This window comes from Bacillus sp. N447-1 (genome assembly GCF_022701035.1).
GTDB classification, from domain to species: domain Bacteria; phylum Bacillota; class Bacilli; order Bacillales; family Bacillaceae_G; genus Bacillus_A; species Bacillus_A cereus.
Map to the genome: position 1 here is coordinate 2,991,797 of NZ_CP065509.1, position 57,671 is coordinate 3,049,467.

Consider the following 57,671-nt stretch of genomic DNA (forward strand, 5'->3'; position numbering starts at 1 on the left):
ACAATATTTAACTGCCCTATCTTAATTATCATTCTTTTACAAAAGCTGTATTTATTTATATTTCAGTGTTCTTAACATTGCGCATAATATTCGAGCCCTAAGTTCATCTCGAGAAGGAATATCCATTGATAATACAGAACGATCTAGTACACTTAACATTAATTTTGCTTCACGGCCTGTTATGATTCCCTCTTCTAATAAACGTATAATCATACTCTCTGCATTCCCTTGTGCAACGCTATGATCAATCATATGAAGCATTTGATCAATAATGTCTATATCATCATGCAGTTTGACTTTTATAATGCGAATGTAACCTCCTCCACCACGTTTACTTTCTACTACAAATCCTCTTTCTAATGTAAAACGGGTATTGATTACATAATTGATTTGAGATGGTACGCACTCGAATCGATCCGCAATCTCATTTCTTTTGATTTCAATCACATTATTATTACTTAAGTCAATAACTTGCTTTAGATATTGCTCAATGATATCAGATATATTTCTCATTTATCCGCCACCTTTATTGACTTTGACTATCTTTGACTTTAATTATATACGTATTAATAAAATTTGCAACTCTTTTGCTTATTCACTATCCTAGCCACATTCCCCTGCATTTAATCAAAATAGTAATTATTTAAGCATATTTTTTTAATTACTATGGATTATAAAAGAAAACACGAAAAAACACGAGTCATTTGACTCGTGTTTAGTTGCTTGGCGACGTCCTACTCTCACAGGGACAAGGTCCCAACTACCATCGGCGCTAGAGAGCTTAACTTCCGTGTTCGGTATGGGAACGGGTGTGACCTCTCTGCCATCATCACCAAACTATGAAGGCATATTCCTTCAAAACTAGATAACATTTGCTACATATTATATGGTTAAGTCCTCGATCTATTAGTATTCGTCAGCTCCACATGTCACCATGCTTCCACCTCGAACCTATCAACCTGATCATCTTTCAGGGATCTTACTAGCTTACGCTATGGGAAATCTCATCTTGAGGGGGGCTTCATGCTTAGATGCTTTCAGCACTTATCCCTTCCGCACATAGCTACCCAGCTATGCCCTTGGCAGAACAACTGGTACACCAGCGGTGCGTCCATCCCGGTCCTCTCGTACTAAGGACAGCTCCTCTCAAATTTCCTACGCCCACGACGGATAGGGACCGAACTGTCTCACGACGTTCTGAACCCAGCTCGCGTACCGCTTTAATGGGCGAACAGCCCAACCCTTGGGACCGACTACAGCCCCAGGATGCGATGAGCCGACATCGAGGTGCCAAACCTCCCCGTCGATGTGGACTCTTGGGGGAGATAAGCCTGTTATCCCGGGGTAGCTTTTATCCGTTGAGCGATGGCCCTTCCATGCGGAACCACCGGATCACTAAGCCCGACTTTCGTCCCTGCTCGACTTGTAGGTCTCGCAGTCAAGCTCCCTTATGCCTTTGCACTCTACGAATGATTTCCAACCATTCTGAGGGAACCTTTGGGCGCCTCCGTTACACTTTAGGAGGCGACCGCCCCAGTCAAACTGCCCACCTGACACTGTCTCCCGGGTCGATAAGACCCGTAGGTTAGAATTTCAATACAGTCAGGGCGGTATCCCACCAGCGCCTCCACCGAAGCTAGCGCTCCGGTTTCAATGGCTCCCGCCTATCCTGTACAAACTGTACCAAAATTCAATATCAGGCTACAGTAAAGCTCCACGGGGTCTTTCCGTCCTGTCGCGGGTAACCTGCATCTTCACAGGTACTATAATTTCACCGAGTCTCTGGTTGAGACAGTGCCCAAATCGTTACACCTTTCGTGCGGGTCGGAACTTACCCGACAAGGAATTTCGCTACCTTAGGACCGTTATAGTTACGGCCGCCGTTTACTGGGGCTTCAGTTCAGAGCTTCGCTTACGCTAACCCCTCTCCTTAACCTTCCAGCACCGGGCAGGTGTCACCCCCTATACTTCGCCTTACGGCTTCGCAGAGAGCTGTGTTTTGCTAAACAGTCGCTTGGGCCTATTCACTGCGGCTTTCCGTTAAGCACCCTTCTCCCGAAGTTACGGGGTCATTTTGCCGAGTTCCTTAACCAGAGTTCTCTCGCACACCTTAGGATTCTCTCCTCGCCTACCTGTGTCGGTTTGCGGTACAGGCACCTTTTATCTCGCTAGAAGCTTTTCTTGGCAGCGGGAATCAAAGACTTCGCTCCATAAGGAGCTTCCCATCACAGCTCAGCCTTTACGATAAGCGGATTTGCCTACTTATCAGCCTAACTGCTTGGACGTGCACAACCAATCGCACGCTTCTTCTATCCTTCTGCGTCCCTCCATTGCTCAAACGATAAAGAGGTGGTACAGGAATATCAACCTGTTGTCCATCGCCTACGCCTGTCGGCCTCGGCTTAGGTCCTGACTAACCCTGAGCGGACGAGCCTTCCTCAGGAAACCTTAGGCATTCGGTGGACGGGATTCTCACCCGTCTTTCGCTACTCATACCGGCATTCTCACTTCTAAGCACTCCACCAGTCCTTCCGGTCTGACTTCACTGTCCTTAGAACGCTCCCTACCACTGATACCATTGGTATCAATCCGCAGCTTCGGTGGTGTATTTAGCCCCGGTACATTTTCGGCGCAGAGTCACTCGACTAGTGAGCTATTACGCACTCTTTAAATGGTGGCTGCTTCTAAGCCAACATCCTAGTTGTCTAAGCAACTCCACATCCTTTTCCACTTAATACACACTTTGGGACCTTAGCTGGCGGTCTGGGCTGTTTCCCTTTGACTACGGATCTTATCACTCGCAGTCTGACTCCTAAGGATAAGTCATTGGCATTCGGAGTTTGACTGAATTCGGTAATCCGATGAGGACCCTAGTCCAATCAGTGCTCTACCTCCAAGACTCTTACACTTAAGGCTAGCCCTAAAGCTATTTCGGGGAGAACCAGCTATCTCCAGGTTCGATTGGAATTTCTCCGCTACCCACACCTCATCCCCGCACTTTTCAACGTGCGTGGGTTCGGGCCTCCATTCAGTGTTACCTGAACTTCACCCTGGACATGGGTAGATCACCTGGTTTCGGGTCTACGACCACGTACTAAACGCCCTATTCAGACTCGCTTTCGCTGCGGCTCCGCCTCTTCAGCTTAACCTCGCACGGGATCGTAACTCGCCGGTTCATTCTACAAAGGCACGCCATCACCCATTAACGGGCTCTGACTATTTGTAGGCACACGGTTTCAGGATCTCTTTCACTCCCCTTCCGGGTGCTTTTCACCTTTCCCTCACGGTACTGGTTCACTATCGATCACTAGGAGTATTTAGCCTTGGGAGATGGTCCTCCCAGATTCCGACGGAATTTCACGTGTTCCGCCGTACTCAGGATACATTCAAGAGAGAACGAAGTTTCGACTACGGGGTTGTTACCCTCTACGACGGACCTTTCCAGGTCGCTTCGTCTACCTCGTTCCTTTGTAACTCCGTATAGAATGTCCTACAACCCCAAGAGGCAAGCCTCTTGGTTTGGGCTATGTTCCGTTTCGCTCGCCGCTACTCAGGAAATCGCATTTGCTTTCTCTTCCTCCAGGTACTTAGATGTTTCAGTTCCCTGGGTCTGTCTTCCTTACCCTATGTATTCAGATAAGGATACCATACCATTACGTATGGTGGGTTTCCCCATTCGGAAATCTTCGGATCAAAGCTTACTTACAGCTCCCCGAAGCATATCGGCGTTAGTCCCGTCCTTCATCGACTCCTAGTGTCAAGGCATCCACCGTGCGCCCTTTCTAACTTAACCAAACTAAAAATTAAAAAATATGAGCTACACTGTTATCTAGTTTTCAAAGAACATACATTTATATATGAGAGATAGTTCTCTCAAAACTGAACAAAACGAAACACGGAAACTTATATTGATGAACAGCGTTCATCAATTCTCCATAGAAAGGAGGTGATCCAGCCGCACCTTCCGATACGGCTACCTTGTTACGACTTCACCCCAATCATCTGTCCCACCTTAGGCGGCTGGCTCCAAAAAGGTTACCCCACCGACTTCGGGTGTTACAAACTCTCGTGGTGTGACGGGCGGTGTGTACAAGGCCCGGGAACGTATTCACCGCGGCATGCTGATCCGCGATTACTAGCGATTCCAGCTTCATGTAGGCGAGTTGCAGCCTACAATCCGAACTGAGAACGGTTTTATGAGATTAGCTCCACCTCGCGGTCTTGCAGCTCTTTGTACCGTCCATTGTAGCACGTGTGTAGCCCAGGTCATAAGGGGCATGATGATTTGACGTCATCCCCACCTTCCTCCGGTTTGTCACCGGCAGTCACCTTAGAGTGCCCAACTTAATGATGGCAACTAAGATCAAGGGTTGCGCTCGTTGCGGGACTTAACCCAACATCTCACGACACGAGCTGACGACAACCATGCACCACCTGTCACTCTGCTCCCGAAGGAGAAGCCCTATCTCTAGGGTTTTCAGAGGATGTCAAGACCTGGTAAGGTTCTTCGCGTTGCTTCGAATTAAACCACATGCTCCACCGCTTGTGCGGGCCCCCGTCAATTCCTTTGAGTTTCAGCCTTGCGGCCGTACTCCCCAGGCGGAGTGCTTAATGCGTTAACTTCAGCACTAAAGGGCGGAAACCCTCTAACACTTAGCACTCATCGTTTACGGCGTGGACTACCAGGGTATCTAATCCTGTTTGCTCCCCACGCTTTCGCGCCTCAGTGTCAGTTACAGACCAGAAAGTCGCCTTCGCCACTGGTGTTCCTCCATATCTCTACGCATTTCACCGCTACACATGGAATTCCACTTTCCTCTTCTGCACTCAAGTCTCCCAGTTTCCAATGACCCTCCACGGTTGAGCCGTGGGCTTTCACATCAGACTTAAGAAACCACCTGCGCGCGCTTTACGCCCAATAATTCCGGATAACGCTTGCCACCTACGTATTACCGCGGCTGCTGGCACGTAGTTAGCCGTGGCTTTCTGGTTAGGTACCGTCAAGGTGCCAGCTTATTCAACTAGCACTTGTTCTTCCCTAACAACAGAGTTTTACGACCCGAAAGCCTTCATCACTCACGCGGCGTTGCTCCGTCAGACTTTCGTCCATTGCGGAAGATTCCCTACTGCTGCCTCCGTAGGAGTCTGGGCCGTGTCTCAGTCCCAGTGTGGCCGATCACCCTCTCAGGTCGGCTACGCATCGTTGCCTTGGTGAGCCGTTACCTCACCAACTAGCTAATGCGACGCGGGTCCATCCATAAGTGACAGCCGAAGCCGCCTTTCAATTTCGAACCATGCGGTTCAAAATGTTATCCGGTATTAGCCCCGGTTTCCCGGAGTTATCCCAGTCTTATGGGCAGGTTACCCACGTGTTACTCACCCGTCCGCCGCTAACTTCATAAGAGCAAGCTCTTAATCCATTCGCTCGACTTGCATGTATTAGGCACGCCGCCAGCGTTCATCCTGAGCCAGGATCAAACTCTCCAATAAAGTTAGTTTGTCTAGCATCTAAAATAAAAATTGACGTTTCACGTTGTTTGTTTCGTTCAGTTTTCAAAGAACTAATGGTGGAGCCTAGCGGGATCGAACCGCTGACCTCCTGCGTGCAAGGCAGGCGCTCTCCCAGCTGAGCTAAGGCCCCAAACAAGTATCGGGAAGACAGGATTTGAACCTGCGACCCCCTGGTCCCAAACCAGGTGCTCTACCAAGCTGAGCCACTTCCCGAAAGAAAACGCGCCCGAGAGGAGTCGAACCCCTAACCTCTTGATCCGTAGTCAAACGCTCTATCCAATTGAGCTACGGGCGCATATGGTGCCGAGGGCGGGGGTCGAACCCGCACGGTGGTCACCCACCGCAGGATTTTAAGTCCTGTGCGTCTGCCTGTTCCGCCACCCCGGCATGTCATATTGAAAATTGGAGCGGAAGACGGGATTCGAACCCGCGACCCCAACCTTGGCAAGGTTGTATTCTACCACTGAACTACTTCCGCAAGACATGTTTGAGATATTTTATTAAAAGTGCGGGTGAAGGGAGTCGAACCCCCACGCCAAAGGCGCTAGATCCTAAGTCTAGTGCGTCTGCCAATTCCGCCACACCCGCATATTAATTAAAATGGTGAGCCATGAAGGACTCGAACCTTCGACCCTCTGATTAAAAGTCAGATGCTCTACCAACTGAGCTAATGGCTCTTACAATAAAAACTGGTGCCGACTAGAGGACTTGAACCCCCAACCTACTGATTACAAGTCAGTTGCTCTACCAATTGAGCTAAGTCGGCTAAATGGTGGAGGATGACGGGATCGAACCGCCGACCCCCTGCTTGTAAGGCAGGTGCTCTCCCAGCTGAGCTAATCCTCCGGATTGCCTGGCAACGTCCTACTCTCACAGGGACAAGGTCCCAACTACCATCGGCGCTAGAGAGCTTAACTTCCGTGTTCGGTATGGGAACGGGTGTGACCTCTCTGCCATCATTACCAGACTGTATTCATTTAAGACAAGAATCATTGTAACTCATTTAACTTTTAAAGTCAATAAGTTTTTTATATTCTTTCAAAACTAGATAACATTGCTTCATATTATATGGTTAAGTCCTCGATCTATTAGTATTCGTCAGCTCCACATGTCACCATGCTTCCACCTCGAACCTATCAACCTGATCATCTTTCAGGGATCTTACTAGCTTACGCTATGGGAAATCTCATCTTGAGGGGGGCTTCATGCTTAGATGCTTTCAGCACTTATCCCTTCCGCACATAGCTACCCAGCTATGCCCTTGGCAGAACAACTGGTACACCAGCGGTGCGTCCATCCCGGTCCTCTCGTACTAAGGACAGCTCCTCTCAAATTTCCTACGCCCACGACGGATAGGGACCGAACTGTCTCACGACGTTCTGAACCCAGCTCGCGTACCGCTTTAATGGGCGAACAGCCCAACCCTTGGGACCGACTACAGCCCCAGGATGCGATGAGCCGACATCGAGGTGCCAAACCTCCCCGTCGATGTGGACTCTTGGGGGAGATAAGCCTGTTATCCCCGGGGTAGCTTTTATCCGTTGAGCGATGGCCCTTCCATGCGGAACCACCGGATCACTAAGCCCGACTTTCGTCCCTGCTCGACTTGTAGGTCTCGCAGTCAAGCTCCCTTATGCCTTTGCACTCTACGAATGATTTCCAACCATTCTGAGGGAACCTTTGGGCGCCTCCGTTACACTTTAGGAGGCGACCGCCCCAGTCAAACTGCCCACCTGACACTGTCTCCCGGGTCGATAAGACCCGTAGGTTAGAATTTCAATACAGTCAGGGCGGTATCCCACCAGCGCCTCCACCGAAGCTAGCGCTCCAGTTTCAATGGCTCCCGCCTATCCTGTACAAACTGTACCAAAATTCAATATCAGGCTACAGTAAAGCTCCACGGGGTCTTTCCGTCCTGTCGCGGGTAACCTGCATCTTCACAGGTACTATAATTTCACCGAGTCTCTGGTTGAGACAGTGCCCAAATCGTTACACCTTTCGTGCGGGTCGGAACTTACCCGACAAGGAATTTCGCTACCTTAGGACCGTTATAGTTACGGCCGCCGTTTACTGGGGCTTCAGTTCAGAGCTTCGCTTACGCTAACCCCTCTCCTTAACCTTCCAGCACCGGGCAGGTGTCACCCTATACTTCGCCTTACGGCTTCGCAGAGAGCTGTGTTTTTGCTAAACAGTCGCTTGGGCCTATTCACTGCGGCTTTCCGTTAAGAAAGCACCCCTTCTCCCGAAGTTACGGGGTCATTTTGCCGAGTTCCTTAACCAGAGTTCTCTCGCACACCTTAGGATTCTCTCCTCGCCTACCTGTGTCGGTTTGCGGTACAGGCACCTTTATCTCGCTAGAAGCTTTTCTTGGCAGCGGGAATCAAAGACTTCGCTCCATAAGGAGCTTCCCCATCACAGCTCAGCCTTTACGATAAGCGGATTTGCCTACTTATCAGCCTAACTGCTTGGACGTGCACAACCAATCGCACGCTTCTTCTATCCTTCTGCGTCCCTCCATTGCTCAAACGATAAAGAGGTGGTACAGGAATATCAACCTGTTGTCCATCGCCTACGCCTGTCGGCCTCGGCTTAGGTCCTGACTAACCCTGAGCGGACGAGCCTTCCTCAGGAAACCTTAGGCATTCGGTGGACGGGATTCTCACCCGTCTTTCGCTACTCATACCGGCATTCTCACTTCTAAGCACTCCACCAGTCCTTCCGGTCTGACTTCACTGTCCTTAGAACGCTCCCTACCACTGATACCATTGGTATCAATCCGCAGCTTCGGTGGTGTATTTAGCCCCGGTACATTTTCGGCGCAGAGTCACTCGACTAGTGAGCTATTACGCACTCTTTAAATGGTGGCTGCTTCTAAGCCAACATCCTAGTTGTCTAAGCAACTCCACATCCTTTTCCACTTAATACACACTTTGGGACCTTAGCTGGCGGTCTGGGCTGTTTCCTTTGACTACGGATCTTATCACTCGCAGTCTGACTCCTAAGGATAAGTCATTGGCATTCGGAGTTTGACTGAATTCGGTAATCCGATGAGGACCCCTAGTCCAATCAGTGCTCTACCTCCAAGACTCTTACACTTAAGGCTAGCCCTAAAGCTATTTCGGGGAGAACCAGCTATCTCCAGGTTCGATTGAATTTCTCCGCTACCCACACCTCATCCCCGCACTTTTCAACGTGCGTGGGTTCGGGCCTCCATTCAGTGTTACCTGAACTTCACCCTGGACATGGGTAGATCACCTGGTTTCGGGTCTACGACCACGTACTAAACGCCCTATTCAGACTCGCTTTCGCTGCGGCTCCGCCTCTTCAGCTTAACCTCGCACGGGATCGTAACTCGCCGGTTCATTCTACAAAAGGCACGCCATCACCCATTAACGGGCTCTGACTATTTGTAGGCACACGGTTTCAGGATCTCTTTCACTCCCCTTCCGGGGTGCTTTTCACCTTTCCCTCACGGTACTGGTTCACTATCGATCACTAGGGAGTATTTAGCCTTGGGAGATGGTCCTCCCAGATTCCGACGGAATTTCACGTGTTCCGCCGTACTCAGGATACATTCAAGAGAGAACGAAGTTTCGACTACGGGGTTGTTACCCTCTACGACGGACCTTTCCAGGTCGCTTCGTCTACCTCGTTCCTTTGTAACTCCGTATAGAATGTCCTACAACCCCAAGAGGCAAGCCTCTTGGTTTGGGCTATGTTCCGTTTCGCTCGCCGCTACTCAGGAAATCGCATTTGCTTTCTCTTCCTCCAGGTACTTAGATGTTTCAGTTCCCTGGGTCTGTCTTCCTTACCCTATGTATTCAGATAAGGATACCATACCATTACGTATGGTGGGTTTCCCCATTCGGAAATCTTCGGATCAAAGCTTACTTACAGCTCCCCGAAGCATATCGGCGTTAGTCCCGTCCTTCATCGACTCCTAGTGTCAAGGCATCCACCGTGCGCCCTTTCTAACTTAACCAAACTAAAAATTAAAAAATATGAGCTACACTGTTATCTAGTTTTCAAAGAACATACATTTATATATGAGAGATAGTTCTCTCAAAACTGAACAAAACGAAACACGGAAACTTATATTGATGAACAGCGTTCATCAATTCTCCATAGAAAGGAGGTGATCCAGCCGCACCTTCCGATACGGCTACCTTGTTACGACTTCACCCCAATCATCTGTCCCACCTTAGGCGGCTGGCTCCAAAGGTTACCCCACCGACTTCGGGTGTTACAAACTCGTGGTGTGACGGGCGGTGTGTACAAGGCCCGGGAACGTATTCACCGCGGCATGCTGATCCGCGATTACTAGCGATTCCAGCTTCATGTAGGCGAGTTGCAGCCTACAATCCGAACTGAGAACGGTTTTATGAGATTAGCTCCACCTCGCGGTCTTGCAGCTCTTTGTACCGTCCATTGTAGCACGTGTGTAGCCCAGGTCATAAGGGGCATGATGATTTGACGTCATCCCCACCTTCCTCCGGTTTGTCACCGGCAGTCACCTTAGAGTGCCCAACTTAATGATGGCAACTAAGATCAAGGGTTGCGCTCGTTGCGGGACTTAACCCAACATCTCACGACACGAGCTGACGACAACCATGCACCACCTGTCACTCTGCTCCCGAAGGAGAAGCCCTATCTCTAGGGTTTTCAGAGGATGTCAAGACCTGGTAAGGTTCTTCGCGTTGCTTCGAATTAAACCACATGCTCCACCGCTTGTGCGGGCCCCCGTCAATTCCTTTGAGTTTCAGCCTTGCGGCCGTACTCCCCAGGCGGAGTGCTTAATGCGTTAACTTCAGCACTAAAGGGCGGAAACCCTCTAACACTTAGCACTCATCGTTTACGGCGTGGACTACCAGGGTATCTAATCCTGTTTGCTCCCACGCTTTCGCGCCTCAGTGTCAGTTACAGACCAGAAAGTCGCCTTCGCCACTGGTGTTCCTCCATATCTCTACGCATTTCACCGCTACACATGGAATTCCACTTTCCTCTTCTGCACTCAAGTCTCCCAGTTTCCAATGACCCTCCACGGTTGAGCCGTGGGCTTTCACATCAGACTTAAGAAACCACCTGCGCGCGCTTTACGCCCAATAATTCCGGATAACGCTTGCCACCTACGTATTACCGCGGCTGCTGGCACGTAGTTAGCCGTGGCTTTCTGGTTAGGTACCGTCAAGGTGCCAGCTTATTCAACTAGCACTTGTTCTTCCCTAACAACAGAGTTTTACGACCCGAAAGCCTTCATCACTCACGCGGCGTTGCTCCGTCAGACTTTCGTCCATTGCGGAAGATTCCCTACTGCTGCCTCCCGTAGGAGTCTGGGCCGTGTCTCAGTCCCAGTGTGGCCGATCACCCTCTCAGGTCGGCTACGCATCGTTGCCTTGGTGAGCCGTTACCTCACCAACTAGCTAATGCGACGCGGGTCCATCCATAAGTGACAGCTGAAGCCGCCTTTCAATTTCGAACCATGCAGTTCAAAATGTTATCCGGTATTAGCCCCGGTTTCCCGGAGTTATCCCAGTCTTATGGGCAGGTTACCCACGTGTTACTCACCCGTCCGCCGCTAACTTCATAAGAGCAAGCTCTTAATCCATTCGCTCGACTTGCATGTATTAGGCACGCCGCCAGCGTTCATCCTGAGCCAGGATCAAACTCTCCAATAAAGTTAGTTTGTCTAGCATCTAAAATAAAAATTGACGTTTCACGTTGTTTGTTTCGTTCAGTTTTCAAAGAACTACTTCGTCGCTCAGAAGCGACTTTATCAATATAACATTTCGTTATATTTTCGTCAACAACTTTTTTTCAATAAGTTGTTTTTCGTTTGTTTTGTTTGTTACCTTTCGTGGCAACGAATATAAATATACCAGTTTGATTATTAAAATGCAATAGTTTTTCTAATAAAATTTTTAACTTAGTAAAAAAGTATAAAAACAGCACATTTCTTCTATATAAATATAATTTCTCGCACTATCAAGACTTACTATACCCACGCAACTCATGCTCAAATAAAAAAAGCTTTGGAGAAATCTCCAAAGCTTAGTCTTGTTTATGGCGCATAGCAGGGAATAATAATACATCACGAATAGATGGTGCATTTGTTAATAACATAACTAGACGATCAATACCGATTCCTAATCCACCCGTAGGAGGCATACCGTACTCAAGAGCTTCAATATAATCGTCATCCATCATATGAGCTTCATCATTACCTTGTTCGCGCTCTTTTAATTGCGCTTCAAAACGTTCTTTTTGATCGATTGGATCATTTAACTCAGTGAATGCATTTGCATGTTCACGTGCAACGATAAATAATTCGAAACGATCTGTAAATCTTGGATCTTCATCATTCTTTTTCGCAAGCGGTGAGATTTCTACCGGATGACCGTAAATAAATGTTGGTTGGATTAATTTATCTTCTACTTTTTGTTCGAAGAATTCATTTATAATATGACCAACTTCCATTGTATCTTTAATTTCTACATTATGTTCTTTTGCAAGCTCACGCGCTTCTTCTACACTCATCGGATTCCAGAAATCAGCTCCAGAGTATTGCTTAATCGCATCTACCATATGAAGACGTGTCCATTCTGGTTCTAGATTAATTTCATAATCACCATACTGGATTGTTGTTGTACCCAGTACTTTTTTCGCGATATGAGCAACCATATCTTCTGTTAACTTCATAATATCTTTATAATCAGCGTATGCTTCATATAATTCAATCATCGTAAACTCAGGGTTATGACGAGTTGATACACCCTCATTACGGAATACACGGCCGATCTCATATACTTTTTCCAAACCACCCACAATAAGACGCTTTAAATGTAGCTCAATTGCGATACGCATATATAATTCCATATCTAACGCATTATGATGTGTAGTGAAAGGACGCGCAGAAGCTCCACCTGCAATTGCATGCATCATAGGTGTTTCCACTTCAAGATAACCGTTGTCATCTAGGTATCTTCTCATCTCACGAATGATTTTACTACGAGTAACGAACGTTTCACGACTTTCCATACTTGTAATTAAGTCTAAGTAACGTTGACGGTATCGTTGTTCAACATCTTTTAATCCATGGTATTTATCTGGTAATGGACGAAGAGATTTCGTTAATAGCGTAAAGCCTGTTGCTTTTACTGAAAGTTCTCCAACATTTGTTTTGAACACTTTACCTTCAATACCTACTAAATCACCTAAATCTGCTGTTTTAAATAATTCGTACTCGTCATCTCCAACAGCATCTTTACGAACATAAATTTGAACTTGTCCATGTAAATCTTGAACGTGTGCAAATCCAGCTTTCCCTTTTCCGCGTTTTGTCATAATACGACCAGCGATAGAAACAGCGATTTCCTTCTCCTCTAATTCTTCCTTAGAGAACTCTCCATATAGACTCACTAAATCAGTTGTTGAATTTGTGCGTTCAAATCTTTTACCGAACGGGTCAATTCCTTGTTCACGTAAATTATGTAGCTTTTCACGACGAACAATCAATTGGTCGTTTAATTCTTCGTGGTTCATGTTATCCATGATATTGATATCACTCCAGCTCTATTTAATTTTACAATATATACAGTATAGCATTTTCTACTCAACTAGAAAAACTGCCAGCAACTAACTGGCAGCTCTTCTTTCTTTCACGTAATTATAGGAAGTGTATAGAAGAATGTCAATCTCCTATGTCCATTATTAACTAACGTAAATTGTTTGTTGTTTCGCTTCCACTTCTTCTACAAATGTACCTAACACATTCGCAAGGTCTTCCCGTGTGTTACAAGCATTAATACCATTACGTACACTCGCATTACCACGAACACCTTTTAAATACCAAGCTGCATGTTTTCTCATCTCTCTTACAGCGACACTTTCGTTCTTTAAGTCAATAAGACGATCTAGATGTAACATACATACATCAATTTTCTCGCGCACTGTTGGTTCCGGCATTAATTCACCTGTCTCCAAATACTTTACCGTACGATAAATCATCCACGGATCTCCAAGAGCCGCACGACCAATCATAACACCATCTACACCAATTTCATCAAGCATACGCTTTGCATCTTGCGGCGTTGCGACATCACCATTTCCGATAACCGGGATATTTACAGATTGTTTTACTTGTTTAATAATATCCCAATCCGCTTTTCCTTCATACATTTGCACTCGTGTACGTCCGTGAACCGCCACAGCTTGGCCACCAGCACGCTCAACAGCCCTAGCATTTTCTATTGCGAAAATATGTTCTTCATCCCAACCGATACGCATTTTAACTGTAACCGGCTTTTCTACAGCATCTACAACCGCTGCTACCATTTCATATATTTTATTCGGATCTAAAAGCCACCTTGCCCCCGCATCACATTTAACGATTTTCGGCACTGGACAACCCATATTAATATCAATTATGTCTGCTGTCGTATATTTATCTACATATTTCGCAGCATCTACAAGAGTTTCTTTCTCTCCACCAAAAATTTGTAAACTTAATGGCTTTTCTCTCTCGTCGATATATAACATATCTAATGTTCTTTTATTATTAAGTAATATTGCCTTATCACTTACCATTTCAGCACAAACTAAGCCGGCACCAAATTCTTTTACTGTTAAACGGAATGCAGAGTTACACACTCCCGCCATCGGTGCTAGTACAACCGGATTTTTCATCTCGATATTTGCAATCTTTAACAATCAACCTACTCCTTCCTGTACAATCACTTTGGCATTAATTCCTCTATCGAAACATTTAATGCCTTAGCAACTTCTACTACAAAATCTTGAGAAGGCGATCTATTCCCTCTCTCAACCTCACCTAAAACAGATACAGATACCCCTAGTTCTTTAGCAAAACCTTCTTGTGTATAGCCTTTTAGCTTTCGAAAAGCACGAATGCGTCTTCCCCATTTTTCTGCTTCCATACCGTTACTCCCTCTCGCCTTTTCATTTCTTCTACTTGTGAACGTGAAATATTTTGTTTTATGTCTTGATTAATCTCTAACAACGGAACGATAACAAAAGCTCTTTCAAACATCCGCGGATGCGGAACAATAAGATTCTCTGCTTCAATATTCTCTTGATTATAAAGTAAAATGTCAAGGTCGATAGTCCTCGGCCCCCACCTAATTTCCCTTTTTCTTCCTAGGTCATTTTCTACTTTTTGTGTTACTTTCAATAACTCTTGTGGTGATAAATTGGTAGAAATTTTTATAACTAAATTTAAAAAGCAACTTTGGTCAGTATAGCCAACTGGCTCAGTTTCATATACAGATGAAATATCATCAACCTGAATATAAGGATTTTTATTTAAAAACTGAATCGCTTCAGTTAGATACGTATAACGCTCTCCAATATTTGACCCTAATGCAATGTAAGCTATATTGTTCATGGACGTTCTCTCGTAATTTCTACTGCTACAGCACGATAATGACCCGGTATCGGTGGATCCGGCTTAATTACCTTAATTGTACAGCGTGAAATACTTTCATATTGTTTTAATATATCTGCAGCAATATTTTCAGCGATACTCTCCACAAGCTTATACTTTCTATCCTCAACAACTTTTCTACATAATTCGAAAAGCTCTCCATAATTGACCGAATGCTCTAAGTCATCACTTTCCCCTGCACGCTTTAAATCCAACTCCACCGTTAAGTCAACTTTAAATCTCTGACCTAATTTATTCTCCTCTGGGAACACACCATGATAACCATAAAACTCCATATCATGGATATAAATTTTATCCAATTACCTTACCCCCTTACCAATCATCGCATCCATCATTTTAGCCATACGCGCCATTTCTTTCACATCATGGACACGAACAAACTCACAGCCCTTTTCAATACCAAGACAAACGGTAGCTCCTGTTCCCTCAAGGCGTTCCTCCACTGGCAAATCTAATACGTGCCCAATAAAGGACTTTCTCGAAGTACCTAAGAGAACTGGATAACCTAGCACATTTAACTGTTCTAAATTACGCATCGCCTCTAAGTTCTGCTCAGGTGTTTTAGCAAAACCGATACCTGGATCTAAAATAATATTCTCATCTGGCACACCAGCATTTTTAGCAATTTTAATACTGTCATACAAATCAGCAATCATATCCGCCATTAAATTACGATAATTCATATTATCGCGGTTATGCATTAAAATGATGGGTACATCATAATGAGCTGCGACTTCAGCAATTTTTGGCTCCGCCTTCGCTCCCCAAATATCATTAATAATATGAGCACCAGCCTCAATTGCTTGCTTTGCAACTTCAGCTTTATATGTATCGATAGATATAGGCAATTTTACTTCTTTTGAAACTGCTTGAATTATCGGGACAACTCGCTTTATTTCTTCTTCTACTGATACTTTAGCAAAACCTGGGCGAGTAGATTCGCCACCAATATCAATAATATGAGCACCTTGACCTTGCATTTCTTTTGCGTGACGTACCGCAGCATCTACCTCGTTGTAACTCCCACCATCAGAAAACGAATCTGGTGTTACATTTAAAATCCCCATAATTAATGTTTTTTCATTTAAATTCAATGTATATTCGCCGCAGCGCAAATCATAATCCCACTTCAAACTACACATCTCCTCTTCGTAATTCATTTCTGCTCCATAATTTCTCTCTTTGCATTCCATAAAGGTACATTAAACTTTTTGTAACCACTCCTACTTTACCCGGGAAATCCTGCGCTTCTATACGATAAAGCGGAACAATTTCTTGAATGGAGTTTGTTACGAAGACTTCATCCGCTGAAAGTAGCTCATCTTTTGTAAAGAAACCTTCCTTTACTTCTATATTTAATTCTTCAGCACTCTTTATAATAAACGCACGAGTGATACCATTTAAAATCCCTGTCTCTAACGAAGGTGTATATAAAACATCACCTTTCACAAAAAATAGATTCGAAACAATGCCCTCTGCAACATAACCTGCTTCAGTGAGGAAAATACCTTCCTTACTCACAACATTTCCAATTTCACGCTTCCCTAAAATATTATTTAAATAGTGATGAGACTTCAGGCGAAATGTCCCTTCCGGTGTATTTCGCACTTGTTTTAGAATAACACCTTCTTTTTCCACTACATCCCCTGGAGATGTTAAAGGTTTTATAAAAACAATAACAGAAGGCTCTTCATACATTTCCGTTTGTAATCCTATTTCATCTATACCCGCCGATACATTAAAACGTACATATGCATGCTTCAATTCATTCTTAGCGAGTAAATCTTTCAAAATAAGCATCACATCATTTTTTGTCATTGTCCATTTAATTTGCAATGTATCCAGCGCCTCTATTAAACGGTTATAATGATCATCCAATAAGAAAGGATGACCATTATAAATACGAAACGTTTCAAAAACTCCAAGACCATATAAATAACCATGATCATAAGGAGAAATTCTCGCTTCACTTGCTTCTACATACTGACCATTTACGTAAATTAACATAATGTCGCACTTGGACTGTATTTACGAATGAAATTCTGCAACAGCTCTTTCCCATGAGAAGTCATAATAGATTCTGGATGGAATTGCACACCCTCTATCGGTAATGTCTTATGACGAAGTGCCATAATTTCCCCTTCCTCTGTCCAAGATGTTACCTCTAAGCAATCGGGTAACGTCTCTTTCTTAACAATAAGGGAATGATAGCGCGTCGCAGTAAACGGATTAGGAATATCCGAAAAAATCGTCTTTCCATCATGATGCATAAGCGACGTTTTTCCATGCATTAATCGGTCTGCACGGACAACCTCTCCACCAAACACTTGTGCAATGGATTGATGCCCTAGACAAACACCCAAAATCGGAATCTTTCCAGCAAAGTATTTAATAACTTCCATACTAATCCCAGCTTCATTAGGACTACATGGGCCTGGAGAAATCATTAGAAAATCTGGTTTCATATTCTCAATATCTGAAATAGTCACTTCATCGTTACGTTTAACAACGAGCTCTTGTCCAAGTTCTCCAAGAAACTGCACTAAATTAAATGTAAAAGAATCATAATTATCAATCATTAATATCATTTCTCTCACCTAACCGTTTCTTCACTACGTTCTTTTGCACGCCATAAAGCAATCGCCTTTTTTAACGACTCTTTATATTCATTTTCCGGATTTGAATCAATTACAATTCCCGCCCCTGCTTGTACATGAGCTTTTCCATCTTTAGCAAGAAGTGTTCTAATTACAATATTCAATTCTGTATCTCCAGAATAACCAATCCAACCGATTGAACCTGTATAAATCCCTCTTCGAACAGGTTCTAATTCCTCAATAATTTCCATCGTACGTATTTTTGGGGCACCAGTAATTGTTCCCCCAGGGAATACAGCCTTCACTAAATCAAAAGCATCTTTATCTTCTTCCACCTCACCACGCACATTAGAAACAATATGCATAACATGTGAGTATTTCTCAATTACCATAAATTCATCTACTTCTACAGTGCCATATTTACAAACACGTCCTAAATCATTTCTTTCTAAATCCACAAGCATTACATGCTCTGCTCTTTCTTTTTCGTTCTCAATTAATTCTCTTGCTAATTCTTCATCCTCTTGCTCATCCGCGCCTCTAGATCTCGTTCCAGCAATTGGTCTTGTACTTACTTCAGTTCCTTGTTTCTTAATTAACAACTCTGGCGATCCACTAACGATTTGAAAATCCCCAAGCTCCAGGTAACCCATATATGGAGATGGATTAATTTCACGAAGACTTGTATAAATTTCTAGTGGGTGTGTCTGTAACGTTCTTTCTTGTCTCGTCGACAAGTTTACTTGGAACACATCACCCGCTCCAATATATTCTTGAATACATTCAACTGCCTTCATAAAGCCAGCTTCAGTAAAAGCAACTGCTTCACTTTTCTTTTCAGGACTTTCAAAGGGCACGGTCACTTCAGGCGCTTCTGTCATCCAAAGACTCTTCCACTCATTTAGCCGTTCTTTCGCCTCTTCATATTTATCTACATAATGCGTAATAACCCATAACACTTGTTCTTTTTGATCATAGACAAATACGTCATCAAATAATAAAAAGAAGATGTCAGGTATATCAATATCATCTTCCGCAAGAGAAGGCAGCTTTTCAATATAACGGATACAGTCATAACTGAAATAGCCAATTGCACCACCTTGAAAAGGCGGATACTCTGGGTTATAGTCCGTCTTCCATTGTTCCATATATTCTTGCATTAAATCTAACGGATTCCCTCGTTTTATTGTTTCCTTACCACTTTCACTTATATGTAACATTTCACCCTTCCCTCGGATTACCGCTACTGGGTTCAGCCCTACAATGTTATAACGACCGCCACGGCCGCTTTCTAACAAAATATGTTGCGATTTACCCTGAGAAAGAAATTTATATTGCTTAAAGAAATCTAACTGATATGGAATAGAAAGCGCTAAAGATTTTCTTCGTTGCATATCAACACCCCGTCTTCTTTTATCCCACCCTCTTAGATAAACCAGCTCAAACTACATAAGTTATTTATATAGAGATTGATTATACTCGAAGGCTAGTGAAAATAATTTAATTATACTACCTCTTATTTTACATGAAGTTTTCTAGTCATTCACTCTTTTCCTATTTCCAATCCCAAAAGAAAAAGCACCCTTTTTCAAGGATGCTTTTTCAATCGCGTTTAATTAGGATTCAAATTGATAAAGTGGTGTACTTAAATAACGTTCACCGTTACTCGGGATAATAACAAGTACCTTTTTCCCTTTACCTAACTTTTTCGCAACCTCTGTTGCTGCATAAATAACTGCGCCTGAAGAGATACCAACTAAAATACCTTCCTCTTTAGCCACTCTTCTCGCATATTCAAATGCTTGCTCTGTTTTCACTTGAATAATTTCATCATATACTTCTACATCCAACGTCTCCGGAACAAATCCCGCCCCAATTCCTTGGATTTTATGTGGACCTGGCTTCCCACCAGATAATACTGGTGAATCTGCAGGTTCTACTGCATAAATTTTAATATCTTTATACGCTTCCTTCAGTACTTCACCAGCACCAGTAATCGTTCCACCTGTACCAATACCTGCAATAAACGCATCTAATTGGTCGCCCATTTGTTCAATAATTTCTGGACCTGTTGTTAAACGGTGAATTTCTGGATTCGATTGGTTTTTGAACTGTTGTGGTATAAAGTAGCCATGTTCTTTTGCTAATTCAGTCGCTTTACGAATTGCTCCACCCATTCCTTCAGGCCCTGGAGTCAATACTAATTCCGCACCGTAAGCACGTAATAAATTACGACGCTCAATACTCATTGTTTCTGGCATTACTAAGATTGCATTATATCCTTTAGCAGCCGCTACCATCGCTAAACCAATTCCTGTGTTACCACTTGTCGGCTCAATGATTGTATCGCCCTCTTTTAATAATCCCTTTTTTTCAGCATCTTCAATCATAGCTAATGCGATACGATCTTTAACACTACTCCCCGGATTCATAAATTCTAATTTTAAGTATATATCTGCGCTGTCTGATTCTACGATGCGGTTCAACTTAACGATCGGCGTTTTCCCGATTAATTCTGAAACTGATTGTGCCACTCGCATTCCTGTCACTCCTAACACCGAGTATTTTTATTGGTTTTATCTATATTTAGATTTTGTCAGAAAATTCCCTGTTTGTCAATTCATTTGGAGGATTGCTCCTCTTAATTCCCTTATTACAAATTCTCGATTAAATTTGTAATATCTTCTTTAGAGAACTTGTATCGTTCATTACAGAAATGACAGTGAACTTCTGTCTCTTCCTCTTCTTCACGAACTTGCTCTAACTCTGTTTTACCTAAACTAATTAATACACTCTCAATACGCTCGCGTGAGCATGTGCAATTAAATTGAACATCCATTGTTTCTAATACTTTTACTTTATCTTCTCCAAGAACTGCATATAGTAGCTCTTCCGGAGAAAGACCTTGTTCAATCAACGTTGATACAGGTGGAATCTTTTGTAAACGGTCTTCAATAAATGAAATCGTTTCATCTTGCGCACCCGGCATAATTTGAAGGATGAATCCACCTGCCGCTAATATGCTATCATCTCCATTTACAAGAACACCAACACCTACGGAAGAAGGCGTTTGTTCAGAAACTGCAAAATAATACGTAAAGTCTTCTCCTAATTCTCCTGAAACGATTGGAGATTGACCAATAAACGGCTCACGCATTCCAATATCTTTAATTACAGTTACAAACCCCTCTGTACCTACTGCTTGATATACACGTAACTTCCCTTGTTCTGTTCCTTCAAAATCAACATGCGGATTCGTTACATAACCACGTACATCTCCATTTGCATGAGCATCTACTAAGATAGGGCCAATTGGACCATTACCTTCTACCTTAATCGTTAACTTTTGCTCACCCTTTAACATTGCGCCCATCATTGTACCCGCAGTCAAAGAACGCCCTAGTGCCGCTGAAGCTGTTCTCCATGTATCATGACGTCTTTGCGCCTCACTTACTGTATTTGTTGTACGCACACTATACGCACGCACTTCTCCATCAAATGCTAACGCTTTTACTAAATAATCTTTCATACGTATTTATTCACCTTTCTCATGCTGTAAATTTGCATTACGTTCATATAACATATACAAACCTTTTAACGTTAAAAACGGATCTACAATATCAATTACATTCGATTCTTCGGAAATTAATTTTGCCAATCCACCTGTTGCAATAACTTTAGGTTCTTGTCTAGCTTCTTCTTTCATACGCTTAACAATACCTTCCACTTGTCCAACATAACCATAAAGAATACCAGATTGCATCGCACTTACTGTATTTTTCCCAACAACACTGCTTGGTTTTGTAATTTCGATACGAGGAAGTTTTGCTGCTCTGCTATATAAAGCCTCTGCTGAAATCATAATTCCTGGCGTAATAACTCCACCCATATAATGTTTTTCTTCGTTAATATAACAATATGTAGTAGCCGTACCAAAATCAACAATAATGAGCGGACTTCCATATAAGTGGATTCCTGCTACTGCATTTACAATTCGGTCTGCGCCTACTTCACGCGGATTTTCATATTTAATATTTAGTCCTGTTTTTATCCCAGGCCCTACTACAAGCGGTTTAATTTTAAAATATTTTTCACACATGCGCTCTAAAGCAAACATAATTGGTGGTACGACTGAAGACACAATAATACCTTTCACATCTTCAAACGAAAGACCCTCATGCTCAAGCAATTGCTTTACAAGCATTCCATATTCATCTTCTGTCTTATGACGATCTGTTTCCATGCGCCAATGCTGACGAAGTTCCCCCTCTTCAAACACACCTAGTACAGCATTTGTGTTCCCTACATCCAATACAAAAATCATATTCTCACCACTTATCTTATTTAATCTATATTTGTGCAGTATGTATAAAACTTATAAAAACATCATATCACACATACTTATATAATCAGCTTTCCTATCCTCATCATTTTACAAAAAGATTGCTCTCTATTTCAATTTTTAATACTAGTTTTACTTAAATTACTTTATCCACTAAGTTCTCAATAGTAATTAACAAAGATTTTAACAAACAAAAAAGGAGTGACGATAGTCACTCCTTCACTTCTTACTTATCTTCTTTATCTTCATCGTCTTTCTTCATGTTGATGTTTACTTTCACATCATCTGAAGATGTTGGACGTTCTGGCAATCTGCCGTAATCACATAAATGATTGATTTGCTCTGCATCTAACGTTTCTACTTCAAGTAACGTTTGTGCGATAATATCTAGTTTATCACGGTTTTCAGTAAGAATTTGTTTTGCACGAGCATAACATTCTTTCATAATTGATTGCATTTCCATATCGATTTCATGTGCAATCGCATCACTATAGTTTTGTTCTGAGTGGAAGTCTCTTCCTAAGAACACTTGACCACCTTGCGAGCTACCAAATTGCATCGGTCCAAGTTTGTCACTCATACCAAATTCCGTAACCATACGTCTTGCAATACCAGTCGCACGTTGGAAGTCATTATGAGCACCTGTACTCACTTCACCAAATACAATCTCCTCAGCTACTCGGCCACCAAGTAAACCAGTGATTTTATCAAGTAACTCTGGTTTCGTCATGAAGTAACGATCTTCTTTCGGAAGCATTACCGCATATCCACCAGCCTGACCACGAGGGACAATTGTTACTTTATGAACGACATCTGCTTCATCAAGAACAACACCAATTACAGTATGACCTGCTTCATGGAAAGCAACGATATTACGTTCTTTTTCAGAGATAACACGACTTTTCTTAGCTGGACCTGCAATAACACGATCCGTCGCTTCATCGATATCACTCATATCAATTTTCTTCTTATCTTGACGTGCAGCTACTAAAGCAGCTTCGTTTAATAAGTTTTCAAGATCCGCACCAGAGAATCCTGGTGTACGAGTCGCAATTGCTCTTAAATTAATATGCTCATCAAGTGGTTTATTACGCGCATGTACTTTCAGTACAGCTTCACGGCCATTTACATCTGGACGATCTACTGTAATTTGACGGTCAAAACGACCTGGACGTAATAACGCTGGGTCAAGAATGTCTGGACGGTTTGTCGCAGCAACGATAATAATACCTTCGTTTGCACCGAATCCATCCATTTCAACAAGTAATTGGTTCAATGTTTGCTCACGCTCATCATGACCACCACCAAGACCTGCGCCACGTTGACGACCTACTGCATCAATTTCATCAATGAAAATGATACAAGGAGCATTTTTCTTTGCATTTTCAAATAAATCACGTACACGTGATGCACCGACACCGACAAACATCTCTACGAAGTCAGAACCACTGATAGAGAAGAATGGAACGCCAGCCTCACCTGCAACAGCACGTGCTAATAAAGTTTTACCTGTACCTGGAGGTCCAACTAATAGGACACCCTTTGGAATACGAGCACCAACTTCAGAGAACTTACGAGGGTCTTTCAAGAATTCAACTACCTCAACAAGTTCTTGTTTCTCTTCATCCGCACCAGCAACATCTCTGAAACGAACTTTTTTCTTTTCATCATTATATAACTTCGCCTTACTTTTCCCGAAGTTCATAACACGGCTACCGCCGCCTTGAGCTTGGTTTAATAAGAAGAAGAATAAAATGAAGATGATGACAAATGGAATGATTGAAGTAAAGAATGTTACCCAAGCACTTGTTTCTTCTGCTGGTTGATACTTAACTTCAGCACCTTTCGCTTTATCATTAATTTTCTTTTGTAATTCCTCAGTATTTGGTGCATAAGTAACAAATTGTTCTCCTTGGCTAGAGTTATTAAATTGTCCTTTTACCTCAAATACACCATTTTTCGGTTGAAGTTGCACATTACGCACTTCACCGCTTTCTAGTTTAGTAATGAATTTGTCGTAGCTAACTGATGTCGTTTTTTGTGTCGAACCATTAAAATAGCTCACGATTCCAATTACTACTAAGAATATCAGTAAATAAAAGATGGTATTACGGAAGATACGATTCATTCCTAACCTCCTCTCACGGCATAAACACTATAGTAAATCGTAACATAGAAAAACTTTCCTATACAATTGTGAAGCCTATATTTAATTAATTTGAGTAAACGCTTGGTTTTAATACGCCTACATAAGGAAGATTACGGTATTGCTCTTTATAATCTAATCCATATCCTACTACAAATTCATGTGGAACAGTAAATCCAACATAATCCGCTTTCAGATCAACCTTACGGCCTGTTGGCTTATCTAATAATGTAACAATTTTTACAGACTTCGCTTTACGATATTTGAATAAGTCTACTAAGTAGCTTAGTGTAAGACCACTATCAATAATATCTTCGACGATTAAAATATCGCGACCTTCTACAGAAGTATCAAGATCTTTTAAAATTTTCACTTCGCCTGTTGAAACTGTAGAGTGACCGTAACTAGATACAGCCATAAAATCCATTTCAAGATATGTATCTGTTCTCTTTAATAAATCTGCCATGAATGGCATTGCGCCTTTTAATACACCAATTGCAAGAGGTACTGTGTTTTTATAATCCTCTGCAATAATTGCACCTAGTTCGCGCACCTTTTCTTGTATTTGCTCTTCAGAAATTAATACTTTTTCGATATCTTGATTCATCATTTCATTATCCTCCCGGAAGACTCCTTGCTTTTGTAGTGAATAATCATATATTTATCCTTCTTTGCCATCTCTTTCGAAATTGCAAATGCAGATCGTTTCAACAAGGGTACCCAAATAATAGTCCCACTTGCATCACAAACGACCGGCCATTCTTCTCTTTTTTCTTTCGGTACTTTCGCTTCGATAAAAATAGCTTTTATCTTTTTCGTGCCATTCATACCTTGTATTGACATGCGATCTCCATTTTCTCTAGAACGAATACGAAGTGGATATGATATATCATTATACTTAGCAACAAATACTGTTTCATTCATGTTACTTGGTATATCTTCGCTCACCTCTGTTACAAATTCATCCCCGTTCAATAGCGTAATGGTCCCGGGTACTAATAAATCTTGTGAAAAAGGAGAGACAATTTCTTGTTTAAATCTAAAGCTACACTCCTCGTATGAACGAACAATTTTCAAATCACCCGGAAAATCAAGTGAACCTGAAGGTTGTGTCCGCTTAAAAAACTCAATCAACTTGTCAATATGTATAGAAGAAAGAGAAGATGGAATCTTATATTCATAAAGATAGTTTAATATTAGTTGAATCCCTCTTCTTTGTAAAGGCATAGACATGGATTCAAAGGCAGGAATTGATAAGCTAATTTGTTTATCACTTTTTTTTGTAATTACTTTATTCATTTTCTCAAAAGCTAATTCCTGCAAATAAGCCTCATCCTCTTGCATCTGCACGCTAAATTTTTGGAATTTCTCATGCATTTGTGGATTTTCTTCTTTCAAATGAGGAAGGACATATTTACGTAATCGATTCCTTGTATATACTTCCTTTTTATTACTCGGATCTATACGTGGCATTAAATTTAGCTTATTACAGTAATCAACAATTTCTTCCTTCGTTACGCCAAGTAACGGCCTAATTAAATATCCATTATGAAAAGGACGCTTCACTGCAATTCCTGCATATCCTTTCGGAGTACTCCCTCTTACAAGACGCATTAAAATTGTCTCGACTTGATCATCTCCATGATGTCCAAGAGCAACATATCTCGCATCATATTTCTTCATTATTCTTTCCAAAAATGCATATCTGCATTCTCTCGCAGCAACCTGTGCATTCATTCCGTATTGCTGTTGATATTGTGATACATTAATCCTTATCGTTTCACAAATAATTCCCAGTTCTTCACAAAGGCCCTGCACAAACTGTAAATCCTCATAAGATTCATCACCTCTAAACATATGATCCACATGAGCAACTACAATTTCCAACTGTTTTTCCGCTCTTTTTTCTAATAAATAATATAAAAGCGCTAACGAGTCAGGACCACCAGAAACTCCCACAACAATTGTTGAATCATTCTTTAATACATCATGCTGCTTTACAAAGTCATCTACTTTTTCAACAAATGTATCTTTCAACTTCGCAATCACCTTTCATTAAACAAGAACAGCAACCTTAGTCACCTTGTCTACAATGGTACAACTTTTACAAACATTGTGCAAAAAAAAGATATACAAAAATTACATTTTTATCTTACATCCTCCGTGTATATTCACAAAATTAATAACATTACCTTTTCCCACAAAAAAACCTAGGTATTCACCTAGGTTTTTAAAATCAAATTATAGATAAACATTCCACTTATATTTTACTGTGCCTGCATTCCTACAATCGGAATCGTAGCCCACTTCGGCATATTTTTCTTCACTTTTGCCACTACAATAGTCATATCATCATTTATATAACCATCACAAGAGCGAATCACTTCTTCCATAATGATATCAGCAATTTCTTGCGGGTCTTCGGTTTGCAATTCTTTAATTTTTCGTTTCATCCACAATTCATGATTCTCCACATGCTGTGCTCCTTCAAAAATCCCATCGCTCATCATAATAAGAATATCGCCCGTTTTTAATTGTTCACCCACCACATCAACTTCAACATCTTCGATGATTCCCATCGGCAAATTACTTGCTTCAATTTTCAAAATATTATTTGCGCGTTTAACAAAACTCGGCGTTGATCCAATCTTTAAAAACCTTGCACTCGCATCCCGCAAATCTACCATAGCTAAATCTAATGTCGTAAACATTTCTTCTGTCGTTCTCAAAGAAAGAATTGAATTGATAGACTTAATTGCTATTTCTTCATCAATGCCTGATTGGAGTATTTTTTGTAATAATTTCACCGTTTCCTTACTTTCCATATGAGCTCTTTGTCCATTACCCATACCATCACTAATCGCAAGTGCATATTTACCAACACTTAAATCCATCATCGCATAAGAGTCACCCGACACAAATCCACCGCCTTTTGCAGCTGTAGCCAATCCTGTATCAAGAGAATACGTCTTCGCCGAACCAAATGATATTAAACTATGGCCATTTGGATAAGAAGACTTTTCTTCATGTTTAACGACAATATTTTCTTTAAGGATATCTGAAAGCATCGGTGCAACTAACTTTTCACACTCACCATGTTCATTAGATGCAACTGGAATTAACATTTCAATATCAATACTTCCTCTATCTAAACAATAAATATCAACATGCTCTACTTCGACACCAAAATCTCGGAACGCTTGCATAATCTGTTCTTCCTGCACTTGATGATTTTCACGCTCTCGTTGTATCTCCTTAGCAAAATCCTCCATAACCTTTGATACACCTAATAGTTGCTCCGCTACTATTCTACGATTTTCCTTCATTTGTTTTCGTAATTTTTGTCCCTCATAGAAGTGATCTAATTCACCGGCTACTAAATCCGTCACTTTTTTCCCTCTCACACAATGCTTGTCCCACTCACGAACTAATTTACGATTATGTTGCAGGGTTCCTTCTTCCGTTTCATTCATTATTTGTTTCATATAATCGTACGTTTTATCAAAATTCACTACCCAGCATTGATCCTTTTTAAAGCATGTTTGACATGTTTTCGCAGTAATTGTACTCAAAAACAAATCTGCTTCTGTCTCTTTATCTTCTTCCTCTACATACCCATATACAGAAAAGCTATTAGATAAAGCAGCAAATACATTTGCAAATTGGTTGATTTTATTTGCTGTAACATCACGCATCCTTCTTAAATATTGTTGTTGATCTTGCGAATGCTCTTGTGTACCTGGCATAAATTTAGCAATACGATCCAAAACAAGCTTCGGTGTTAATAAGAAGATAACAATCGCTACACCTGACTCAATTAAAGTTGTTACAATATTTGTCTGTTTGTCTACATATAATGTAATTAAGCTTGTCCCAATTAATAAACCTAAACTAACACCTAAACGCTTTCCTTCTTTTAACAATCCACCAAGCAAACCAGAAAAAGCAAGAAGGCTAAGCTGAGACAAGCTAGACACATTTGCTAAACTTAATATTAGTCCTGTTACAACCCCCACTGTAGACCCTGTGGCAGCACCCGCAATAAATGCAAATACTAGCACTAAATACCTTGTAAAAATATGTTGAATAGAAGCATCATATACAAACCAATCTGTTGTACCCGTTAAAACAGATGCTAGTAATATAATCAAACAAACAATTTCTTCCGTCTCTAATGCCTGTTGTTTTCCTTTCCTTTCCACTAAAAGTGGGACACTTTGTAAAAATATCATAGTTAATACAAAACTAAGCCCAGCCTCAATGGTACTAACGAGTAAATCGTACATGGTGACAGTTTGTTGTGCAAAATATACAACAACTAAGTGTGCGGTTAATGCGGAGATAAATACTTGAAATGGAACAAGTCCAACAGTTTTACGTGTAAATCGACTAAAGAAGATATTATAAATGAAGAAGGTAAAGATAGATGCAAAGGTAAAAAACAAATTATCTATCGATACTGAAAGAGCTCCTCCCATTAGAGCTAAAAATGCTAGCGGCATCTTATCCCGCTTCATAACATAAACAGCAGCAAAAAATGGCAGTGCAAACGGTAAAATATTTGTTAATATATATGCTCGTCCCAAAAGAAAACCAATAACAACAATAATAAATCCCCATCTAAAGAAAACTTGCTCAAATTTCATTCGCAACTTACTCGTCCACTTTATTCCATCAAGCTGACTCTCATTCATTGCCAATGCACTTGTATTCATAGTATTCCTTCCTGCTTTAGGCATATTTTTAACACCACCTGCATAGTTTAATTACTGTCATTATAAAAGATGATTGTTGGTTTTTTTGTCAAAACAACAGTTTTCACTTTTATAATCGTTCGACTTTTTATTCGAAATAACTCTACAGATATACAGGGTATGTAAGTTATTTTCGAGATTTTAATTAAACATTCAGAAAATATAGGGTGATTTTGTAGAAGTGTTGTATATCTTAATTTATTTAACAAAAAAAGATCATGCAAATTTGCATGATCTTTTTAGATGACCCGTACGGGATTCGAACCCGTGTTACCGCCGTGAAAGGGCGGTGTCTTAACCACTTGACCAACGGGCCGTTAAATTAAATATAGCGGCGGAGGGGATCGAACCCCCGACCTCACGGGTATGAACCGTACGCTCTAGCCAGCTGAGCTACACCGCCATGTCGTCTTATTTAACGGACAATTAGTATCTTACATCAGATACTAATTAAAGTCAACACATCTCAAAAACTTTTTTGAAAATATTTTTTACATATAAAAAAGCACCCTGAGACATTACTCTGGGTACCTCTCTATATGTTAAAAACTAAACGTCCTTATTATCCGCGACGCGCGCCACGGCCACCACGTTTAGACTCTGTGTTACGCTTTAAAGAAGTTAAACGATCTTCGCTATCTTTTAAGAAGCGTGCCATCTTTTGCTCAAATGTTTCTTTCGGAGCTCGGTCGTTACCGCCACCGCGATTATCTCTGTTGAAAGAGCGATTATTACGTTGTGGACGTCCAGAACGTTGTTGATCACCACCGCGTTGGTATTCACCACGTGGACGATCTCCTTCTGTTTTTTCACGTTCTTTCGCTTTTTTGATAGATAAACCAATCTTTCCATCTTTTTCAACATTAATAACTTTTACTTCTACTTGGTCGCCCACTTTTAAGTGATCGTTAATATCTTTTACATAGTTATCAGCAACTTCACTAATATGAACAAGACCCGTTAAGCCCTCTGGCAGCTCCACAAAAGCCCCAAAATTTGTAATACCTGTTACTTTACCCTGTAACTTGCTGCCTACCTCGATTGACATAAAAAAAATGCTCCTCCTTAGTGGTTAAAAAGTCAAATTTTACTTTATTATATATAATCCTAAAATATAGTGTCAATAAGACATACTCTACTTAGAAACAGGAAAAATTATCTCCCCTTTACCAGAGAAGAAATAATCCCTTCTAGCAATCTTTAATACGTACTCTTCATCATTTAACTTTTGAACTTCGTCTTTTAGACTTTTTTCTTTATTCGTTAATGAATCCAGTTCTTTTTTCATGTCCTTAACTTTTGCTTCTTTTGCTTTAATGGAACTGTTTTGTTGATAAAACGTTACACTAATACTCGCAATAATTGTAAAAGTAAAGACAAGAAAAACCGCTAAACGGCGATAAAGTCGCTTCCTGTTCTCATCCGTTTGTATTATATGCTCTTTAACAGGATTTGGACTCTGTTTTTCGATTGTTCTTTGTCTCAGTTCCCTCATTTCCGAGGTCCCCCTAACTTCTTTTTTATATGCTCCCATAGTTGGAAGATATGTCCCTTCAATTTTGCTATATATTGCAGGAACCCTATATGTTTCACTATAAAAAGTTTAACACGATTAGGGAGAAGTTTCCATATGAGCGAAGCAATAAATCGAACAGGCCAGAAAAAAACTTTCCATATGAAAAGTAATATCCAAATCACCATTTTCCATAACACATGTCCAATTGAAAGCAGTATACGAAATAAGAATAATATAAATGCAATAAATAGCTGCGCTATAATAATAACAGGTTTTATCATGAGTAGCTGTATAATTCGAACAAAAAAATATGTTGTTTGCATAAAAATATAGATGAGAAAATTTAACAGCTTCATGTATAGTGCCTTCAATAAGCTTTGATATGCCGCAAAACCACATAATAATGCCAAAAACACATATATACGTAGCTCAGCTTCATTTACGAGAAGCAATACATAAAAGACGAATAATGCTTGGACAATCCAAAATAATATATCATGTATAAATACAAGCCAACGTTTACGTTCTTGGCGCTTTAAAAAACGTTGATATGTATCTAAAGACGCTCCAATCCAAGCACCCATTCCAATCATTGAAAGCATTGTATACAACTGAATTGTTAAGCTCATTTAAACAACTTACTAAAGAAACCTTTAGTTTTTTCCCCTTGATTTTCATCAATATACAGCATCTCATTAACTTTCCCTTTAATCGACACAATACCTTTTTCCACATCTAAATTTTTCATTTGTAAATTTTGACCACGAATCGTTAAAAAACCCATTACGGTCTCTAGTAAAAACTCTTCGCTATCAAAACTCTCTACCTGCTTCACACCGGTAATATCAATTATACGCCTGCCACGCATAATAATGTCATGCTCTACAGAAACATTTTGTTGATTAGAAGACGTAGGTGAGTAACCATTATTCACGTAAATCCCCCCATAGGTTTTTACTAGCTAATAGTAATGTATGAGGGGATACATGATTTTAGAACAAGCCTTCTTCCGCTTTTACTTTTTCTTCACGAACTAAGCTATACATATTTGCTGCATCTTCTTTTTTAGTTGTTTCTTTTAATTCATTTATTTTCACAGTCACTATTTTTTGACCAAAACGAATTGTTAATTCATCAGCTACTTTCACATCAGAACTCGCTTTTGCCACTTGGCCATTAATAGATATTCTTCCTTGATCAGCTACTTCTTTCGCTAATGTTCTTCTTTTAATTAAACGTGATACTTTTAAAAACTTATCTAGACGCATATCAAATCCCCCTATTAACGCTCTGTTTGTTTCGCTTCTTCCCATAAAACATCTAACTGTTCTAATGATAAATCTTTCATCTCTTTATTCATTTCAGCTACTTTTGCCTCCATGTATAAAAAACGACCAGTAAATTTCTCATTAGTTGAACGTAACGCCTCTTCTGGATCTATTTTGTAATGACGAGCTATATTAACAAATGCAAATAGTAAATCACCAAACTCACCCAGCATCTTTTCCTCATCCATATTTGTAACCTCTTGTTGGAACTCTTGCCATTCTTCCAAAGCTTTCTCTATCATCGGTTGCACATCAACCCAATCAAATCCAACCTTACCAGCTTTCTTCTGAATTTCATAGGCGCGTAGTAACTGCGGCAAACTTTTTGGAACGCCATTTAAAACAGATTCTTTCACGAATCCTTTTTCTTGTTTTTTAATTTCTTCCCAATTTGCAATCACTTCATCAGCGCTGTTTACATCCGTATTTCCAAACACATGCGGATGACGACGAACCATTTTCTCAGATAGAGTTCGAATGATATCATCTATAGAGAACCAACCTTCATCTTCTCCGATTTGAGCATGAAGCATAACTTGTAATAATATATCACCTAATTCTTCTACTAAGTGATCATCATCCTCTTCATCGATTGCTTCCAACACTTCATAAGCTTCCTCAATTAAATATTTCTTTAATGATTGATGTGTTTGCTTTTTATCCCACGGACAACCATTTGGACCACGAAGTTCCGCAATAATTTCTCTAAGAACATCAAACTGTTGATACAAGGACGCACGCTCCTGAACTGGCGGCACGTACACACTCGTTAAATTATTCAATTCCGTTTCATGATCTAACATGTACAACGGTACCTTCTTTACTTGTTCAAATGAAGTTCCTGCAGCTGTTACGATATACACTTCATAATCATCTGGTAACATCTCCATTAATGTTAATTTCACATCAGATGCAACGAATGCATCATATACTTGGCAAAAGATTAAATGTTGACGCAGTTCTAATTGCCCTCTTTCAAATGATGTAGCATCAAGTAATTGGAATCCTTCAATCGGATCAATCTTTAGACTTGCAAACATAGGATCAAGGAAACTTTGTCCACCCTCAATTCGCACTTCAACATTTGAAACTTCTCCTTTTTCTAACAGTAGCTGAACTGTTCTTTCTGCTACAAGTGGATGCCCGGGAACAGCATAGATAATTTCTGTACCTTCAGCTTGTTCTAGCAATTTATTCGCAATTGTTTCATATACAATTTCAAACGTATCATGCGCTTCATATACAGCATCAAAAGACGTATATTGTACGCCTTCTTTCTCCAATTCTTCTATAACTGGATGTTCCTTCGTTCTAACAAACAGATGGTCTGCTTCTTTTATTTTTCGATATACACCCATCGTTAGCTGATCTAATTCACCAGCTCCTAAACCTAAAATAGTAATGATTCCACTCACAACCAGTCACCTCTATCCACTCTTCTTCAATGAACCTTCTTTTTTCTCTTGTTTCATAACGGTTCCTAATTCTTTTTTTGTAAATACACGTAATTTCAAAATAAAAAACATATATGTCAATCCGCCGATGGCTACACCTAACAACGCTTCAAGCGTCGCGCTTCCTCTATGTTCCGTATTAATTACTAATCCAGACATCTGTAACACACGTGTGAACATCATTAATACAAACCCCATACAGATACCACTAATTACTATCCCTAACATATTTCGCTTATTGATAAGTGACCCTGATACAGCTCTCGTAAGCAACAAACTATTTAATCCAGAGATTATAATTAACGCACATAAAGTCGCAAAAGCTGCACCTTTCACACCAAAATAAGGCATGAATATATAATTTAACGCTAACTTTAAGCAACCTCCAAATACAACAAATAACGCTGGCTTAAACGTTTGCCCTAATCCTTGTAAAATAGAAGCTGTCGTAATTGACAATGAACTAAATAAAATAGATAACGATAAAATAGATAAAACATCTGATCCATCACTGTTTTCAAACAACATAATATTGGTAGGTTGAATAATACAAGTTAGTCCAATAGCTGCTGCAAGTCCAATAACAAATGTTATTTTCATTGCTAACTTTACCTTTTCTTGAATAAAGGAAAGATCTCCTCTTTCCTTCGCCGCTGTAATAATCGGAATAAGTGACAACGAGAAAGAAGTCGTCACAACAGTACCTAATTGCATTAGCGGAATACTTCTATCATAAACACCCTTTAATACCTTTGCATTTTCAGCCTGTTCTCCCGCACCAATAAGTAAGCTGTAAAAGGACACTGAATCAGCCATCTGTATAAAAATAAGCACTAAATTACTAACACAAATCGCTAACCCCTGCCAAAAAAGGATTTTAACTATCTTCCTTTTACCCTTAATTCTCGCTGCACTTTTGAAGAATATAGAACGAAAATCTTGACGCATATACAATATAAGTACAATAATCCCAATAAGTCCACCCGCAATTGAGCCTAACATAGCCCCTGCACCAACTGTATATAAATCAAATCCGTGAGCAATTAGGAATAGCGATAAAAATACAATAATAGAAACTCGAATTGTTTGTTCTATTACTTGCGAAACAGCCGTTGGCATCATATTATTGAATCCTTGAAAATACCCTCTTGCTACAGACAAAAATGGCATCAATAAGAATGAAAATGAAATAACACGTAGTAACTTATCTAAGTGTATATCGCCCATAGCTACCGCAATTGTTTCGGCCCCAAAAAACAATGTAAAGAAGCCTATAAAACCAATCCCTAATAAGAACCAAAAAGATACACAAATAATTTCTTCTGCTTCTTTTTGTTTTCCCCGCTCTAGTCGTTCTGCAACCATTTTCGAAATGATAACAGGAAATCCATAAGTAGCTAAAATTAAACAAAATCCATAAAACGGGTAAATTTGTTGGTAAATATAAAACCCAATATCCCCCGCTATATTTTGATATGGAATACGGTAAAAAGCGCTTAATACTTTTGTAACGAAACTTGCAATCGTTAATATAATAGCCCCACGCCAAAAGGCTTGATACTTCTTCGCTTCCATACAAGAAAACTCCTTTTTCTATTCTCACCTCTCGTATTATATCATAAAGAAAAGAACAAACTCCCTTACCAACACGGGTAATAATGAGTTCCTAAATGTTAAAAATATTCAACGAAAAAAGGTAGCAAAGTGCTACCTTCATTCAATATACATATATCTCCAAATAATTGATTTCTCAAAAAGAAAGATCATAATTAGGAAAGATTGCTACTTCTAAAATCAATATACCCTTACTGTTCCATTTGTTTCGCTAAGAAACTGGCAGCAGTATTAACCGCTTTATGCTCGATCTCGCTTATAATGGCTTCTTTTGAAAAAATAATGACGGCTCCAATCGGATCTCCGTTTGCAACAATCGGTCCAACTGTATAAGAATGAACCTTTTCTGTTACACCATCAATAATGGAAATATCACTTTCATCCGTCATAATAACAGACTTTCGTTCTTCCATCGTTTTTTCAATTAGATCGCCAACACTTTTATTTAAGTATTCTTTTTTCGATACGCCTGATACTGCGATGATAGAATCTCGATCACACACAAGCACATTATGTCCTAAGCTGTCATATAAAGCATCAGCATATTCTTTTGCAAAATCACCTAGCTCACTAATTGGAGAATATTTCTTTAAAATTACCTCTCCATCGCGATCAACAAATATTTCTAGTGGGTCTCCTTCTCGAATACGTAAAGTTCTACGAATTTCCTTCGGGATTACTACCCTGCCTAAATCATCAATTCGACGTACGATTCCAGTTGCTTTCATTCTAATGCTGCCTCACTTTCTACTGATGATCAAAGTGGTGAATTTACCTGTTCATGTAAAAATCACCAACTGTTAGACATAGTATTTTACACATTAGTTCTTCTATGCACGTCGAATTGTATTTTTTTATCTTATTTTAGGCATTTATTACTTCTTTTTTTACATCTGGTAAGCCTTTTAATAAATTTTCAGCAATTGTTAACCACTTCGATGTCTCTAAGCCATTTGTTTTCATAACAATTTTCAATTGTGATCCTTCCATTCCTAAACCGATCATACGTCCAAAACTATTTCCGAGCATGAATAATTTTCCACCATCAATATTTTGACTTGCTTGTTCAGAAAACAGGAATGTTACTTCAAATTTATTCTGCTTAATTAATTCAATTTGTTCTTTCATTGCCAACACTTTAATATTTGCAATTTGTAATAAATAACCAACTTCTTGTGGATAATCGCCAAATCTATCGATCATTTCTTCCTGCAATTCTTCAATATCCTCAATTGCAGAAACACCTCTAAATTGTTTATACATCATAATTTTTTGCTTACTATCTGAAATATAAGCATCTGGTAAATATGCATCTACCTCTAAGTCAATTTCAACATTAACTATATTTTCAGCCCCATCTGTTCCTCTACGCTGTTCAATTGCATCTTTTAACATTTGCGAATATAGATCAAATCCGACAGAATCAATAAATCCATGCTGTTCTGCCCCTAACAAATTACCTGCTCCACGAATAGATAAATCTCTCATCGCAATTTTGAAACCAGATCCAAGTTCCGTGAACTCTTTAATTGCTTGTAGACGCTTCTCTGCAACCTCTGACAGCACTTTGTCACGTTTATATGCAAAGTATGCATACGCAACACGATTAGAACGTCCAACACGCCCACGAAGCTGATACAACTGTGATAATCCCATACGATCTGCATCAAATACAATTAACGTATTTACATTCGGAATATCTACACCCGTCTCAATAATTGTTGTACTTACAAGAACATCATGCTGTCCTTCTAAAAATGATAGCATAACAGACTCTAATTCGCTTTCGTTCATTTTCCCATGTGCGTACGTTACGCGGGCATCTGGAACTAACATCGAAATTTCATCTGCTTTTCTTTCAATATCCTCTACACGGTTATATAGGAAGTAAACTTGACCACCTCTTGCAAGCTCTCGCTCTATTGCCTCTCGCATTAACGCTGGATTATACTCGACTACATACGTTTGGACTGGGAAACGATTTTCTGGTGGTGTCTCAATAACAGATAAGTCGCGCACACCAAGCATAGACATATGAAGCGTCCGCGGAATCGGAGTTGCCGTTAATGTTAATACGTCAACATTTGCCTTCAATTGTTTAATTTTTTCTTTATGTGTTACACCAAATCTTTGTTCTTCATCAATAATAAGAAGCCCTAAATCTTTATACGTAACATCTTTAGATAAAATACGATGTGTTCCGATTACGATATCTACTGTTCCATCCTTTAAGCCCTTAATTGTTTCATTTTGTTGTTTTCTCGTACGGAATCTACTTAATAAGCCTATATTAATCGGATAATCTTGAAAACGCTCTCGAATTGTTTCATAGTGTTGCTGCGCAAGAATCGTTGTCGGTACTAAAATTGCAACTTGTTTTTCATCCATAATTGCTTTAAATGCCGCACGAATAGCCACTTCAGTCTTTCCATACCCTACGTCACCACAAAGGAGCCTATCCATCGGGCGTCCGCGTTCCATATCTTTTTTAATCTCGTCAATAGAACGTAACTGATCCTCTGTCTCTTGATATGGGAAAGAGGATTCGAACTCTTGTTGTTCTGCCGTATCTGGCGTATATGCATAGCCTTTTGAAGCTTCGCGCTCAGCATATAGTTTAATTAGGTCATCCGCAATGTCTTGTACAGATTTTTCAACTTTCGTTTTAACCTTTTTCCAATCATTACCGCCTAATTTATAAACTTTCGGATCCTTACCTTCAGATCCTACATATTTTTGGACTTGATCAATTTGTTCAATTGGAACGTATAGCTTATCATTACCTTGATATTTAATATTTAAATAATCTTTGTGAACACCATTAATCTCTAATGTCTCAATACCTAAAAATTTACCTATACCATGATTTACGTGAACTACATAATCTCCAACTTTTAATTCCGAATAACTTTTAATACGTTCAGCATTCGATAACTTTTGTTTACGTTGTGATTTTTTAACTTTCTTATGAAAAAGCTCCTTTTCAGTAATGACAACAAGCTTTTGCATCGGCATTTCAAATCCTGCATGTAAATCACCTACAGCAATTTGTAACCTTCCAGGCAATAAGATATCTGTACCTTCTACAATATCTGCCTCAATATCATAATCACTTAAAATATGTTGTAATTTTTTCACACGTTCATCATCTGTTCCAAGTACAACAGTCGTAAAATGCCCTTCATTCCATCTATCAATTTCTGTTTTTAACAAATTCATCTGTCCATGGAAATCTTGCATTGTTTTACATGTTACATTAACAATATTTTGCGGATGTGTGTGTGCGATATGACGCAAGAATAACGTTAAATATACAAAACTTCTTTTTTTATGATGAAGAAACCCCTCGAATGGGTGAGAGAAAGATAAATCTTGAATAATTGTTCCTTCACCAAGAAGTGATATATACCATTCCGCCTCTTCTGTTTCAAGATGCGATGCTGTTTCTTGAATACGGGAAATCTCGTCTAAAATTACAACACCGTCTTCTGGTAAATAATCTATCAGACTAGCAGGTTCTTTATAGAAAATAGATAAGTATTTAAACATCTGTTCTATACTTTGCCCGTTTTTCAACATCTCAATTTCATGACTTACCGTCTCAAGCACTGTAGTCTTTAGTTTATCATCAGAAAGTTTTTGCATCGTCTTAGTTAAACCTTCTTCAAGATGCTGAATTCCTGATTTTAATTCTTCCTGTGAAAATAAAAACTCTGTTGCCGGACCAAACCTAACGCTTTCTTTTTTACCTTGAGAACGCTGTTCATCCACATCAAATAATCGAATAGAATCGACTTCTGTATCAAAGAATTCAATACGAAATGGTAGTTCTTCAGTTAAAGGATAAATATCTAATATTCCCCCACGCAAACTGAACTCCCCTGGAGCTTCTACCATCGACTTACGTTCATAGCCAATATGATGTAAAGTATGCAAGAGCGCATCTAAATCAATCTCTTGCCCTAGATTGATTTCAACTTGCTTTTGCTTCCACAATTCTTTTATTGGTAAAAATCTACGCAATCCTGCCACTGGCGCTACAATGATTCCATTCTCTCCCGCAGCCAAGCGATTTAACACTTCTATACGTTGCGCCTTCAATTCTGGACTTGCAACCCCAATTTCCGATGCTATCAGTTCATTCACTGGATATAGCCACACATCTTTTTCACCAAGTAATGCCACTAAATCTTCATGTACTTTTTGTGCTTGGTATAAGTTATGTGTCACGATTAATTGTGATTTTTTTGTTTTTTTATATAAAGCCGCCATTAATAACGAACGAGAAGACGTTGCCATCCCTGATATAAGTTGTTCTTTTAGCCCATCTTCTAATCCATTAATAACCGATTGTATCTCTTCATTTTTATAAAATTGCTCTAATAAACCTATCATTTTTAAAACTCCTCTCAACATAAAGAGCAAGTCATTCTATTTTATGCAAATATTTTGGAAAAGGAAAACAGAAAAATGCTTTGGACATGCCAAAGCGACAACATTTTATTGCAGAAATTTTTCATACTCATAATACTCAGGATAAGATGCGAGCGTTTCTTGACACGATTCACAAATCGTTTTTATATATATATTTCCATTCTCATGAAAATGAATCATTTCTACTACTTCTTGCTCTGTTAGTTGAAATAAAACGTCGCTATATACTTTTTCTGCGTTAATGGAGCCTACATTACCTCCGCAGTGTCTGCAATAATAATACCCTTCCATACTAGCCTCCTAAAAATTCAATTACTACTAGTATGGGTAAAACAAAAGAGAAATATTCCCAATCTCATTTTTAACTATTGAAAGTATTCATGATTTGGAGAAAAGGCTTATTTAGCCACTCTTCACATGCATCCGCTGCTTTTTCAATAGAATGGTTAACATCCGGAATCTCTTCAGATGTAAAGCGTCCTAATACATAATCGACTACCTTCATTCCATTTTTCGGGCGATCGATTCCCATACGGATACGTTGAAATTCTTGTGTTCCTAGGTGCGAAATCGTTGACTTTACACCATTATGTCCACCAGCACTACCTTTCATGCGAAGACGCAATTTACCTACAGGAATGTCCAAATCGTCGTACATAACAACGAAGTCCTCAACATCAATTTTATAATAATCCATGAGTGGACGAATACTTTCCCCAGATAAGTTCATGTATGTTAGCGGCTTTAATAAGATTACCTTTTCTCCATTAACAAACCCTGCACCAAATACACCTTTAAATTTTTGTTCATTCAAAGAAATGTTCCAACGCTTCGCAAGCTCATCAATGGCCATAAATCCAATATTATGCCTTGTTAATTCATATTCTCTACCTGGGTTCCCAAGTCCTACTATCAATTTCATTCTTGTACCACTACTTTCTTTTTTCGATACGAAAAGACGTAACCAATTTTGGTTACGTCTCATTCTATCCAATTAATTGAATAATACACTCACAGATTCTTCTTCGTATACACGAATGATTGCTTCTCCGATTAATGGAGCAACTGAAAGTTCATGTACTTTGTCGATTTTCTTCTCTTCTGGTAATACGATAGAGTTCGTTACAACTAACTCTTTAATATTTGAATTTTGAATACGCTCAATTGCTGGACCAGATAATACTGGGTGTGTACAGCAAGCATATACTTCAGAAGCACCGTTCTCAACAAGAGCGTTTGCTGCTAATGTAATTGTACCAGCTGTATCAATGATGTCATCAATTAAAATCGCTGTTTTACCTTCAATATTACCGATAATGTTCATTACCTCTGATACGTTCGGGCGAGGACGACGCTTATCAATAATAGCGATTGGCGCTTTTAGACGATCTGCCATTTTTCTTGCACGAGTTACACCACCATGGTCAGGAGACACGATTACGATATCTTTAAGACCTTTTGTTTCAAAGTAATCTGAAAGAATCGGTACACCCATTAAGTGGTCGATTGGGATATCAAAGAACCCTTGAATTTGTGGAGCATGTAAATCTAGAGTGATTACACGAGTTGCACCTGCTGTTTCAAGCAAGTTTGCTACAAGTTTCGATGTAATTGGTTCACGAGAACGCGCTTTACGGTCTTGACGCGCATAACCATAGTAAGGAATAACAATATTAATTGTTTTCGCAGATGCACGTTTTAATGCATCAATCATAATAAGTAATTCCATGATATGTTCGTTTACTGGGAAGCTTGTAGATTGAATAATGAATACATCGCAACCACGGATACTTTCTTCAATGTTAATTTGAACTTCTCCATCACTAAAACGATCAACAGAACATTTTCCTAGCCCTACTCCAATATGCTTTGCAATCTGCTCAGCAAGTTCCTTATTAGAGTTTAAAGAGAATACTTTCAAATTAGAATTTAGATATTGAGTCGACATCTAGATTAACCCTCCACATTATGATTTTTTCTTATTCAGCAATTGATCAACATAGTCTTCTTTGTTAACTTGACGTGCACGTGCTACCGATAATGCTTTTGATGGAACATTCTCTGTAATTGTAGAGCCTGCTGCCACATAAGCACCATCTTCAACTGTTACTGGAGCAACAAGGTTTGAATTACATCCAATAAATACCCCATTACCAATCACAGTTTTGAATTTATTCTTACCGTCATAGTTCACCGTAATTGAACCACAACCAAGATTCACGTCTTCTCCAACTTGTGCATCCCCGATATAACTCAAGTGTGAAGCTTTACTTCTATTACCAAAGACAGTTTTTTTGATTTCCACGAAGTTTCCAACGCGTACTTCGTCTCCAATAACTGAATCTGGGCGAATATGTGCAAATGGACCAACCGATACTTCTGTACCAAGCTTACTATCATGTACAGTAGATTGTCGAATTGTCGTACGATCTCCAATTTCACTATCGCGAATTACTGTATGCGGTCCAATTTCACAATCAGAGCCAATTACAGTGTTCCCCTCAATAATTGTTCCTGGATGAAGAACTGTATCACTACCGATAACTGCATCAGCAGAAATATAAGTGTTACTTGGATCAATAATTGTAACACCGTTTACCATGTTCTTTCGGTTGATACGGTTTTTCATAATAATTTCCGCTTGCGATAGAGCGACTCTGTCGTTAACACCTAACGTTTCGTCGAACTGCTCTGTTTGATAAGCTGATACGATATGACCTTCATTTTTTAAAATCTCAATAACATCTGGAAGGTAATATTCACCTTGCACGTTATCATTTGAAACTTTAGAAAGTGAAGCAAATAAAGCCTTATTATCAAAACAATACGTACCTGTATTGATTTCTTTAATAGCTAATTCTTTCTCATTTGCATCTTTATGCTCAACAATCTTTTCAACATGACCATTCTCATTACGAACAATACGGCCATATCCAGCAGGCTCTTCTATGTATGCTGTTAGCACCGTCGCCATTGCTCCTGCTTCTTTATGTTGCTGAAGTAATGCTTCCATTGTTTCAGCAGTTATTAGAGGCGTATCACCACAAATAACTAAAGTTGTTCCTTCTTCATTTGCAAGTACACTTGCAGCTTGATCTACAGCATGTGCTGTACCAAGTTGTTCTGCTTGTAATGCAAATTCACTTACGTTCCCTAGCTGTTCTTGTACCATTTCAGCACCATGTCCAACAACCGTTACAAGTTTCTGCAATCCTAATTGAGATACTTGATCGACTACGTGTTGTACCATAGGTTTTCCACATACAGGATGCAGCACTTTGTATAGCTTAGACTTCATACGTGTGCCTTTACCTGCAGCTAGAATCACTGCAAATCTGTTTGACATATAGACCCTCCATCGCAACCTATTTATCCATTAAAGATATTATCCTAAATCATCATATATTTCAAGAAACACATTTTAACTATTAAATTTTACCATAATTCTTATAAGATGTTTTACTCTTTAGTATCTTTTTTAAGAAATAAGCTATACTATTTAAAATGATTTTGAAAAAATTAGTAGTTTCTTCTTTTTATGTTAATAAATTATGCAGTTTCCAAATATAAAGCAAAAAAAAAACAAACCCCTGTAAATGCTTACAGGAGTTTGCTACAAAATTATAAGGCTTTTTGTCAAAAGCCCTTTTCATTCGAATTTTACGAAGCACCTGCTTCTTCAAACTCAACCTCTTCTAACTCGCCTAAACGATGATACTCTGTTAAAACCGCATCTTGAATTTTAGAGCGTGTACCAGAATTAATTGGATGTGCAATGTCACGGAACTCTCCATCTGGAGTACGTTTACTTGGCATTGCTACAAATAATCCATTATTACCATCAATTACACGAATATCATGAACAACAAATTCATGGTCTAGAGTAATAGAGGCAATTGCTCTCATGCGGCCTTCTGTGTTTACGCGGCGTAATCTTACGTCAGTCACTTCCATCTTGTGTTCACCACCCTTTTCTAAATAAGCGATATATTTGTATAAATTCCACAAATTTTCTATTTTCCCTTTAATTTTTTAAAAATTTTTAAGATAAAAATTTTTAAAGTAGTTGAATATAGAGATTAGTGGAGGTTATCGCTTACAAAAGGTTACTTAACTAGGGCGATTACTTCAATTTCAACGGAAACATCTTTCGGTAATTTTGCTACTTGCACACAAGATCGAGCTGGTTTATGAGTAGAGAAATAAGAGCTATACACTTCATTCACAGCATTAAAATCATCCATGTCCTTTAAAAATACTGTTGTTTTTACGACTGTATCAAATGAAGCACCTGCTTCCTCTAATACCGCTTGTAAATTTTGAAATACTTGTTCTGTTTGTACTGTTACATCTCCTGTTACAAGCTCCCCATTTGCCGTCAATGGAATTTGTCCTGAGCTATAGAACATGTTATTTACAATAATCCCCTGTGAATAAGGTCCAATTGCTTGTGGTGCCTTGCTTGTTTGAACAACTTTCATACTTTTCACCCTTTTATTATTTATTTTACTCTTTAAAAATAGTGTACGAAAGGCAGTTTGTCCATCTATTTTATAATCTATAAATAAAATAAAAAAAGATAGAGCTATCTGCTCTATCTTTTATTCCGCCTCTACAAGCCCTTCATCAAATGGCGCAAGAGAATAATTCCCTTTTTCCACTTGAATCGTTTTTTCTTTCACATCAACTTCCGATAGACGAATTAATGATACAAAATTATTAATTAGTCGTTCTTCAATATCTGTGGATTCTACTAATACACCAATACCAACAACATTAGCCTTGAACTCTTCTAACATACTCATCATACCTTGAATTGTTCCGCCAGCTTTCATGAAGTCATCAATAATTAAAACATTCGACCCTTCTGGAAGACTGCGTTTTGCTAACGTCATCGTTTGAATTCGTTTAGAAGAACCCGACACATAGTTAATACTAACAGTCGGACCTTCTGTTACCTTATTATCTTTCCTTGCAATTACAACTGGTACATCTAAGTAATTTGCCACTGCATAAGCAAGTGGAATCCCCTTCGTTGCCACCGTCATAACTGCATCAATTGGTTGCCTAGCAAAAACAGAAGCAAACAAACGACCTGCGCCATTAATATGGCGAGGATTACTCAATAAATCTGTCATGTATAAGTAACCGCCAGGCAAAATACGATCTGGGTTTTCAAATAAGCCACAAAGCTCATCAATAATTAGATCTGCCTCTTCTTCACTTATATACGGTATATATTTCACTCCTCCTGCTGCTCCTGGTATCGTTTGCAATGTGCCGACCCCTTGTTGTTCAAACGTTTGCTTAATAATAACTAAATCTTCACTAATGGAAGACTTAGCCGATTGATACCTTTCAGCAAAAAAAGTGAGAGATACTAGCTGACGAGGGTTTTGTAGCAAGTAATAAGTCATATCGACTAATCTTGTACTTCTTCTAATTTTCATACTCTCACCTCAAATCACGAATATTCTAAACAAATCATAACGTATTATACGTCTTTATTCAAGCGTTTCTCGCTCTCCTAATAAACGTACCGCATAGACTTGTTCACAAAATCCTTTTAATCCGTTATAAATGCGATGCATTCGTGAATCATGGTGTACAAGTCCAAATACAGTTGGACCACTTCCACTCATTAATACAGCATCCGCTCCAAATCGCTTCATCTGTGATTTAATACGGGCAACTTCAGGATGCATTCCAAATGTTACATCTTCTAAAACGTTACCAACAGTATCACAAATCCCTTTATAATCACCAGAATTTATGACATCAACCATTTTATCTACATTCGGATGTGTAACTCGATTTAACTTTAAATTTCCATACACATCAGCAGTAGATACACCTATATGTGGTTTCGCTAAAATAACCCAACAAGAAGGCGGAGTCTTTATATGCTCAATTTTCTCTCCTCTTCCAGTGGCAATTGCTGTGCCTCCGTATACACAGAACGATACATCTGATCCAATTTCTGCGCCAAGCTCTGCTAACTCATCAATTGTAAGCCCTAAATTCCATAATTTATTAAGACCACGTAATGTGGCTGCTGCATCACTACTTCCACCTGCTAATCCAGCTGCTACTGGAATCGTTTTTTCAATAGTAATAGATACACCTTTTTTTACATTAAACTTCTCTTTTAATAATTTCGCTGCCTGATAAGCTAAATTTCGTTGGTCGTCTGGGACATACCGATTATGGGATAAAATTTCAATACGGTCTTCTGCTAATTCCGTTAGTTCTAGACGATCTGCTAAATCAATGGTTGTCATAATCATTTTCACTTCATGATATCCGTCTTGTCTTTTTCCCAGTACATCTAACGACAGATTAATCTTTGCTGGTGCTTTCACTAGTAGCTTCAATCTATTCACCCACTCTATGTACTCAATCTTTTATCGTTTATTTTACCATAAATTTATAGTAAGACGATGACACTTCCCTAATTATAACGAAAAGCATTCAGAATGAAACTACTTATGTAAAATGATGGCACCTTTTAGAGTACAAAAAGCCGAGGAATGTCTCCTCGGCTACCGTAGCATAGAAAGTATCTTACAACTACTGGTTTCGTTTCATTAATTGCTGTTCTGCAATTTCTATAGCACGTTTCACCATGTTACCAGCATCTTTCGCACGAATTCCGCCCCATCCTTCTTTCTGAACAACATCATAAAAGCCAAGCTCTTTTGCTAGCTCTTCTTTAAATTGGTTTGACATGACACCTCTTCGTCTACTCAATGCAGAGTCCCTCCTTATTTTGCTACGGTATAGTTAGTATGCAAAATAATATAGCTTTTCATTTATGGGAATATATGTAATGATATACGGATTATAAAATGACCTCATTATGAGGGTCTCCATAAAATGTTAACTCTACTGTCTCTGTTAAAACATCTGCATAACTATAAGATACACGTTGCAACGCATCTTCTTGTTGATCTAATTGTACAACAAAAACGGAACGGTATGTTTCTGCTAGTACACCTGATTGCTCCACAGTTTTTCTTCTTCCACTATTTGCTTTTAACATAAGTCGCTGTCCAAGATGGTGATCTAATTCGCTTTTAATTTCATCTAAACGTTTTGACATATACTTCGCTACACCTCGCTGTAATTTAGATTGAACACTTAAAGCACGATATATCTATCCTAATTATTAACCGCGATTCACAGCTAATATCATCCTGCGTTTGAATAGATAGAAGAAATACTATATTGTAAAAGTATCATTACGTAGTCTGCACGTTCTTACCTCTTTTTATCCAAATTCATTTAAATCCTTCCATACAAAAAAGCAAGATACATATGTATCCTGCTTACTCTTCGTAATGTTGAAAAGGTAATCCCGTTCGTAAAATCCCTCTCGTTTCAATTCCACCTAGTCCCTTTTCACCAGTAATTGTATTACGTACGACATCCCATACATTGACTCTCTCCATAAATGAAGTAAAACTAATTTTACCAACTACATATACAGGATCTAGTGCATGAATATTAATTCTAGATGGTGAACTAGCGAAATTGGCCCCTGCACGAATTAGTGCCTCAAAATGTGATTGACATGCCCCAGCAAAAATAACAAGTTGATCCAATGATGGATATTTTTTTCGCACTTCACGAACAGCCTGTACAAAATGTCTTGAATGCCTATATGCCGCTAAATCTCCCTTCACTCCTTTTGATTTTGTATATGCATCATGCCCTGTAATAACGAGAATGTCTGGGCGAAAGTGATCTATTAAGTCTACTACTTTTTCATGCATCTCCGTTTCTTTACAATGAATACCTTGAACAGGAACGCCAATTTTATTATATAAATCTAAGCACTTGCGCAAATATAAAGGGTCTCCATCTATATGCAATACACGTCCCGGCATTTGAAAATAATTCACCTCACTTGTGTATCCACCAGTTGAAGTATGTTCATGCCTTTGTTTCATCAGTACATAATCTTGTTGAAACAAACGATACGTGCGCTCCATTGTTTCTTTCTCACGCTTCACCCTTTTTTTATGTTCTCTTTGATCTATACTAATTAAATCTTCAAGTGGCGCATCCGCCACCAGTCTAATTTCCTCTCCAAACAATATAGCTATCTCGCCTTTTATTTCTATAATACGAAAAAGAATATCCCTCTTATGAGAATATCGTTCCACTAATTCTCCAACATGTAAAACCATTCTCCTACCTCCAAACTCATTAGGCCATCTTACCTGTTTTTAAAGTATGAATTTAAAGAGAGAAAGGTGACAAAAGGGACAGTTCAACTTGAACTGTCCCTTTCATATTCTTATGATAATTTATGAAGAACTAATGCATTACTTAATGTTGCAAACTCTTCAATAGATAGCGTTTCGCCTCTTCGCTTTGGATCAATTCCTACTTCTGTTAAAATTCGATCCAATAATTCCTTATCTTTCGGGAAACCATTTAAATTATTTGATAAATTATTCATCAAAGTTTTACGGCGCTGTGCGAAACTTGCTCGTACTACTTCAAAGAAGAATGTTTCATCTGTCACCTCTACAACCGGTTTCGGACGCTTTAGAAGGCGAATAATTGCAGAATCAACATTTGGCTGTGGGACAAACACTGTACGCGGTACAGTCATAACTGTTTCAACTTCTGTATAATACTGAATAGCAATCGATAAAGAACCATACTCTTTCGTTCCAGGTTTAGCAGCTAAACGATCTCCAACTTCTTTTTGCATCATAACAACAAATCCACGAACTGGTAACTTTTCTTCAAGCAATTTAAATAAAATTGGCGTTGTAATATAGTATGGTAAGTTAGCTACTACCATTACATCTTGCCCTTCTTCAAATTGCTCATTAAATACCTCATGTACATCTGCTTTTAGTACGTCTTTATTAATAACTGTAACGTTACCATATGGCGCTAACGTCTCATCTAAAATTGGTAATAGTCTTTGATCAATTTCAAAAGCCACTACTTTTTTAGCACGCTTTGCTAATTGCTCTGTTAATGCACCAATACCTGGTCCAATTTCAATTGCACCACTTTCTGAACCAATTTCTGCATGATCGACAATACGATTTAATACATTTGTATCAATTAAAAAGTTTTGTCCTAAACTTTTTTTGAATGAAAATCCATACTTTTCAACAATGTCTTTTGTACGATTTGGCGTTGCGATATCCTTCATTTTTTTTCCTCCTGTATTACTTGCTTATAAGCTTCTGCAAATGATTCCTTTGAAACTTGAAACATCTGTAATCGTTTATGTAACTGTTTTGCATTTGTATAACCAATCTTTAATAGCTTACCCATTCTTTCTCTGCGGCTCTTTGCCATTTCTCCGCCCACTAAGCCTGCATCGACTAAATCACTCCAACTAATTTCACTTGTGTAAGCTTCCATTTCTTCATGTATATTCTCTAGAGCGCGGCGAATCGACTCATTAGAAGCGTGTTCGATCCCAACACCCTTTTTCCTTTTAGCAAGCGCTTCTTCCTTCGGTAAAAAGGCATGCTTACAGCCAGGAACCTTGTCAGAAATAATTTTTCGAATACGCTCTCCAGGATAATCCGGATCTGTGAAAATAATAACGCCCCTTTTTTGCTGCGCTAATTTAACTTGCTCAATAACATGATCACCGATTGCTGAACCGTTCGTTTCAATTGTATCCGCATCAACAGCACGCTTAATCGTAACTGTATCATCTTTACCTTCTACAACGATAATCTCTTTTATTTTCATGCTTGCCTCCACACTCATTTCGTCTCTACTTAGTAAAACAAAAAAATGACGACTTTTCCATTATTATTTTCCCCATTCTTATATTTTAAAAAATAGAATAGAAAAATCTTTGTTCTCTGTCCTTATTGTAACACTTCATCATTCACATTTATTTTCTTCATCACTTCTACTAGTTTTTCTCAAAATAAAAAAGAACAGGTTTCCCCATTCTTTTTTATTCAACACCAAATAAAACTTTTGCATTTTTAGTTGTCATTTCTGCTACTTCCTCATAAGAAATCCCTTTTAAATTCGCAATTTCTTCTGCTACGAGTTTTACATAACTCGGTTCATTTCGTTTCCCTCGAAATGGATGCGGTGTTAAATACGGACAATCCGTCTCTATTAACAATTTCTCTAATGGAATCTCCGTAGCAACCTCTTTCGGCTTCTTAGCGTTTTTAAATGTAACTGGTCCACCTAACGAAATTAAAAAGTTCATATCAACACATCGCTCTGCTACCTCTACACTGCCGCTAAAGCAATGCATAATGCCTCCTACTTCAGCTGCATTCTCTTCTTCTAGAATATCAACAATATCTTGAGTTGCATCGCGGTTATGTATAATAATCGGCAATTTTACTTTTTTCGCTAATGCAATTTGTTTACGGAATACTTCTTTCTGTATTTCTTTTGGAGACTTATCCCAGTGATAATCTAAGCCCATTTCTCCAAGTGCAACGACTTTAGGATGAGAAGCAAGTTCTTCTAACCAAGCTAAATGTTCTTCTGTCATGTCGATTGCATCAACTGGGTGCCACCCAACCGCAGCGTAAATAAAATCATAGGCTTCAGCTAATTCCATCGCCTTTTTTATCGTTACTTCATCAAAACCAACAACAACTGTATAAGTAACTCCCGCTTCTTTCATTCGGGCAATAACCTCTTGCAAATCTCCTTCGAATTGCTCTGCATTCAAATGTGAATGTGTATCAAACAACATAATACATAACTCCTTTTATATTGAAATCAAGTTTATTCTACAAAAATAAGTTCTTTAATAACTTAACGATAACAATACTACAATCTTAATGCAAAAATAGAGAGTGTAAAAAGAAAAAAGACGCTTCACACATGTTACACGTGAAACATCTCTTTTCTTGTCTTAATTACTTGATTTTTGTACCATTTGGTAGATTTTGGTCAATTGATGCTAATGACAATACGCCATTCTCTTCACCCGCTAAAATCATACCTTGCGATAATTCACCGCGTAATTTTACAGGTTTTAAGTTTGTTACACAAATAACCTTTTTACCTTTTAAGTCTTCCGGCGAATAGAATTTTGCAATTCCAGAAACAACTTGACGCTTTTCTGTACCTAAGTCTAGTTGAATTTTTAACAGCTTGTCTGCTTTTTTCACAGGTTCAGCAGATAGTACTTCAGCTACGCGTAATTCTACTTTAAAGAAATCATCAATTGTAATTTCTTCTACCTTCGGTTCTTCTTCTTTTTTCTCTTCTACTTTAGGAGCAGAGCTTTTCATTTGTTCTTTAATGTACTCTACTTCCACTTCCATTTCTAAACGAGGGAAAATTGGGTTTCCTTTTTCTACTTTTGTTCCAGCTGGAATGCAGCCAATTGTAGATAGACTTTCCCAAGATTTATGAGCTTCATCAGTAAGGCCAAGCTGAGCAAACATCTTGCTTGGTGCTACTGTTAAGAATGGCATAAGCATAATACCTGTTTGACGAAGTACTTCTGCTAAATGAGCCATTACAGAGGCTAACTTTTCACGATCATTCTCATCTTTTGCTAATACCCATGGTTGTGTTTCATCAATATATTTATTCGTACGACTAACTAGTTGCCAAATAGATCCTAACGCTACAGAGAACTCCATATTCTCCATTGCTTCTTCTACTTTTTTCAAAGTATCTTGTGCAAACGCTACTAACGTTTCATCAAATTCCGTCACATTTGCTTTAAATGCAGGGATTTCTCCGTTAAAGTACTTATCAATCATAGCTACTGTACGATTTAATAAATTACCTAAGTCATTTGCTAAGTCGAAATTAATACGCTCCACAAATCCTTCTGGTGTAAATACGCCATCAGATCCAAATGGAACTTCACGAAGTAGGTAATAACGTAATGCATCTAATCCGTAACGATCGATTAATGTAACTGGATCTACTACGTTTCCTTTTGACTTACTCATCTTTCCATCCTTCATTAAAATCCAGCCATGAGCAAAGACTTTCTTCGGAAGAGGTAAATCTAATGCCATTAAAATTATCGGCCAATAAATTGTATGGAAACGAACAATTTCTTTCCCAACTAAATGCACATCTGCAGGCCAGAATTTTTTATATTTCTCTTCATTTGCTGTTCCATAACCTAACGCCGTAATATAGTTAGATAATGCGTCAACCCATACGTAAATAACGTGTTTTGGGTTACCAGGAACACGAACTCCCCAGTCAAATGAAGTACGAGAAACTGCTAAATCTTCTAATCCCGGTTTAATAAAATTATTAATCATTTCATTTTTACGAGACTCCGGCTGAATGAAATGTGGATTATCTTCATAGAACTTTAATAGTCTGTCGACATATTTACCCATTCTAAAGAAATAAGATTCTTCACGAACAAGTTCTACATCATGACCACTATCTGGGCTTTTTCCTCCAACTACTTTGTCGCCTTCCATAATTGGATCTACTAATTGATGCTCTGTATAGAACGTCTCATCTTGTACAGAATACCAACCTTCATATTCATCAAGATAAATGTCACCTTGATCTACTAATTGTTTAAAGATTTTTTCGACAACATCTTTATGACGATCTTCAGTTGTACGAATAAAATCATCATAAGAAATATCCATCTTCTCCCAAAGCTCTTTAATTCCTGCAACAATGTTATCAACATATGCCTGTGGCGTAATATTTAACTCTTCTGCTTTCTTTTGGATCTTCTGTCCATGTTCATCAGTTCCTGTTAAATAATGCACATTATAACCTTGCATACGCTTATATCGTGCCATCGCATCTCCTGCTACTGTCGTATAAGCATGTCCAATGTGTAATTTTCCACTTGGATAATAAATTGGGGTAGTAATATAAAAGGACTTATTTTCCTCTGTCATTGTTTTGGACCTCCCGAATAACCTCATATGTATTTATAAACAGTATATCAAAAACTCATATATAAAGTGAAACTTTAATCAGTAGGGTTTTTGTTCCTCCCCACTAATTATTAGCCTACGTTAATTGGGCTTTTACGAGCAGCCCAAATCTAACTTATCTTCTTTACGCCAACCTAATTTTCAATTTAGGTCTTAATGCTCAATATCTTTATCATCTATTGCTCATATTTCAAAAAAATATACAATATCCACTTTTAATTTATTATTTTTTCAGAAAATAATGTAAATAATTGTGGAATTTCCTCTCAATCTATTATATATAAGAAATAAGAAATCTATAAATCTTTTTAAAAAATATAGAATTTAAGAATTGACGGAAATGTAAATGATTGGTATCATATGTCCATAGGGTATTTTGTCGAAAAATGACGAATCTAAAAATAGACTCGAAACTTATAAACTATTTATTTAGGAGGAAAAAAATTATGAAATCTACTGGTATTGTTCGTAAAGTTGATGAATTAGGTCGTGTAGTAATTCCAATCGAATTACGCCGTACTTTAGGTATTGCAGAAAAGGACGCTCTTGAAATCTATGTTGATGACGAAAAAATCATCTTAAAGAAATATAAACCAAACATGACTTGCCAAGTAACTGGTGAAGTATCTGACGGTAACCTTTCTTTAGCTGAAGGTAAAATCATCTTAAGCAAAGAAGGCGCTGAGCAAATTTTAAACGAACTTCAAGATTATATCGAAACAGCAAAATAAGCTTCTCAATTATGAGAAGCTTATTTTTTATCGACATGATAGATTTGATATACATCTCTTTTCGACAAATCTCGATCTTTAGCGACTGTTTTAATCGCTTCTTTTGAATTCATACTTTTTTCATTTATATAATATTCAATATGATCATATACCGAAAGAGATTCCCACCATTGTTCTTCTGGAGCAGGTTCTTCTGTTGAACCAGCTACTAAAATACAAAACTCACCACGTACTTCATTTTGCTTCGTCCACTCAATTGCTTCTTCGATTGTTCCTCGAATAAATTCCTCAAATTTTTTCGTTAACTCTCGACATAATACAATCTCTCTATTTCCCAACACTTCCTGCATCGAAATTAAAGTATCATCTAAACGATGAGGTGCTTCATAAAACATCATTGTAGTTTGTACATAACGAAGCTTTTCTAACTCCATCTTCCGTTCCTTTTTGTTTCTCTGCAAGAAACCATAGAAATAAAACTGCTTTGTTTCAAGACCGGATGCAATTAATGCTGTAAGGGCTGCATTTGCTCCAGGAAGCGGAATTACATGATATTGCTCAGCTACTGCCTCAACGACAATATCGTAACCTGGATCAGAAATACACGGCATACCAGCGTCACTAACAAGTGCTACATTCTTTCCATCCTCTAATTTCTCTAATAGTTTCTTCCCACTTACTTCTTTATTGTGCTCATGATAACTCGTGACAGGTGTTTCAATTTCAAAATAATTACAAAGTTTTTTCGTTTGTCTCGTATCTTCAGCAGCAATTAAATCAACTTCTTTTAAAATTCGGATTGCACGAAATGTCATATCTTCTAGATTTCCAATAGGAGTTGGTACTAAATATAAAACTCCCTTTTCATTTTGTTGAAAGCTTTTTTGTTGCCACATAGCGTTCTCCTTTTTGCATATATGCCTCTTTTTGTTTTCTCGTTAATTGCTTAAAGTAATACTCCGCTTGCATAGCTGTACGCTTATCATCGTGGGTCTCTACATATTTTAAAACGACAGGAAGCCTGACGCGTGTATACTTAGCCCCTTTGCCGCTATTATGAGTCTGAATTCTCTTTTCTATATGGTTTGTATATCCAGCATAATAACTTCCATCAGAGCACTCTACCACATAAAAAAAGTGCTTATTCTTCTCCATATAAAATTGAACGTAGCTCCTTTGTATATTCGTTATTGTTCTCATATACAACGAGAGGCGGTAAAATTTTCAAATTTGCATTTCCATCCTTAATTCCTTCAATTAACAATGTATTTGCTTCTTTTCCAACCTTAGGATAAACAAATTGCACACGCTTTGGTTCAATTTTATATTTACGCATTAATGTGACAATGTCTAGTAATCGCCCTGGACGATGTACAAACGCTACTTTCCCACCTTGTTTTACTAACTGACTACTTGCAGATACAACATCTTCTAATGTACACATAATTTCATGACGAGCTATCGCTAAATGTTCATTCATATTTTTCTCTGAAGTTTGAGGTGTTTGAAAATATGGTGGATTACATGTAACAACATCATATTGATGACGTCCAAGTTTCTCTGGCATATCTTTCAAATCTCCATGTATGAGGTGAATTCTTTCTTCCAACCCATTGTATTGAACACTTCTTACTCCCATATCATATAAGCGTTCTTGAATTTCCACACCAGTAATATTTCCTTTTGTTCTTGTACTTAATAGAAGGGGAACAACCGCGTTACCTGTACACAAATCAAGTAAATTCCCCTTTTGAATTGGTACCCATGCAAAATCTGCGAGTAAAACGGCATCTAAAGAAAAATTAAATACTGATGGGCTTTGTATAATCTTCATGTCTTGTGCTAATAAGTAATCTAAACGTTCATCTTCATATAAATTCATATACTGCTCCTTTTCTTACCCTTAACCTACCCTATTTCATGTATAAAAAATTACCTTTCCAATTATAATTGGAAAGGTAATTTTACTTTTTATTTAAGAATGAAAGACAGAACAAACAATCTCCCTCTTTACGTACACTTCCATAATGTAGATTGCAAATATGAAAACCTTCTTGATATAGTCTCGCTAAATTGTCATAGCCTTCACCAATATCTGTTTTCGGCTTCACTTCTTTACGTTTTTGAGTTTTTTGTTTTTCTTTATTCTGCACTTCTTCAAAACGGTGTCGCAAATTGTTATTTTCCATTTTTATATGCTGGTTTTCTTCCAACAACTCTGCAAGATGCTGTTTTAACTCTCCCAACTGTTTATATAAATGTCCAATTTGCTCTTCCATACTAGAAACCGATTCAAAAATATCTTTTTTCTCCACAAGCACCCACCTCATTAATCTGTGGTTTGACTCGAAACGACCCCTTTATTCACTAACTCATCTAACGTATATTCTACTATCCGTTCCTTGTCTACTAGTTCCACTTGAATTAATCTTTCTAAAATATTTAATCCGATAACACGGCCAGTACCATGCGGGGTTTGTATACGTTGATCTAAATCAGGAAGTTGTTCCTTTGCTGCCTCATATTCATCATTCTCATATTTTAAGCAACACATTAAGCGACCACATAAACCAGAGATTTTTGCAGGATTTAATGATAAATTTTGATCCTTTGCCATTTTAATGGATACAGGTTCAAAATCCCCTAAAAAAGTAGAACAACAAAGCATACGACCACATGGACCAATACCACCTAGCATCTTCGCTTCATCACGAACACCAATTTGTCTTAGTTCAATTCTTGTTCTAAAAATTGCGGCTAAGTCCTTCACTAGTTCGCGGAAATCGATCCGACCATCCGCAGTAAAATAGAAAATAATCTTATTACGATCGAATGTATACTCTACATCTACAAGTTTCATATCAAGATTATGCTCTACTACCTTTTGTTGACAGACTTGATATGCTTCTTTGGCAGCATGTTTGTTCTCTTCAACAATGGTACGATCATTTTCATTTGCAATACGAATAACCTTTTTTAGCGGTAATACAACGTCGTTTTCATCAACTTGTTTTTTGGTAATAACTACTTTTCCGTATTCAATACCTCTTACCGTTTCTACAATGACAAACTCATTTTCAGAGATATCGAACTGGTTTGGATCAAAGTAATATACCTTTCCGGCCTTCTTAAAGCGAACACCTACTACATCATACAAAACGGTCATCCCTCCTGCAACCGCAACACTAACTGTTCGAACACAAGCTGCGCATTTACATTAGCGTTGATTCTATTTTTTGCCTCTAATATATTAAAGAGAGCTGATACAATGCGCTTCTGAGCATAGGAAAACGATTCAAACATCTCTTTCTGCTCATGAAAAACAAGACGATCTTCTTCTCCAAGTTGAACATATAATAAATCCTTATAAATAAGGAGTAACATATCTAAACCTTGCTGTAATTGTTCTTTCTCTCCAAAGTGTTTTCCCCATTTTTCTTGTACAAAAAAAATAGAGGTTTTATCTTTTTCGAGCGCTTCACATAATTTTATCACTAAAGCTCGTGCTTGTGCAAACCATTCATCACTACATAAAGCTAAAGCTTCATCAAAACTATTTGTAAGTTGAGCAGCAAGTGTCGATAAAGATGCTGTAATCCCTTCATCCTGTAATCTTCTAATTAAAGATTCCGTAGGTAACGGTCTAAACGTAACAACTTGGCAACGAGATAAAATCGTATTTAAAATTTGATGACTTTGTTCAGTAAGTAAAATAGCAGTTGTATCACTACTTGGTTCTTCTAAAAATTTCAAAAGTGTATTTGCCGCATTTGCTGTCATACGATCTGCGTGCTCAATAATATATATTTTTTTATTTGCCTCTAATCCTGTTTTGGAAAACTCTTCTTGTAAATCATGAATTTGCTGCTTCTTAATAGATAATCCGTCTGGTTTTACAATATGTAAGTTAGGGTGGTTACCTGAATCAATTCGCTTACAGTTTGTACATACATGGCAGGGCTCTACTCCATTCCGCTCAGAACAGAGGAAACTCTTTGCCATTTGAATTGCTGTCGCAAACTTTCCTGTCCCTTTCCCTCCCTCTAACAAGTAAGCGTGGGATATACGCTCTTTTGCAATGCTATTCATCAACATTTTTACACCGATGGGTTGTATAGCAGAAAGCTGCTCCCACGTCTTCGTCATAATGCATACCTCACTTATTTCATTCTTTCCTTCTATTATAACAATTTATCTTCTATAATCTGAACAACTTCTTCTATAAGTTTTTCCATCGGTTGATCAGCATTTACCAATACAATACGATCCGAGAAACGTTCTACAACTTGTAAATACCCTTCGCGCACACGTTTATGGAAAGAGATATCTTCCATATCTAGTCGATTTACTTCACGTCCTGCATCTTTTTCAATCCGAGCCAAACCAACCTCAGGCTCAATGTCTAGATAAATTGTTAAACTAGGCATACAGTCCTCTGTTGCGAAACGATTTATTTCAAATATCTTATCCATACCCAATCCTCTTGCATAGCCTTGGTATGCTAAAGAGCTATCTATAAAACGATCACATAACACGAGGTAGTTCTCATTAAGTGCTGGCATAACTTTTTCTACTAAATGTTGTCTGCGCGCAGCAGCATAAAGAAGTGCTTCTGTACGTGCTTCCATCATCGTATATTCTTGTTTATGTAAAATCGTCCTAATGTCCTCAGAAATTGCAATACCGCCTGGTTCCCTTGTCGCCATTACCTTCTGTGCTTTTTGTTCAAAATATGGCAATAAGCTTTTAATTAACGTTGTTTTACCTGAACCTTCTGGGCCCTCAATTGTTACAAATAATCCCTTCATCCTAAAACCTACTTTCTATATCATACACTTTCATATATTTCGTATTACCTTGAAAACGAGCTCCTGCTCTT

General features: G+C 38.7%; 50 protein-coding genes, 11 tRNA genes and 6 rRNA genes (1 of these 67 cut by a window edge). 1 reads left to right on the forward strand and 66 read right to left on the reverse strand.

Going from position 1 to position 57,671, the window contains the following annotated elements; translation table 11 throughout:
* Positions 1 to 51 precede the first annotated feature (51 nt).
* The 58 genes from ctsR to metG form a co-directional block, all read right to left on the reverse strand.
* Positions 52 to 513 carry a transcriptional regulator CtsR gene (ctsR, locus tag IQ781_RS15120; RefSeq protein WP_001244565.1) on the reverse strand — a complete coding sequence of 154 codons (462 nt, stop codon included), beginning with the start codon at positions 511 to 513 and terminating at the stop codon, positions 52 to 54.
* Positions 514 to 721: 208 nt separating this feature from the next.
* Positions 722 to 837, reverse strand: a 5S ribosomal RNA gene (gene rrf / locus IQ781_RS15125).
* A 49-nt stretch (positions 838 to 886) separates the two neighbouring features.
* Positions 887 to 3,793: ribosomal RNA gene (locus tag IQ781_RS15130) — 23S ribosomal RNA — on the reverse strand.
* A gap of 146 nt (positions 3,794 to 3,939) precedes the next feature.
* A 16S ribosomal RNA gene (locus IQ781_RS15135) occupies positions 3,940 to 5,490 on the reverse strand.
* A 75-nt stretch (positions 5,491 to 5,565) separates the two neighbouring features.
* Positions 5,566 to 5,641, reverse strand: a tRNA-Ala gene (locus IQ781_RS15140).
* Positions 5,642 to 5,650: 9 nt separating this feature from the next.
* Positions 5,651 to 5,724: transfer RNA gene (locus IQ781_RS15145), tRNA-Pro, on the reverse strand.
* An 8-nt stretch (positions 5,725 to 5,732) separates the two neighbouring features.
* Positions 5,733 to 5,806, reverse strand: a tRNA-Arg gene (locus IQ781_RS15150).
* 3 nt (positions 5,807 to 5,809) lie between these two features.
* Positions 5,810 to 5,898: transfer RNA gene (locus tag IQ781_RS15155), tRNA-Leu, on the reverse strand.
* A 16-nt stretch (positions 5,899 to 5,914) separates the two neighbouring features.
* Positions 5,915 to 5,989 (reverse strand) — tRNA-Gly (locus tag IQ781_RS15160).
* A 29-nt stretch (positions 5,990 to 6,018) separates the two neighbouring features.
* Positions 6,019 to 6,099, reverse strand: a tRNA-Leu gene (locus tag IQ781_RS15165).
* Between the two features lie 13 nt (positions 6,100 to 6,112).
* A tRNA-Lys gene (locus tag IQ781_RS15170) sits at positions 6,113 to 6,188 on the reverse strand.
* A 13-nt stretch (positions 6,189 to 6,201) separates the two neighbouring features.
* Positions 6,202 to 6,277: transfer RNA gene (locus IQ781_RS15175), tRNA-Thr, on the reverse strand.
* Positions 6,278 to 6,281: 4 nt separating this feature from the next.
* Positions 6,282 to 6,357: transfer RNA gene (locus IQ781_RS15180), tRNA-Val, on the reverse strand.
* Between the two features lie 5 nt (positions 6,358 to 6,362).
* Positions 6,363 to 6,478, reverse strand: a 5S ribosomal RNA gene (gene rrf / locus IQ781_RS15185).
* A gap of 101 nt (positions 6,479 to 6,579) precedes the next feature.
* Positions 6,580 to 9,493 (reverse strand): 23S ribosomal RNA (locus tag IQ781_RS15190).
* 146 nt (positions 9,494 to 9,639) lie between these two features.
* A 16S ribosomal RNA gene (locus IQ781_RS15195) occupies positions 9,640 to 11,186 on the reverse strand.
* The 16S, 23S and 5S rRNA genes sit together here with 9 tRNA genes alongside, the layout of an rRNA operon.
* A 373-nt stretch (positions 11,187 to 11,559) precedes the next feature.
* The gene (gene lysS, locus IQ781_RS15200; protein ID WP_000369668.1) at positions 11,560 to 13,059 is read right to left on the reverse strand and encodes a lysine--tRNA ligase; all 1,500 of its coding nucleotides are present in this window, start codon (positions 13,057 to 13,059) and stop codon (positions 11,560 to 11,562) included.
* 159 nt (positions 13,060 to 13,218) lie between these two features.
* Positions 13,219 to 14,217 carry a tRNA dihydrouridine synthase DusB gene (gene dusB, locus IQ781_RS15205; protein WP_050228961.1) on the reverse strand — a complete coding sequence of 333 codons (999 nt, stop codon included), beginning with the start codon at positions 14,215 to 14,217 and terminating at the stop codon, positions 13,219 to 13,221.
* 23 nt (positions 14,218 to 14,240) lie between these two features.
* Positions 14,241 to 14,444 (reverse strand): helix-turn-helix domain-containing protein, encoded by a 204-nt coding sequence (locus IQ781_RS15210; protein WP_000387031.1) that lies wholly within the window; start codon positions 14,442 to 14,444, stop codon positions 14,241 to 14,243.
* The gene (gene folK, locus IQ781_RS15215; protein ID WP_001059450.1) at positions 14,396 to 14,911 is read right to left on the reverse strand and encodes a 2-amino-4-hydroxy-6-hydroxymethyldihydropteridine diphosphokinase; all 516 of its coding nucleotides are present in this window, start codon (positions 14,909 to 14,911) and stop codon (positions 14,396 to 14,398) included. The genes IQ781_RS15210 and folK overlap by 49 nt, the downstream gene beginning before the upstream one ends.
* Positions 14,908 to 15,270: a dihydroneopterin aldolase gene (gene folB, locus IQ781_RS15220; RefSeq protein WP_000358062.1), complete on the reverse strand. Its 363-nt coding sequence runs from the start codon at positions 15,268 to 15,270 to the stop codon at positions 14,908 to 14,910. The genes folK and folB overlap by 4 nt, the downstream gene beginning before the upstream one ends.
* Complete coding sequence (gene folP / locus IQ781_RS15225) at positions 15,271 to 16,131, reverse strand: dihydropteroate synthase (RefSeq protein WP_002183026.1); 861 nt, start codon at positions 16,129 to 16,131, stop codon at positions 15,271 to 15,273.
* Entirely contained in the window at positions 16,106 to 16,978 is an 873-nt protein-coding gene (pabC, locus tag IQ781_RS15230) for an aminodeoxychorismate lyase (RefSeq protein ID WP_065211612.1), read from the reverse strand. The genes folP and pabC overlap by 26 nt, the downstream gene beginning before the upstream one ends.
* Positions 16,972 to 17,559, reverse strand: a complete 588-nt coding sequence (pabA, locus tag IQ781_RS15235) for an aminodeoxychorismate/anthranilate synthase component II (protein WP_060634867.1) — start codon at positions 17,557 to 17,559, stop codon at positions 16,972 to 16,974. The genes pabC and pabA overlap by 7 nt, the downstream gene beginning before the upstream one ends.
* A gap of 5 nt (positions 17,560 to 17,564) precedes the next feature.
* Complete coding sequence (pabB, locus tag IQ781_RS15240; RefSeq protein ID WP_001189726.1) at positions 17,565 to 18,962, reverse strand: aminodeoxychorismate synthase component I; 1,398 nt, start codon at positions 18,960 to 18,962, stop codon at positions 17,565 to 17,567.
* A 222-nt stretch (positions 18,963 to 19,184) separates the two neighbouring features.
* A complete protein-coding gene (gene cysK, locus IQ781_RS15245) occupies positions 19,185 to 20,108 on the reverse strand; it encodes a cysteine synthase A (RefSeq protein WP_001261712.1) in 924 nt (307 codons plus the stop codon).
* A gap of 113 nt (positions 20,109 to 20,221) precedes the next feature.
* Positions 20,222 to 21,097 carry a redox-regulated molecular chaperone HslO gene (gene hslO / locus IQ781_RS15250; RefSeq protein ID WP_000656372.1) on the reverse strand — a complete coding sequence of 292 codons (876 nt, stop codon included), beginning with the start codon at positions 21,095 to 21,097 and terminating at the stop codon, positions 20,222 to 20,224.
* 6 nt (positions 21,098 to 21,103) lie between these two features.
* Positions 21,104 to 21,892, reverse strand: a complete 789-nt coding sequence (locus IQ781_RS15255) for a type III pantothenate kinase (protein ID WP_000578368.1) — start codon at positions 21,890 to 21,892, stop codon at positions 21,104 to 21,106.
* A gap of 244 nt (positions 21,893 to 22,136) precedes the next feature.
* Entirely contained in the window at positions 22,137 to 24,038 is a 1,902-nt protein-coding gene (ftsH, locus tag IQ781_RS15260; RefSeq protein ID WP_001079674.1) for an ATP-dependent zinc metalloprotease FtsH, read from the reverse strand.
* Between the two features lie 85 nt (positions 24,039 to 24,123).
* On the reverse strand, positions 24,124 to 24,666 hold the full coding sequence (gene hpt, locus IQ781_RS15265) for a hypoxanthine phosphoribosyltransferase (RefSeq protein ID WP_000981842.1): 543 nt from the start codon (positions 24,664 to 24,666) through the stop codon (positions 24,124 to 24,126).
* The gene (gene tilS / locus IQ781_RS15270) at positions 24,663 to 26,093 is read right to left on the reverse strand and encodes a tRNA lysidine(34) synthetase TilS (protein ID WP_000655463.1); all 1,431 of its coding nucleotides are present in this window, start codon (positions 26,091 to 26,093) and stop codon (positions 24,663 to 24,665) included. Before tilS ends, hpt begins: the two co-directional genes overlap by 4 nt.
* A 230-nt stretch (positions 26,094 to 26,323) precedes the next feature.
* On the reverse strand, positions 26,324 to 28,795 hold the full coding sequence (gene spoIIE / locus IQ781_RS15275; protein WP_001123541.1) for a stage II sporulation protein E: 2,472 nt from the start codon (positions 28,793 to 28,795) through the stop codon (positions 26,324 to 26,326).
* 259 nt (positions 28,796 to 29,054) lie between these two features.
* Positions 29,055 to 29,126, reverse strand: a tRNA-Glu gene (locus IQ781_RS15280).
* A 13-nt stretch (positions 29,127 to 29,139) separates the two neighbouring features.
* Positions 29,140 to 29,213, reverse strand: a tRNA-Met gene (locus tag IQ781_RS15285).
* Positions 29,214 to 29,372: 159 nt separating this feature from the next.
* Positions 29,373 to 29,858 (reverse strand): S1 domain-containing RNA-binding protein, encoded by a 486-nt coding sequence (locus IQ781_RS15290; protein WP_000021451.1) that lies wholly within the window; start codon positions 29,856 to 29,858, stop codon positions 29,373 to 29,375.
* An 87-nt stretch (positions 29,859 to 29,945) separates the two neighbouring features.
* Positions 29,946 to 30,305, reverse strand: coding sequence for a cell division protein DivIC (gene divIC / locus IQ781_RS15295; protein WP_001208739.1), 360 nt, complete (start codon positions 30,303 to 30,305; stop codon positions 29,946 to 29,948).
* On the reverse strand, positions 30,302 to 30,955 hold the full coding sequence (gene yabQ / locus IQ781_RS15300; RefSeq protein ID WP_000059772.1) for a spore cortex biosynthesis protein YabQ: 654 nt from the start codon (positions 30,953 to 30,955) through the stop codon (positions 30,302 to 30,304). The genes divIC and yabQ overlap by 4 nt, the downstream gene beginning before the upstream one ends.
* Positions 30,952 to 31,260 (reverse strand): sporulation protein YabP, encoded by a 309-nt coding sequence (yabP, locus tag IQ781_RS15305; protein ID WP_001059104.1) that lies wholly within the window; start codon positions 31,258 to 31,260, stop codon positions 30,952 to 30,954. Before yabP ends, yabQ begins: the two co-directional genes overlap by 4 nt.
* A gap of 58 nt (positions 31,261 to 31,318) precedes the next feature.
* Positions 31,319 to 31,594 (reverse strand): RNA-binding S4 domain-containing protein, encoded by a 276-nt coding sequence (locus IQ781_RS15310; RefSeq protein WP_001234876.1) that lies wholly within the window; start codon positions 31,592 to 31,594, stop codon positions 31,319 to 31,321.
* A 14-nt stretch (positions 31,595 to 31,608) separates the two neighbouring features.
* Positions 31,609 to 33,069, reverse strand: a complete 1,461-nt coding sequence (gene yabN, locus IQ781_RS15315) for a bifunctional methyltransferase/pyrophosphohydrolase YabN (protein WP_000014239.1) — start codon at positions 33,067 to 33,069, stop codon at positions 31,609 to 31,611.
* A gap of 12 nt (positions 33,070 to 33,081) precedes the next feature.
* Complete coding sequence (locus IQ781_RS15320; RefSeq protein ID WP_000387586.1) at positions 33,082 to 34,683, reverse strand: putative polysaccharide biosynthesis protein; 1,602 nt, start codon at positions 34,681 to 34,683, stop codon at positions 33,082 to 33,084.
* Between the two features lie 230 nt (positions 34,684 to 34,913).
* Positions 34,914 to 35,450: a stage V sporulation protein T gene (spoVT, locus tag IQ781_RS15325; protein WP_000648302.1), complete on the reverse strand. Its 537-nt coding sequence runs from the start codon at positions 35,448 to 35,450 to the stop codon at positions 34,914 to 34,916.
* 136 nt (positions 35,451 to 35,586) lie between these two features.
* Entirely contained in the window at positions 35,587 to 39,117 is a 3,531-nt protein-coding gene (gene mfd / locus IQ781_RS15330) for a transcription-repair coupling factor (protein ID WP_000579688.1), read from the reverse strand.
* Between the two features lie 105 nt (positions 39,118 to 39,222).
* Positions 39,223 to 39,447, reverse strand: coding sequence for an anti-sigma-F factor Fin family protein (locus IQ781_RS15335; RefSeq protein WP_000399438.1), 225 nt, complete (start codon positions 39,445 to 39,447; stop codon positions 39,223 to 39,225).
* 70 nt (positions 39,448 to 39,517) lie between these two features.
* On the reverse strand, positions 39,518 to 40,078 hold the full coding sequence (gene pth, locus IQ781_RS15340) for an aminoacyl-tRNA hydrolase (protein WP_000767702.1): 561 nt from the start codon (positions 40,076 to 40,078) through the stop codon (positions 39,518 to 39,520).
* 72 nt (positions 40,079 to 40,150) lie between these two features.
* Positions 40,151 to 41,104 (reverse strand): ribose-phosphate diphosphokinase, encoded by a 954-nt coding sequence (locus IQ781_RS15345; protein ID WP_000107420.1) that lies wholly within the window; start codon positions 41,102 to 41,104, stop codon positions 40,151 to 40,153.
* 18 nt (positions 41,105 to 41,122) lie between these two features.
* Positions 41,123 to 42,502, reverse strand: a complete 1,380-nt coding sequence (gene glmU, locus IQ781_RS15350; protein WP_000071041.1) for a bifunctional UDP-N-acetylglucosamine diphosphorylase/glucosamine-1-phosphate N-acetyltransferase GlmU — start codon at positions 42,500 to 42,502, stop codon at positions 41,123 to 41,125.
* Between the two features lie 314 nt (positions 42,503 to 42,816).
* Positions 42,817 to 43,110, reverse strand: a complete 294-nt coding sequence (spoVG, locus tag IQ781_RS15355; protein ID WP_000454041.1) for a septation regulator SpoVG — start codon at positions 43,108 to 43,110, stop codon at positions 42,817 to 42,819.
* A gap of 152 nt (positions 43,111 to 43,262) precedes the next feature.
* Positions 43,263 to 43,637 (reverse strand): RidA family protein, encoded by a 375-nt coding sequence (locus IQ781_RS15360; protein WP_000869815.1) that lies wholly within the window; start codon positions 43,635 to 43,637, stop codon positions 43,263 to 43,265.
* A gap of 120 nt (positions 43,638 to 43,757) precedes the next feature.
* Positions 43,758 to 44,606, reverse strand: a complete 849-nt coding sequence (gene purR, locus IQ781_RS15365; RefSeq protein WP_000702466.1) for a pur operon repressor — start codon at positions 44,604 to 44,606, stop codon at positions 43,758 to 43,760.
* A gap of 54 nt (positions 44,607 to 44,660) precedes the next feature.
* Positions 44,661 to 45,530 (reverse strand): 4-(cytidine 5'-diphospho)-2-C-methyl-D-erythritol kinase, encoded by an 870-nt coding sequence (ispE, locus tag IQ781_RS15370; RefSeq protein WP_000772104.1) that lies wholly within the window; start codon positions 45,528 to 45,530, stop codon positions 44,661 to 44,663.
* Between the two features lie 196 nt (positions 45,531 to 45,726).
* Complete coding sequence (gene sspF, locus IQ781_RS15375) at positions 45,727 to 45,906, reverse strand: acid-soluble spore protein SspF (protein ID WP_002094215.1); 180 nt, start codon at positions 45,904 to 45,906, stop codon at positions 45,727 to 45,729.
* A 91-nt stretch (positions 45,907 to 45,997) separates the two neighbouring features.
* Positions 45,998 to 46,258 carry a biofilm formation stimulator Veg gene (gene veg, locus IQ781_RS15380; RefSeq protein WP_000044347.1) on the reverse strand — a complete coding sequence of 87 codons (261 nt, stop codon included), beginning with the start codon at positions 46,256 to 46,258 and terminating at the stop codon, positions 45,998 to 46,000.
* Between the two features lie 226 nt (positions 46,259 to 46,484).
* Positions 46,485 to 47,348, reverse strand: a complete 864-nt coding sequence (yabG, locus tag IQ781_RS15385; protein ID WP_000242868.1) for a sporulation peptidase YabG — start codon at positions 47,346 to 47,348, stop codon at positions 46,485 to 46,487.
* Between the two features lie 110 nt (positions 47,349 to 47,458).
* On the reverse strand, positions 47,459 to 48,337 hold the full coding sequence (gene rsmA / locus IQ781_RS15390) for a 16S rRNA (adenine(1518)-N(6)/adenine(1519)-N(6))-dimethyltransferase RsmA (RefSeq protein WP_000651548.1): 879 nt from the start codon (positions 48,335 to 48,337) through the stop codon (positions 47,459 to 47,461).
* Entirely contained in the window at positions 48,334 to 48,891 is a 558-nt protein-coding gene (gene rnmV / locus IQ781_RS15395; protein ID WP_000692843.1) for a ribonuclease M5, read from the reverse strand. The genes rsmA and rnmV overlap by 4 nt, the downstream gene beginning before the upstream one ends.
* A 214-nt stretch (positions 48,892 to 49,105) precedes the next feature.
* Positions 49,106 to 49,873 carry a TatD family hydrolase gene (locus IQ781_RS15400; protein WP_000895851.1) on the reverse strand — a complete coding sequence of 256 codons (768 nt, stop codon included), beginning with the start codon at positions 49,871 to 49,873 and terminating at the stop codon, positions 49,106 to 49,108.
* Positions 49,874 to 50,039: 166 nt separating this feature from the next.
* Entirely contained in the window at positions 50,040 to 52,022 is a 1,983-nt protein-coding gene (gene metG, locus IQ781_RS15405; protein ID WP_000134133.1) for a methionine--tRNA ligase, read from the reverse strand.
* Between the two features lie 485 nt (positions 52,023 to 52,507).
* On the opposite strand from metG, the gene IQ781_RS15410 reads away from it, so the two are divergent.
* Entirely contained in the window at positions 52,508 to 52,792 is a 285-nt protein-coding gene (locus tag IQ781_RS15410) for a transition state genes transcriptional regulator AbrB (protein WP_000843036.1), read from the forward strand.
* 20 nt (positions 52,793 to 52,812) lie between these two features.
* Here the strand turns inward: IQ781_RS15410 and rsmI are convergent, their stop codons facing one another.
* The 8 genes from rsmI to IQ781_RS15450 all read right to left on the reverse strand — a co-directional run.
* Positions 52,813 to 53,688 carry a 16S rRNA (cytidine(1402)-2'-O)-methyltransferase gene (gene rsmI, locus IQ781_RS15415; RefSeq protein ID WP_000267821.1) on the reverse strand — a complete coding sequence of 292 codons (876 nt, stop codon included), beginning with the start codon at positions 53,686 to 53,688 and terminating at the stop codon, positions 52,813 to 52,815.
* A complete protein-coding gene (locus tag IQ781_RS15420; protein WP_000414350.1) occupies positions 53,657 to 53,947 on the reverse strand; it encodes a GIY-YIG nuclease family protein in 291 nt (96 codons plus the stop codon). Before IQ781_RS15420 ends, rsmI begins: the two co-directional genes overlap by 32 nt.
* A complete protein-coding gene (locus tag IQ781_RS15425; protein ID WP_139847277.1) occupies positions 53,934 to 54,674 on the reverse strand; it encodes a tRNA1(Val) (adenine(37)-N6)-methyltransferase in 741 nt (246 codons plus the stop codon). Before IQ781_RS15425 ends, IQ781_RS15420 begins: the two co-directional genes overlap by 14 nt.
* 82 nt (positions 54,675 to 54,756) lie before the next feature.
* The gene (gene yabA / locus IQ781_RS15430; RefSeq protein WP_000412063.1) at positions 54,757 to 55,107 is read right to left on the reverse strand and encodes a DNA replication initiation control protein YabA; all 351 of its coding nucleotides are present in this window, start codon (positions 55,105 to 55,107) and stop codon (positions 54,757 to 54,759) included.
* A 14-nt stretch (positions 55,108 to 55,121) separates the two neighbouring features.
* Positions 55,122 to 55,949 (reverse strand): PSP1 domain-containing protein, encoded by an 828-nt coding sequence (locus IQ781_RS15435; protein WP_000272429.1) that lies wholly within the window; start codon positions 55,947 to 55,949, stop codon positions 55,122 to 55,124.
* A gap of 5 nt (positions 55,950 to 55,954) precedes the next feature.
* Positions 55,955 to 56,938: a DNA polymerase III subunit delta' gene (gene holB / locus IQ781_RS15440; protein ID WP_000169561.1), complete on the reverse strand. Its 984-nt coding sequence runs from the start codon at positions 56,936 to 56,938 to the stop codon at positions 55,955 to 55,957.
* Positions 56,939 to 56,973: 35 nt separating this feature from the next.
* On the reverse strand, positions 56,974 to 57,600 hold the full coding sequence (tmk, locus tag IQ781_RS15445) for a dTMP kinase (RefSeq protein WP_060634671.1): 627 nt from the start codon (positions 57,598 to 57,600) through the stop codon (positions 56,974 to 56,976).
* Position 57,601: 1 nt separating this feature from the next.
* Positions 57,602 to 57,671, reverse strand: the final stretch of a protein-coding gene (locus tag IQ781_RS15450; protein ID WP_001075300.1) for an aminotransferase class I/II-fold pyridoxal phosphate-dependent enzyme. Its footprint extends 1,352 nt past the window's final position; the window shows 70 of its 1,422 coding nt (coding positions 1,353-1,422); the start codon falls outside the window, past its right edge — the gene reads right to left on this strand; its stop codon occupies positions 57,602 to 57,604.

Coding starts and splice junctions, on each gene's coding strand:
- ctsR (WP_001244565.1), bottom strand. CDS start 513: ATGAGAAATATATCTGATATCATTGAGCAATATCTAAAGCAAGTTATT.
- lysS (WP_000369668.1), bottom strand. CDS start 13,059: ATGGATAACATGAACCACGAAGAATTAAACGACCAATTGATTGTTCGT.
- IQ781_RS15210 (WP_000387031.1), bottom strand. CDS start 14,444: ATGGAAGCAGAAAAATGGGGAAGACGCATTCGTGCTTTTCGAAAGCTA.
- folK (WP_001059450.1), bottom strand. CDS start 14,911: ATGAACAATATAGCTTACATTGCATTAGGGTCAAATATTGGAGAGCGT.
- folP (WP_002183026.1), bottom strand. CDS start 16,131: ATGAATTACGAAGAGGAGATGTGTAGTTTGAAGTGGGATTATGATTTG.
- pabC (WP_065211612.1), bottom strand. CDS start 16,978: ATGTTAATTTACGTAAATGGTCAGTATGTAGAAGCAAGTGAAGCGAGA.
- pabA (WP_060634867.1), bottom strand. CDS start 17,559: ATGATATTAATGATTGATAATTATGATTCTTTTACATTTAATTTAGTG.
- pabB (WP_001189726.1), bottom strand. CDS start 18,962: ATGCAACGAAGAAAATCTTTAGCGCTTTCTATTCCATATCAGTTAGAT.
- cysK (WP_001261712.1), bottom strand. CDS start 20,108: ATGCGAGTGGCACAATCAGTTTCAGAATTAATCGGGAAAACGCCGATC.
- hslO (WP_000656372.1), bottom strand. CDS start 21,097: ATGAAAGATTATTTAGTAAAAGCGTTAGCATTTGATGGAGAAGTGCGT.
- IQ781_RS15255 (WP_000578368.1), bottom strand. CDS start 21,892: ATGATTTTTGTATTGGATGTAGGGAACACAAATGCTGTACTAGGTGTG.
- ftsH (WP_001079674.1), bottom strand. CDS start 24,038: ATGAATCGTATCTTCCGTAATACCATCTTTTATTTACTGATATTCTTA.
- hpt (WP_000981842.1), bottom strand. CDS start 24,666: ATGATGAATCAAGATATCGAAAAAGTATTAATTTCTGAAGAGCAAATA.
- spoIIE (WP_001123541.1), bottom strand. CDS start 28,795: ATGCCTAAAGCAGGAAGGAATACTATGAATACAAGTGCATTGGCAATG.
- IQ781_RS15290 (WP_000021451.1), bottom strand. CDS start 29,858: ATGTCAATCGAGGTAGGCAGCAAGTTACAGGGTAAAGTAACAGGTATT.
- divIC (WP_001208739.1), bottom strand. CDS start 30,305: ATGAGGGAACTGAGACAAAGAACAATCGAAAAACAGAGTCCAAATCCT.
- yabQ (WP_000059772.1), bottom strand. CDS start 30,955: ATGAGCTTAACAATTCAGTTGTATACAATGCTTTCAATGATTGGAATG.
- IQ781_RS15310 (WP_001234876.1), bottom strand. CDS start 31,594: ATGCGTCTAGATAAGTTTTTAAAAGTATCACGTTTAATTAAAAGAAGA.
- IQ781_RS15320 (WP_000387586.1), bottom strand. CDS start 34,683: ATGGAAGCGAAGAAGTATCAAGCCTTTTGGCGTGGGGCTATTATATTA.
- spoVT (WP_000648302.1), bottom strand. CDS start 35,450: ATGAAAGCAACTGGAATCGTACGTCGAATTGATGATTTAGGCAGGGTA.
- mfd (WP_000579688.1), bottom strand. CDS start 39,117: ATGATAGGTTTATTAGAGCAATTTTATAAAAATGAAGAGATACAATCG.
- IQ781_RS15335 (WP_000399438.1), bottom strand. CDS start 39,447: ATGGAAGGGTATTATTATTGCAGACACTGCGGAGGTAATGTAGGCTCC.
- pth (WP_000767702.1), bottom strand. CDS start 40,078: ATGAAATTGATAGTAGGACTTGGGAACCCAGGTAGAGAATATGAATTA.
- IQ781_RS15345 (WP_000107420.1), bottom strand. CDS start 41,104: ATGTCGACTCAATATCTAAATTCTAATTTGAAAGTATTCTCTTTAAAC.
- glmU (WP_000071041.1), bottom strand. CDS start 42,502: ATGTCAAACAGATTTGCAGTGATTCTAGCTGCAGGTAAAGGCACACGT.
- spoVG (WP_000454041.1), bottom strand. CDS start 43,110: ATGGAAGTGACTGACGTAAGATTACGCCGCGTAAACACAGAAGGCCGC.
- IQ781_RS15360 (WP_000869815.1), bottom strand. CDS start 43,637: ATGAAAGTTGTTCAAACAAGCAAGGCACCACAAGCAATTGGACCTTAT.
- purR (WP_000702466.1), bottom strand. CDS start 44,606: ATGAAAATTAGAAGAAGTACAAGATTAGTCGATATGACTTATTACTTG.
- veg (WP_000044347.1), bottom strand. CDS start 46,258: ATGTCAAAACGTTTAGATGAAATTAAAAGCGAATTAGATCACCATCTT.
- yabG (WP_000242868.1), bottom strand. CDS start 47,348: ATGGTTTTACATGTTGGAGAATTAGTGGAACGATATTCTCATAAGAGG.
- rsmA (WP_000651548.1), bottom strand. CDS start 48,337: ATGAAGGATATCGCAACGCCAAATCGTACAAAAGACATTGTTGAAAAG.
- rnmV (WP_000692843.1), bottom strand. CDS start 48,891: ATGAAAATAAAAGAGATTATCGTTGTAGAAGGTAAAGATGATACAGTT.
- IQ781_RS15400 (WP_000895851.1), bottom strand. CDS start 49,873: ATGTTGTTTGATACACATTCACATTTGAATGCAGAGCAATTCGAAGGA.
- metG (WP_000134133.1), bottom strand. CDS start 52,022: ATGACAGAGGAAAATAAGTCCTTTTATATTACTACCCCAATTTATTAT.
- IQ781_RS15410 (WP_000843036.1), top strand. CDS start 52,508: ATGAAATCTACTGGTATTGTTCGTAAAGTTGATGAATTAGGTCGTGTA.
- rsmI (WP_000267821.1), bottom strand. CDS start 53,688: ATGTGGCAACAAAAAAGCTTTCAACAAAATGAAAAGGGAGTTTTATAT.
- IQ781_RS15420 (WP_000414350.1), bottom strand. CDS start 53,947: ATGGAGAAGAATAAGCACTTTTTTTATGTGGTAGAGTGCTCTGATGGA.
- IQ781_RS15425 (WP_139847277.1), bottom strand. CDS start 54,674: ATGAATTTATATGAAGATGAACGTTTAGATTACTTATTAGCACAAGAC.
- holB (WP_000169561.1), bottom strand. CDS start 56,938: ATGACGAAGACGTGGGAGCAGCTTTCTGCTATACAACCCATCGGTGTA.
- tmk (WP_060634671.1), bottom strand. CDS start 57,600: ATGAAGGGATTATTTGTAACAATTGAGGGCCCAGAAGGTTCAGGTAAA.